The organism is Mesorhizobium sp. M0615, from assembly GCF_040320805.1.
GTDB lineage: Bacteria > Pseudomonadota > Alphaproteobacteria > Rhizobiales > Rhizobiaceae > Mesorhizobium.
Window position 1 is genome coordinate 1 of record NZ_JAMYQI010000015.1, and the last position, 54,993, is coordinate 54,993.

Below are 54,993 nucleotides of genomic sequence, written 5' to 3' on the forward strand. Positions count from 1 at the left end.
GCTTGGCGCTGCGGCGGACGCATAGGGGGAGAGAAGTGTCACCTATGTATCCGGTTCAAAGTGTTACCCATCTATCGGCTGGACACCGGCAGGCGGGGCGGCGCGACGCCAAGTGGCCCTCGCGCCTCGGCACATTCACGCCAACGGCCACTGTCGCGCCGCCAAGTCTGGCCCAACGCAAGTGGATTGGTCTGATCGGTCCGCACCCTTATTGTGCGCCGCAATGAACGCCGCGCCCTTACGCCTTTCTCTCGCTGGCATGATCGCCATGGCCGTCGCCATGGGCATTGGCCGTTTCGTCTACACGCCGATCCTGCCCGGAATGATGGAAGAACTGCATCTGTCGCCGGCCGATGCCGGCTGGATCGCGTCGGCCAACTACCTCGGCTACCTCGTCGGCGCGCTTGCGGCGGCCGGCGGCTGGGCGCATGGGCGCGAGCGGCTGCTGATGTTTGGCGGCCTTGCCGCCAGTGCTGCGCTCGCCGCCCTGATGGGACTGACCGAAACGATGACGGCCTTCATCCTCATCCGCTTCCTTGCCGGTCTCGCCAGCGCCTTCGTCATGGTGTTCATGGCCTCGATCGTCTTCGGTCACCTGGCAGCCGCCAACAGAAGCGACCTGCAGGCGCTGCATTTCGGCGGCGTCGGCCTCGGCATCGCGGCATCCTCAGCGCTGATGGCGGTTCTGGTCACCGAACATGCCGGCTGGGCTTCGGGCTGGCTGTGGTCGGCAGCGATTTCCGCCGGCGGCCTTGCGATGGTCGCCTTGCTCGCCGGCAGCACCGCACCTGGCCGCGGCGTGGCCGACCGCGAACCGGCACTGCCGAGGGACCGGTCGTTGGCAAAAGTCATCGTTGCCTACGGCCTGTTCGGCTTCGGCTATGTGGTGACGGCGACCTTCCTGGTCGCCATCGTGCGCCAGGGCGGCGGCGGCCGCGTCTTCGAGGCAAGCGTCTGGATGGTCACCGGCCTTGCCGGCTTTCCCTCGGTCTGGCTGTGGCAGAAGGTAGCGGCACGGATCGGGCTTTATACCGCCTATGCCGTGGGCTGCCTGGTCGAGGTGGTCGGCGTCACCGCCAGCGTCGCCATCGGCGGCACCGCCGGGCCGCTGCTGGCGGGCGTCCTGCTCGGCGGCACCTTCATCGCCATCACCGCGCTCGGCCTGCAGACGGCAAGGCAGCTCGTGCCGGAGGCGCCGCGCCGGATTTTTGCGCTGATGACCGCTTCCTTCGGCATCGGCCAGATCGTCGGCCCGATCGTCGCCGGACTGCTGGCGCAAGCCTCGGGCAACTTCTTCCTGGCCTCGATCGTCGCTGCTGGCGTATTGCTGGTATCTGCTGGGATCACCTGGTCGGCCGCGCCAAAATCGCCATGATTGTGGTCTTGCTCGATGCCGGGCATCGGGTACGGGCATTTGCTTTCCACCTAATGTGTGACTTTATGCCCGCTGAACCCCGCTGATTTGCGCACCGACCGAGGATTTCACCACAGTGTTCGTATCCTTCTTCCCGCAGCCGAAGCTGTTTTTCACCTCGGCCGCCGTCTGGAGCCTTTTGCTCATCATAATTTGGTTTTTCGGCGGCCAAGAGCTGGGTACCCTGATTGGGCTTGCTCCGGTGGCAGCCGACACGCCCGTTGGCGTTGAAGTCTTTTGGTCTGACCCGTTCGTCTGGTTCTACCTATACTACGGCACGGGCGTAGCGCTTTTCGCTGGCTTTTGGAGGTGGTATTCACCCCATCCTTGGCAGAACTGGTCGATCCTTGGGTCCGCGCTCATTCTCTTCGTGATCTATTTCCAGGTTCAAGTGGATGTAGCCTTTAACGCTTGGTACGGACCGTTCTACGATCTCATACAGCGGGCGCTCGGCAAGGCGTATTCGACAACGCCGTGGGATTTCTACAGCCAACTGCTGACCATCTCCTGGGTCGCTGGATTGGCCGTTGCCGTGGGTGTCCTTAACCTATTTTTTGTGAGCCATTGGATCTTCCGCTGGCGCACGGCGATGAATGAATACTACATGTTCTATTGGGACAGGCTTCGCACTATCGAAGGAGCGTCGCAGCGTGTCCAGGACGACACCATGCGCTTTTCCACGACGATGGAAGCACTCGGTGTGAATTTGGTCCGCTCGGTAATGACGCTGATCGCATTCTTGCCCGTTCTCCTCGTTCTGTCGAAAAATGTAACTGAATTGCCAATCGTCGGAGAGGTCCCTTACTCCCTAGTGGTGGTAGCGATTGTTTGGTCGATTTTTGGGACTACTTTCTTGGCGCTCGTCGGCATCAAGTTGCCAGGCCTCGAATTCCGTAACCAGCGCGTCGAGGCTGCCTATCGAAAAGAACTTGTTTATGGTGAAGATGATCCGAATCGTGCTCGGCCGCCCACTGTCGCCGAACTATTTAACAACGTGCGGCGAAATTACTTTAGGCTTTACTTCCACTACATGTATTTCAATGTGGCTCGCATATTCTATCTTCAGATAGATAATATATTCCCTTATATAGTATTGGTCCCAACGATGGTGGCCGCCAAAATCAGTTTGGGTCTATTGAACCGAATTCTCGATGCCTTCGGGCAAGTGCGCTCCTCGTTCCAATATCTCGTCAATGCGTGGACAACGATTGTCGAGCTTCTGTCCATTTACAAGCGCCTGCGTGCCTTCGAGGCAATTATCCACGGCGAGCCGCTTCCCGATATCGATCGTCGTTTCCTCGCGCGCCAGGCAAAGGAACCCGACCCGGCTTGATCCTATCTGCATAGACGGTTGGCGGCTCAGCCGCCCACCGCCGCCTGCCTCTCGCTACCACGTTGCCGCTGCACATAATCGCGAAAACTGATGCACTCGACATCTGATTTGACGCAGTTTTCGCCGGCAAAGCGCTCCAGCGCGTCCCAGTAGGCGCCGTTGTTCATCGGCGTGAAGTGGAAGCTGAGCACCAGCGGGATGCGCTTGCCCTGATATTGCCTGTCGAAGGCGGCGCGGAAGGCCTGGTAGGTCCGATCGCTGAACTCGGCTGCCTGGCTCGGCCGCTCGAAGCCGCCGGAATGCCTGACATAGAGATTGTAGTCCATGGCGATCACCAGCCTACCATCAGGGCCTTCCGGGATCTGCGGCAGCGAAAAGCGGGTCAAGCCGCCGCCGGTCGGCGGCTCGACCGGGCCTTTCGAAACGCCGCTGGCATCATAGTGGTAGCCGGCTTCAGGCAGGGCCTCATAGAGCCCTTTGCTGGTCGAGAGGTACGGCGCGCGAAAGCCGACAACGGCATGGGCAATATCGCGCCATCCCTTGGGCTCGGGTTCAATACCGTTGATCGCATAGGCGTTTTCCAGAATGCGCTCGAACGAGGCGAATTCCTTCAGCCAGTCGGCCTTGCTCCAGTCCTTGCCGTCGAAATGGCCGCAGCCATGGCTGGCGATGTCGTGGCCTTCCGAAGCGGCGAGCCCGATCTGATCGAGCCGATCGGCGACGTCCTGCTTCGAAGCGGCAAAGCCGATGTTGGATTTGCCCGCGGACTTGGCCGGAGCTGTGTAGTCGGCCCGCGTCTGCGGCGACAGCAGGAAGACGCAGGACAAAAAGTAGGTGAAATGCGCGCCGGTGCGCTTGGCCAGCGCCCGGCTGCGCTGCCATTGCGAGATCTCCCGGGCGCTATCGAACGAGATGATGACGATCTGCTTCGGCTTTGCCGGGGCAGGCGGCGCCGGCGGGTCGGCGAAAGCCGCACCAGCCATGGCAAGCACGGCTGAGGAAAACGCAACAACGCGGGACAAACGTGGCATCGGCAATCTGGGCTTGATCTGGAGGCAGTCCAAGCCGGCTATCGGCAAAATGTGGCGTGGGTGCGATCAACGTCGGCAGCTATGCGCCCGGCGATTAGCCGATTTTCCTGCCGAGCCCCTTCCATGCCCGCGAAATTTCGCTAAAACGCGGGCTCAAGAAGCGCCCCTGTTAGGGCAGCAATGGTTTTGATTGATGTCCGACGACAGTTTTATCCGCGAAGTCAACGACGAGATCCGTCGCGAGCAGGCGCAGGCGCTATGGGACCGCTTTGGTCCGGCGATCCTTGGCCTCGCCATCCTGGTGGTGCTTGGCACCGCCGCCTTCGTCGGCTACCGCTATTGGGACGAGACCCGCGCCAACCGCTCCGGCGATGCCTTCTCGCAGGCGCTGAAGCTTGCCAATGACGGCAAGAGCGACGAGGCGCTGACCGCCCTCGAACAGCTGGATAAGGATGGCTACGGCGCCTATCCGCTGCTCGCCCGCATGCGCGCGGCAACCGTCAAGGCCGACAAGGGCGACTTTGCCGCCGCCGTCGCCGATTTCGATGGCGTCGCCGCCGACAACGCCATTCCCCAGGGCATTCGCGACATGGCGCGCCTGCGGGCCGCCCTGCTGCTCGTCGATCACGGCTCCTTCGCCGACGTCTCCAGCCGCGTCGAGGCGCTGACCGCCGACAACAACACGCTGCGCCACACAGCGCGCGAAGCGCTCGGCCTTGCCGCCTGGAAGGAAGGCAAGACCCAGGATGCGCTGAAACTGTTCGACCAGATCGCCGCCGATGACGGCGCCCCGCGCAACGCGCGCCAGCGGGCGACGCTGATGTCGGAATTGATCCGCGGCTCGGGCGCGTCATGATACGCATCGCCCAAAGCCTGCCCTCGGGCCTGACCCAAGGGCGCGCTGCGGTTTGGGCGATGATATGGATAGCCGGATGAGCTTCAAAGTCGCCATTATCGGCCGGCCCAATGTCGGCAAATCGACGCTTTTCAACCGATTGGTGGGACGGAAGCTGGCGCTTGTCGACGACACGCCGGGCGTCACCCGCGACCGTCGCGTCCACGCGGCCAAACTCTACGATCTGCATTTCGATGTCATCGACACCGCCGGTTTCGAAGACGCCGCCGCCTCGACGCTGCCCGGCCGCATGCGCGCGCAGACCGAGATCGCGATCCGCGAAGCCGACCTGATCTTCTTCACCATCGACGCCAAGTCCGGGCTTTTGCCCGACGACCGCACCTTTGCCGAGATCGTGCGCAAGTCCGGCAAGCCGGTCGTGCTGGTCGCCAACAAGGCCGAGGCCAAGGGCGCCCAGGGCGGCATGCTGGAAGCCTGGGAACTGGGCTTGGGCGAGCCGATCCCGGTCTCGGCCGAGCACGGCCAGGGCATGCCCGATCTGCGCGACGCGGTGATCGAGGCGCTGGGCAAAGACCGCGCCTTCGGCGAGGAAGAAGACGAGGCCGAGGACGTCGCCGCCAGCGAGGTGCTGATCGGCGAGGACATCACCGATCCCGACGCCGAACCCGCCTATGACGACACCAAGCCGATGCGCATCGCCGTCGTCGGCCGGCCCAATGCCGGCAAGTCGACGCTGATCAACGCGTTGATCGGCGAGGAGCGGCTGCTGACCGGCCCGGAAGCCGGCATCACCCGCGATTCCATCTCCGTCGACTGGGACTGGCATGGCCGCCGGCTAAAACTGTTCGACACTGCCGGCATGCGCCGCAAGGCCAGGATCCACGAGAAGCTGGAAGTGATGTCGGTGCAGGACGGCTTGCGCGCCATCCGCTTTGCCGAGATCGTCATCATCGTGCTCGACGCCACCATCCCTTTCGAGAAGCAGGATTTGCAGATCGCCGACCTGATCATCCGGGAGGGCAGGGCGCCGGTCATCGCCTTCAACAAATGGGACCTGATCGACAATCCGCAGGAACTGCTGGCCGAGTTGCGCGAAAAGACCACACGGCTTTTGCCGCAGGTGCGCGGCATCCAGGCGGTGACCGTTTCGGCCGAGACCGGGCGCGGCCTCGACAAGCTGATGGATGCCGTCATCAAGACGCACAAGGTGTGGAACAGCCGCGTTTCCACCGGCAAGCTCAACCGCTGGCTGGAAAGCATTCTGGCGCATCACCCGCCGCCCGCTGTCGCCGGCCGCCGGCTCAAGGTCAAATATGTCACCCAGGCCAAGACCCGGCCGCCGGGTTTCGTCGTCCAGTGCTCGCGGCCCGACGCGATGCCGCAATCCTATGTCCGCTACCTCTCCAACAGCCTGCGCGAAGCCTTCGACATGCCCGGCGTGCCGATCAGGATAGCGCTGCGGACTTCGGACAACCCGTTCGCGGGGAGAGCGAACAAGCGCAAGTGAGCGGTGACGGTTGCGAAATTCTCCGCAAGATTGGCGGGGCAGCACCCCCCTCTGCCCTGCCGGGCATACCCCTCAAGGGGGGAGATCAGCAGCCGCTGCGGCCGTTCTCACCTTGCAAGATCAAAAATTGGCGAAAGCGTTGATGACAGCAATCTCCCCCCTTGAGGGCCCTTGAGGGGGAGATGTCCGGCAGGACAGAGGGGGGTGTGACGGAACGCGACACCGGGTGATCACCGCGTCTAAGCGACCTCTCTCAACCGCTCGTCCTGCGGCAGCGCCGCCACCGCCGCCTGCCACAAAATATCCGCCAGCCGCGTCGCCACCGGGTCCAGTTCGGCGTCTTTCTGGTGCATCACCAGCGCCATGGTTGGCAGCGCGGGTAAGCCCAACGTTTGCGGTGCCATCGTCCTGACATTGGCCGGCAGGCCGATATCCGTGCGGATGGTCAGGCCGAGGCCGGCGGCGACCGCCGCCCAGATGCCGCCAAGGCTGGGGCTGGAGAAGGCCATCCGCCATGGCAGGCCGGCGCGGTCGAGCGTTTCCGTCGTCACTGTGCGCAGCAGGCATGGCGCTTCCAGCGCCACCAGCGGCAGTGCCTCGCCCTCGCGTAGCCTGGTCTCGATCAGCTTTGCCGGCCCGATCCAGCGCAATTGCGCGTCGCCGACATGCCGGCTGTAAGGCAGCGCCTGGCCGCTGTCCCAGGCCAGCGCAATGTCGAGATTGCCTGATGTGATCCGCTCGGCGAGTTCATAGCTGCGCCCGATCCGCGCCTCGATCTTGACCTTGGGGTGCGCGCGGGCGAAGCGTCCGAGCACCTCCGGCAGCACCGCCTCGCCGAAATCCTCCTGCAGGCCGAGCCTGACCCAGCCTTCCAGTTCCACGTCGTGGATGGCCGAGGCCGCTTCGTCGTTCAACTCGAGCAGCCGCCTGGCATAGCCGAGCATGGTTTCGCCGGCTTCGGTCAACGCCAGTCCGCGGCCCGACTTGCGGAAGATCGGCGTCGCCGCCTGGTCCTCCAACTTCTTCAGTTGCGCGCTCACCGCCGAGGTCGAGCGTCCAAGCCGGTCGGCGGCCTTGGCGAAGCTGCCGAGTTCCATGCCGGTGACGAAGCTTCGGAGGACATCGAGGTCGAAGGTTACGCGGCGCATCACAACGATCCTGTTTTTCGGGAACAATTGTCAAAAACTTCCCGATATTCGGGATGAGGTTATGGCGGTAAAGACGAGGCGTCAAGGTCCCGAAAGGGCATCAACAGGAGTCCCGCCATGTCGATTGCCGACGCAAATTGTGAGCCAGGCCGGGTTGGCCGAGCCGCCGCCGTCACGTCGAAGGCTGAACGATTTCGCGCCAATCATCGCTGGAAGGTGCTTGGCATCGGCGTTGCCGCCAATGCCAGTTTCTCCGCCACCTTCGCCGGCATACCGGCGGCGGCGGTGTTTCTGCGGTCGGGCTATCACTTGAGCAATGGCAATCTCGGCCTGGTCCTCGGTCTTCTCGGACTGGGCGTTGCCTTGAGCGAACTGCCCTGGGGTCTGCTCACCGACCGCTGGGGCGATCGCGGCGTGCTATTGACCGGCCTTGGTGCGACCGCGGCGTGGCTCGCCCTGATGGCGTTGTTCATCGTGCCCTCAGTGACCTATGTGCCTGGCGTCGCAATGCTGGCCGCATGCCTTCTGGTCACCGGCCTGCTCGGCGGCAGCGTCAACGGTTCCAGCGGCCGCGCCATCATGGCCTGGTTCCACGAAGGCGAACGTGGCTTTGCCATGAGCATCAGGCAGACCGCGGTGCCGCTCGGCGGCGGGCTCGGCGCGCTGGTCCTGCCGTCGCTGGCATCGGTGCACGGTTTCGCGGCGGTCTTCGGGCTGCTGGCCGCCATGAACGCCGTCTCTGCGCTGTTTGCCTGGCGATGGCTGCACCAGCCGCCGGAACTGGACAATACCGGCAGCATGGCCATGGCAAAGTCGGGCGGTCCGGCGCCGCTGCGCAACGTCGAGGTCTGGCGCATCGCCACCGCCATCGGCCTGCTCTGCTTTCCGCAAGTGGCGGTGCTCACCTTCGCCTCCGTCTTCCTGCACGATTTCGCCGGCATGGCCACGCTCACGATCAGCGCCAGCCTTGCCGCAGTGCAGACCGGCGCGATGGTGATGCGCGTCTGGAGCGGCCGCTACACCGACCGCAACGGCAACCGCCGCTGGTTCCTGCGCCTCTGCAGCATGACGAGCGCGCTTGGCTTCGCGGCCGTCGGCCTGCTGGTCCTGGCGGCAGGAGCCACGCCAGACGCCCATGCCGCGTTGATCCCGGCGATCGACGTGCTGCTGGTCGTTGCCGGCATTTCGGTCTCCGCCTGGCATGGCGTCGCCTACACCGAACTCGCCACGCTTGCCGGCGCCAGCCGCGCCGGAACCGCGCTCGGTCTTGCCAACAGCTTCGTCTTCATCGCCTTCTTCATGGTGCCGACCGCCATTCCGGCTTTGCTGCTCATCTGGTCGTGGCCTGGCGTCTGGCTGGTGGGCGCGCTCTGCGCCATGATTGCATGGCCAATTTTCCTGCGGCCGAACTGACGGGTTGGCCGGCCTGCAAGCGGCGTCCCATTTCGGGCCGCTTCGGAAAAACACGATCAACCGCGTTAACCCCGCATCAAGGTTAATGCTTCACTTTGGCTCTCCAGTGGCTCAGTGGCGTTTCTGGAGAGTTCCCCGTGCATCGACGTGTCCTGAAGCGGCTGGCCGCCGCCGCCGGTGAGAAAAAACGTTCCTTCGTATCGCCATTGGTCATCGGGCTCGGCATCTGGATCGGCTTTCCAACTGTCGTCGCCTACCAGGACATGGGCAGCTTGATTTCCGGCCTCGAAGCCTCGGGCACCCGCTGGAACTCTTATGTCGAGCGCTCCGTCGCCGGCTCGGTTCATGCCGCCGAAATGCCTTTCATCGATTCCGTCACCACCGGTTCGCTCTCGGGTTCGGGCGTGCGCCTGCCCGGCGTCGGCAAGGTCTCGTTTCGCGGCAAGGGCAATGTCGCCGGCATCACGCCCGACGAGGACCGCATCATGCGCGCCGACAAGAAGGGCCGCATCATCCAGGTCTCGCCGGTGGCGCCGCCGAAGAACTTCAATGCCGGCTCGATCTTTCAGCGCACGTCCTCGCTGCTGCGGCCGAGTATGGACAGCGGCCTGAAGCTCGCCTTCGCCAAGCCCGGCATCAAGGGCAAGGAAATCCAGATCGCCCAGGCCTTCCACACCAACGTGGACAAGAAGCCCGATCCCGGCGTGCCGGCCATGCTTGCCGCGTTGGTCAACAATGACAGACCGGACGTGCTGGCCACCGCCTATGCCCAGGCCGAACCCGATTACGCCAAGGCCTCACCCTTCGAAGCGCTGCTGCAGGACGAGGAGCCGAGCAGCGGGCGCTTCATTCCGCCGATGGCCAAGGGTGACCACTCGTGGATCCAGAACCCGCTGCCGGCCAGCGTCTTCTCCACGAAGGAGCAGGCCTGCCTCGCCAACGGCATCTATTTCGAGGCGCGCGGCGAATCCGTGCGCGGCCAGGCCGCCGTCGCGCAGGTCATTCTCAACCGCGTCCGCAATCCGGCCTATCCGAACTCGATTTGCGGCGTCGTCTACCAGAACGACAACTGGCTGAACCGCTGCCAGTTCTCCTTCGCCTGCGACGGCCGCAAGAAGCGCATCGAGAGCCCCGCCCATTACAAGACCGCGCAGGACGTCGCGATGGCGGTCACCGCCGGCAAGATATTCATTCCCGAAGTCGGCTCATCGACCCACTACTACGCCAACTACGTCCATCCGGGCTGGGCGCGCACGATGCAGAAGATGACCAAGATCGGCCTGCATATCTTCTACCGCACCTATGGCGGCGGCTGGAGCTGAGCCCTTCGGCTTGCCTGTCGCAAACGAACCGCAAAGGCCCTGGAAGCCGAAATCGGACAACGGTCGCCGGACGGATTCGGGGCATGTGCCGACCCGATAGTGCCGGGCACGATGTCGCACCTCGCCAAGTGATTGATTCCAATAGAAAAAATACATGGCTTTGAAGTCCCGCCCGTGGCTTGACGGGCGCAAAGCCTCTAACTATGTTGCCGGCGACTTTAGAAGCGGACGGACGGTGACGGTCTGACCGGGCAGGGGGGTTACGATGGCCGACAAGAACGGGCCAGACGGAACCGGAGAAACCGGCCGCGGCAGCAAGCACGAGGCCGACATCCGCGACGAAGATCTCGAACGCCGCCGGCGTGAGCTTGGAGCATCGCTTGCGACAAGACGGCCGGATCAGCTCGAGGGGAATGACGGCGCGAAGGCGACGGCCGGATATGGCCAGGCGCTCAAGCTGTCCAGCGAGTTCATCGCCGGGATAGTGGTGGGTGTGGGCCTTGGCTGGTTTCTGGATCGCGTGGCGGGAACCTCGCCATGGGGTCTGGTCGTCGGCTTGTTGCTGGGCTTTGGCGCCGGCGTGCTCAATGTCCTGCGTTCGTCAGGTGTTGTGGCGGAATTCGGAAAAAGCGAGAAGTCGCACGATCCGAAAGAATGAAATGGCGCGCCGCCAATGGCGCACAAGGACACTTAAGGCCGCTCGCGGTTTTGACGGGGATGTAAATGGCTGCTGACAAGGTCGATCCGATCCACCAGTTCCATATCGTCAAGCTGATTCCGATCAATATCGGCGGCTATGACCTGTCCTTCACCAATTCGGCTCTGTTCATGGTCGCGACCGTGCTCGTCGCATCGGCGTTTCTGTACCTCTCGACCTCCAGCCGCAGCCTTGTTCCCGGGCGCCTGCAGTCGGTTTCGGAAATGGGCTATGAGTTCGTCTCCAACATGCTGCGCGACGCCGCCGGAACGCAGGGCATGAAGTTCTTCCCCTTCGTGTTCTCGCTGTTCATGTTCGTGCTGGTCGCCAACCTGCTTGGCCTTTTCCCTTACTTCTTCACCGTCACCAGCCACATCATCGTCACCTTCGGCCTCGCAGCCCTGGTGATCGGAACCGTCGTTGTCTACGGCTTCACGAAGCACGGTCTGGGCTTCCTCAAGCTCTTCGTGCCGCACGGCGTTCCGGTGTTCCTGTTACCGCTGGTGGTGCTGATCGAGGTGATCTCCTTCGTGTCGCGCCCGGTCAGCCTCTCGGTTCGTCTGTTCGCCAACATGCTGGCCGGCCACATCACCCTGAAGGTGTTTTCGGGCTTCGTCGTCAGCCTGAGCGCGCTCGGCGCCGTCGGCGTTGCCGGTTCGGTGTTGCCGCTGGCCATGGCAGTCGCGCTGACCGCGCTGGAATTGCTGGTCGCTTTCCTGCAGGCCTACGTCTTTGCGGTGCTGACCTGCATGTATCTGAACGACGCCCTGCATCCCGGGCACTGACCTTAGAATTTCCGGCATCTTTCGCCGGATGGAATTGCAACGGAATTACAGATCCAAAGGAGTTTAAAATGGACGCAGAAGCAGCAAAGTACATCGGCGCCGGTATCGCTTGCCTGGGCATGGGCGGCGCGGGCATTGGCCTCGGCAACATCTTCGGCAGCTACCTGGCGGGCGCCCTGCGCAATCCGTCGGCCGCCGATGGCCAGTTCGGCCGCCTGATTTTCGGCTTCGCCGTGACCGAAGCTCTGGGCATTTTCTCGCTTCTCATCGCGCTTCTCGCGCTGTTCGGCTGAGCCCCTGTTCGGCCAATTATCGGTCGGACGAGCATTGGGAAGAATTGGCTGGCCGCATTCCTGCGGCCATGCCTGATATCAGGGGATAGTCCATGTTCGTGACATCTGCGTTTGCGCAAGAGTCCGCACCCGCCGCTGAAGGCGCCCATACCGGTACGGAAGGCGGCACGCATTCCGGCGCCGGCGTGCCTGCCGAGGCGCACGGCACGTTCCCGCCATTCGATCCGGCGACGTTTCCGTCCCAGCTTCTGTGGCTGGCGATCACGTTCGGGCTGTTCTATCTGTTCCTGAAGAAGGTGGTGATGCCGCGCCTTGGCGGCATCATCGACGTCCGCAGCGATCGCATCACGCAGGACCTCGACCAGGCCGCCAGGCTGAAGGGCGAGGCCGACGCCGCCGTTGCCGCTTACGAGCAGGAACTTGCGGAAGCCAAGGCCAAGGCCAACGCGATAGGCCAGCAGGCCAACGACGCTGCCAAGGCTGAAGCCGAGGCTGCCCGCAAGAAGGTCGAGGCCGCCCTCGACAAGAAGCTCGGCGAGGCCGAGGCCAGCATTGCTTCCATCAAGGCCAACGCCATGAAGGAAGTCGGCACGATTGCCGAGGACACCGCTTCAGCCATCGTCGATGCGCTTGTCGGCGGCAAGACGAGCAAGGCTGAGATCTCGGCTGCGGTCAAATCCGTGGCCCGGTGAGGAGCACATCATGGACGCCACATCTCTCGCAACGCTTTGGGCAACAGTTGCCCTCGTCATTTTCCTCGGCGTTGCCGTTTACATCAAGGTGCCAGGCCTGATCGCCAAGTCGCTCGACGCCCGTGCGACCAAGATCAGCGACGAGCTTGCGGAAGCCCGCCGGCTGCGCGAAGAGGCCCAGCAACTGCTCGGCCAATACCAGAAGAAGCGCAAGGAAGCCGAGCAGGAGGCCGCAGCCATCGTCGCTGCCGCCAAGCGCGAGGCCGACATGCTTGCCGCCGAGGCGCACAAGAAGACCGAAGACTATGTCACCCGTCGCACTGCGCTTGCCGAGCAGAAGATCGGCCAGGCAGAGCGCGAAGCCGTCGCCGAAGTGCGCGCCAGCGCCGTCGACATCGCCGTCGAGGCGGCCCGCACGCTGCTCGCCGGCAAGATCGACGCCAAGGCCGGCGCGGATCTTTTCAAGTCCGCGCTGCAGGACGTGAAGGCCAGGCTGAACTGAGCGGGGATAACTCGCTGACATCAAGCCGCCCGGGCAACCTGGCGGCTTTTTTGTTGAGCGGCGACGGAGATTGGCGAAGGCGGTGGTGCGCCTGATCTCCCCCCTCGAGGGGGAGATGTCGCCAAAGGCGACAGAGGGGGTCCGTTCGACCGGGCGCGACGCATTCTGCTGCGAAGAAGGGCTAGCGCTCCACGCGCGCGACCCCCTCTGGCCTGCCGGCCATCTCCCCCTCAAGGGGGGAGATTAGCTGTCCAACCCGACAAACCCTTCTTCTTCCACCACCTCAACCCCACCCAGCCTGAACGGCGCGAATGACGCCCGGTGCAGCCTTGCCACCGGACCATGCGCTTCGATCGCGGTGCGGTGCCGCACGGTGGCGTAGCCCATATGGACTTCGAACCCGTAGCGTTCGTGGTGGCTGCCGCAGCCGCACATCATGCGGTCGCGCATCACCTTGGCGACGATCGAGGCGGCGGCGATCGATTGCGAGCGCTGGTCGCCCTTGATCAGCGCGCGGCCTTCGCAGAGGAGGCCCGGCGGCACATCGCGGCCATCGGCCAGCGCCAGCTTCGCCTGGATCGGCAGGCCGGCAAGGGCGCGGCGCATGGCTTCCAGGCTGGCCTTGAGGATATTGCTGCCGTCAATGCCTTCGGCGCTGACCGAGGCCATCGACACGCCGAGCGCTGACCCCAGGATTTTCAGGAACAGCGCCTCGCGCTGCAAATGGTTGAGCCGTTTGGAATCGTCTAGCCCGTCGGGAATGTTGGCGGGATCGAGGATCACCGCCGCCGCCACCACCGGCCCGGCCAGCGGACCGCGGCCGGCCTCGTCCATGCCTGCCACCGGCCACAGGCCTTCAGCCATCGCCTTCGTCTCGAAGGAGAAGTCTGGCTTTTCGACGATTTCGAAAAGAAGCGGAGAATCGGAACGCGCGCGAGCCATGTTGCGGCGAGGTTCGCATCGGCTCCGATTCTCCGCAAGTCCCTCCAGGGTCGAGTGGGGCAAGACCGGGAGGGCACCGTCTGCAGGCCGGGGGACAGGCCGGACGGGATTCTTGGGTCGCCTGCCAACCACGAGGGCAGGGCAGGCGCTACTCTCAGAGCAGCATCAGCTGCTCGGTCGCCTTGGCGGCGGCGACAAACTGGTCGGTTCGGAGCGTGCGCCGCTCGGCGTTGAGGCCGAGCCGCTTGGCCGTGATCTCGAAGCGCCGGCCGATCTGCCAGGCATAGGGGCCGGCGCCTTTCATCCGCTTGCCCCATTCCGAATCATAGTCCTTGCCGTCGCGCATCGAACGGATCAGCGACATCACGTGCCGGTAGCGGTCGGGATAGTGGCGCAGCAGCCAGTCCTTGAAGATCGGCGCCACCTCGAGCGGCAGGCGCAGGATGACATAGCCGGCCTCGCGGGCGCCTGCGGCGCGTGCCGAATCGAGGATACGCTCCATCTCCTGGTCGGTCAGGCCGGGAATGATCGGCGCCACCATGACAGAGGCCGGGATGCCGGCATCGGAAAGCTGCCGGATTGCCTCAAGCCGCTTGGTCGGCGTCGACGCGCGTGGCTCCATGGTGCGCGCCAGCATGCGGTCCATCGTCGTCACCGACAACGCCACCTTGGCCAAGCCCCGTTCGGCCATGCGCGACAATATGTCGATGTCGCGCGTCACCAGATGGGATTTGGTGACGATGCCGACCGGATGGCCGCGCGCCTCCAGCACTTCGAGGATCTCGCGCATGATCCGGTATTGTTTCTCGATCGGCTGGTAGGGATCGGTGTTGGTGCCGATGGCGATGGTGCGCGGCTGATAGCCATCCTTCGACAGTTCCTTGTCGAGCAGCCGCGCCGCATCCGGCTTGGCAAACAGCTTCGCTTCGAAATCCAGCCCAGGCGACAGGCCCATGAAGGAATGCGTCGGCCGGGCGAAACAATAGACGCAGCCATGCTCGCAGCCGCGATAGGGGTTGATCGAGCGGTCGAAGGAAATGTCGGGCGATTCGTTGCGGGTGATGATGGTGCGCGGCTTCTCGACCTGCACTTCGGTCTTGAACGGCGGCAATTCCTCCAGCGAATTCCAGCCGTCGTCGAACACATGCCGGCTGACCGGCTCGAACCGGCCGGACGGGTTGATGCCAGCGGAACGGCCGCGGTTGCGATCCGGACGGACGCGCATGCCGCTCTGTTCGATCATCGCATTGGCCATCTCGGCTCGCCCTGCTCCGAAAGCAGCAATGTCCGCACGCACGATATGTTCCATTTTGGCCCTTTCCCAAGGACTGTCGGCTGGCTGTCGAATCGCTCTGTTCATGAAAATAATCCTATTTCGCTGATGAGAACAAAGCAAGAACTTTTTAGTTGGACCATGCAAAACTGGCGCTGCGCCGGGCTTTCCGCTATTCGGCTAAAAATGCTCAGCGTTCTCATCGAAACCCGGGATGACGAAGAAGGCCTTGCCCGCACGCTCGCCTCATTGATCGGCGGCGCGGTCGAGGGCGTGGTACGCGATGTCATCGTCTGCGACACCGGCTCGACCGACCAGACGCATCGGGTTGCCGATCATGCCGGCTGCCATTTCGTCGCCGGCGGCATCGGCGCGGGAATCAGGCAGGCGAAGGGTGACTGGCTGCTGTTTCTCGAGCCGGGCGCAAGGCTGGCCGACGGCTGGATCGACGACGTCGTCGCTCACACGGCGCGGCAAACCATGCCGGCGCGCTTTTCCCGTGCGCGCGGCAGCCGCACGCCGTTCCTGTCACGGGTGTTTTCGGGCAACCGGGCGCTGGCCGAAGGGCTGGTCATCAGCAAGCGCCAGGCCGCTGCCCTGTCGAAGAACGCGCACAGCGCCGAAGCCCTTGCGCGCGGTCTCGCCACCAGGCGGCTCGACGCCGAAATCTGGCTGGCGCCGAAGAAGTGATGTTTCTCCCTTCTCCCCGTTCCCAGGGAGAAGGGTGCCCGAAGGGCGGATGAGGGGCAGCGTCGGCGTCCCCCCGGAATTGACACTGTCCGCTGCGCCGTCCGGCTTTTTCGCCGCAAAAACCTATTGTGCATTGCACAAAAGCTGACGCGGGATTAGCATTCCGTTGATGCGGGATATCGGGTTTGGGTAGTGCCGGAGCGGTAAGCAAGCGCCGCGTCGTCGTTGCTGCCGTTCATATCTGAGGACCCCGATGAACCTTTCGTCCCCTGACAAATCCGGCGCCCCCAGTCTGGAGGCCATTGCCCGCAACGGCAGCCTGCTACGCCGCATCGCGGTGCGTATCCCGACCTATCTGTCCGACCTGCGCGAAAATCCCGCATGGCTGCCGATGTTCGTGCTTGCCCGCACCATGCCGGCGCGCAAACTGCACTGGCTTGGCGCCAAAGCCGCGCGCCCCGCGCAGAGTGCCGGAGCGACGATGTTCAGGGGCGTCGACCTCAAGTCGATCGTCGCGGCGCTGCGCGCCGATGGCCTGTTCTCCGGACTGGTCCTTCCGCAGGCAATCCACGAAGAGATCGCCAGCTTTGCTCAGAGCACGCCGTGCTTCGGCAATTTCGACCGCCGGCTCGAATTCATGCCCGGAGAACACGCAGAAGCCGAGAAGCGGTTCGGCCGCTCTTTGCTCAGCGGACACTATTTCGAGCGCATCCTCGGCTGCAAGGCGGCACTCGCCATCCAGAACGACCCGCTGCTGCTCGACATCGCCCAGCACTATCTGGGCGGGCAGGCAAAGCTGATCACCACGCGTGTCTGGTGGAGCTTTCCGACCGGCGAGGCTTCCGACGCCGACAAGAACCTTGCCTCGCTCGGCAAATATCATTTCGATCTCGACGACTGGCGGATGCTGAAATTCTTCTTCTATCTCAAGCCCTGCGATGCCGGCACCGGCCCGCATGTCTATGTCAAAGGCAGCCACAACAGGCGCAGCCTCAAGCACCAGTTGACGCTGCTGGTCGGCCATCCGGCGCAAGACGTGCTCAAGGTCTATGGCGACGACAGCCCGGTCACGCTGACCGGCGAGGCCGGCCTCGGCTTCGTCGAGGACCCGTTCGGCTTCCACATGGGCACCGTGCCGTCCACCACGCCACGGCTGATGATGGAGGTCGGCTTCGGCGTCTCGCCGCCCTCGCGCCGCCGCTTCCACGGCGAACCGGTCATCCGCTGAGGCCGGAGCGGATCTCGACCGGCATCCAGCGCGCTTGCCGCCGGGCAATGCGACCCTCTTTGTTCTCGGCATCATAGTCCATCGGGACCGGCTCGCGGTTGAACCGCGGCCGGTCATCCAGCGCATTGACGATGACGATCGCTCTCGGTTCGCCGTCGGTGGTCACAGCAGCGACATAGACGCCGCAGTCCCGGCAGATGAGATAATCGGCGGTGCGCAATCCGAACCGGTATCGGTGCAGCCGGGCCTCGTCCTCGACCGCGACGATCAATCGCCCCCGCGGATCGGCGGCGGCGCGTGAGCCATGCCGGACGCAGAAGGCGCATTGGCAGGCGCGGATCTCCATCTCGGACGGCTCGATTCCGGTTTCGAATGTCAGGTGGATGTTGCCGCAATGGCAGCCGCCGCGATACGCAGTCATGGCATCTTTCCGCCTCAAGGACCTAGTGGCAGATTACCCGCCTGGCGGCCTTCAGGAAATGATCCTTTCGCAGGCGCAGCCGCCATTCTGCCTGACAAGGCAGCACTTGGCCGGCACTTTGCCTTGGTTTACGAGGCGGCCTTGCCGCGCCGCAAATGCTCGTCCAGGCGCGGCATGATCTCGACGAAGTTGCAGGGCATGTGGCGGTAGTCGAGCTGCGGTTTCAGGATGCCGTCCCAGGCGTCCTTGCAGGCGCCGGGCGAGCCCGGCAGCACGAAGACGAAGGTGGCGTTGACGACGCCGCCCGTCGCCCGGCTCTGCACTGTCGAGGTGCCGATCTTGTCGTAGGAAATGCGGTGGAACACTTCGGAAAAGCCATCCATGCGCTTCTCGAAGATCGGCTCCAGCGCCTCCGGCGTCACGTCGCGGCCGGTAAAACCGGTGCCGCCGGTGGTGATGACGACATCGATGTCCTTGTCGCGCGACCAGCCCAGCACTTTGTCGCGGATTTTCTCCCGGTCGTCAGTGACGATGTCGCGCGCGGCCAGGACATGGCCGGCCTCGACGATGCGATCGGCCAGCGTCCGCCCTGATTTGTCGTCGGCAAGGCTGCGCGTATCGGACACCGTCAGCACCGCGATGCGCACCGGGATGAACGGGCGGCTCTCGTCAATTTTGGCCATCGGCCCCCTCCGAAGCGATGCTTCGTGTCGCGGCGACAAACCACTCCGGTTCGCGGCTGCGAATCTCGGCGGCGGCGCGCTTGGCGACATTGCCGGTCTCGAACAGCCCGAAGCATGTGGCGCCGGAGCCCGACATGCGCGAAAATCCCGATCCGGCCCGGTTCAGCAGGGAAACCGCTCGGCCGATGGGCGGCTGGATCGCCTGCGCCGCCGATTCGAGATCGTTGCGGGTGATCTCCAGCCAGTTGCGGACGCTGTGGAAGTCAAATGCACGCGGCAGCGGCGGCAATCCCTCATTGTCGCGTTTCTCAAGTGCGTTGAACACATCAGGCGTCGAGACGGCGACGCCGGGATTGACCAGCACCAAAGCGAGCGCCGGAAAATCCGGCACCAGCGACAGCTCGTCGCCGACGCCACGCGCAACCAGCGGTTTTGCCGCAAGACACATCGGCACGTCGGCGCCGAGCGTGAGACCGATCCGGCTCAGTTCGGCCTCGCCGATGTCGAGCCCCCAGGTCCGCACAAGACCCTGCAATACCGCCGCCGCGTCGCTCGAGCCGCCGCCGACGCCCGAGGCGACCGGCAGGTTCTTTTCCAGCCGGATGGCAACCGGCGGCGTGCTCTGCTGGCCGGCCTGCCTGCGCAGCGCCTCGCGCGCCTTCACCACCAGATTGCTGTCGTCGATCGGCACGGAAGTCGCGTAACGGCCCGATACGGAGAACCGGTCGGCGTCGGCAGGCTCGATCTCGACCCTGTCGCCGAAGCGGGTGAAAACGACCAGGCTCTCGAGCAGATGATACCCGTCGGCGCGCCTGCCGGTGACGTGCAGCGCCAGATTTATCTTGGCGGGCGCAAGCCACGTCCGGGCTGCGGCATCCAAACTGTCGGCTGCTGACGGGATGATGCTCAGTCCTTGGCCAGGCGGTATTCGCCGGTCTTGGGATCCTGGACCAGCGTGCCGTTGGTGCCGTTGGCTGCCTGCTTTTCGGTGCGCCGCACCTTGGCGGTCACACGTTCGGCCTCGCGGACGAAGGTGCGGTAGCCGAAATAAGCGGCGGCGCCGACAACTGCGAAGAAAATGATCTGTGGCATTTCAAAGCTCCTCCCTCGCAAGGCGGCAAGGCAGACTGTCAAGCGCTTATGCTAGACGCTTTCCCCGCTTTTTCAAAGCCCGAAGCGCGCCCACAATGCGCGCTCTTCCGCCGCATCGATCACGCCGCTTGCGGCGGCGGCGGCAATATCGGGCGCTGAAAAGTTCGAGCCGAACAGGCCGATGCGGCCAAACAGGCCACGCGGCGCGGTGACCAGCCTGAGCTGGGTTTTCGCACCGAAGCGGGTTTTCAATACCGTGCGCATGTCGCTCAACGCGTCGACGAGGCCAAGCTCCAGCCCTTTCTTGCCAGTCCAGAACAGGCCGGTGAACAGGTCCGGATCGTCCTTCAGCTTGGTGCCACGGCGTTCCCTGACCAGGTCGATGAAGGTCTCGTGCACTTCCAGCTGCAGCGCCTTCAGGCGCTCGACGTCTTCCCTCTTCTCCGGCTTGAACGGGTCGAGCACCGCCTTGTTCTGGCCGGCGGTGTGGACACGGCGCTCGACACCGATCTTCTTCATCAGTTCGGGAAAGCCGAACGAGGCCGAGACGACGCCGATCGAACCGACGATGGAGGACGGATCGGCAAAGATCTCGTCACCGGCGGCCGCGATCATGTAGCCGCCCGAGGCCGCCACATCCTCGACGAAGACCAGCACCTTCTTGTTCTTCTCGACCGCGAGATCACGGATGCGCTTGAAGATCAGCCGCGACTGCACCGGCGAGCCGCCAGGCGAATTGATCGAAATGGCGACGGCGGGCGCATCGAACAGGAACGCCTTTTCGATGAGGGCGGCGGTGGACGCCAAGGACAGGCTCGGCCGGAACGGGCCGCCGCCGGCCATGATGGTGCCATGCAGCCTGATGACGGGAATGGTGACGACGCTGGATCGCCAGGATTTCGGCAGCAGGCGGTTGAAAAGGCGTTTCACGAGGTGGCTGTCTCCAAATGGCTTCAACGCATGTAGGGATTTGCCGGTCAACGGCAATGCTGCAATCCATCTCAGCCAACTGTGTGCCGGTTTTGCGGCAACGACACTGACGGGCCCAAATCAATCGCCAAACAGCGACGCCAGTCCGTTGTTGATCATCTCGGTTCGTTCCGACGGGCCGTCGCCCGTTTGCCCATGCAGCATCAAAGGCGGGCGGATCGACAGCTTGCCGCGCGCGCCGAGCGCTGCCCTGACGACAATGCGGATTGCGGCTGCTTCCGGGCGCGGATGCACGGCCAGCATCTCGGCGTCGCCGAAGCGGCCCGACAGCGCATAGAGGAGGTCGCCAAGCTGTTCCGGCCGCGCAATGACGGCCAGGCCCCCGCGCGGCTTGGCGACGGCAGCCGCACTCCGGATCCAGCTTTCGAACAGCCCGTCGTCCATGACATGCGCCTGCCGCCGCAGCGGATCGGGCGTGGCGCGGTCTTGCGCCGCGTTGAAGGGCGGGTTCATGATGACGAAATCGAAGGAATTGTCGGCAAGGCCGGCTTGCGTCCGCGCCCGGCCCGACAGCGTGACGTCGGCGGTCAGCACCGAGGCGCGATTGCCGAGATGCGCATTGCCGGGATGGGCGAGCGTGGTTGTGGCGAAGCCTGCCATCTCGGTCGACCGTTCGACGAGCACGACCTGCGCCTCTGGGCAGCGCGACAGCACGGCGAGACCCGCCGCACCGGCGCCGGCGCCGAAATCGGCGAGGCGTCCAGAAAAGCCGGATGAAACTGCTGCCGCCAGCATCATGGCATCCATCCCGGCGCGATGCCCTGTCCTGGGCTGGACCAGCCAGAAGCGGCCGCGATGGAAGGCATCCACCGTGTGGGCCGGCGTATCGCTGGTAAGCCCGCTCGCTTCAGCCATTATGTCTGGCGGATTTCGTTCTCGATGCCGGCGTCTTTCAAGATGCGCCGCGCCTGATCGGCCTGGTCGGCATCGACCATCACGCGCTTCTGCAAAAGACCGATCGACCCTTCGAGAATGCTCATGTTCTGGTCGGCGACGAAGCAGGCAATCCCGGCATCGCGCATCAGCGATTCGACAAAGGAGATGATCACGGCATCGTTGGTGCGCACGAGTTCTATCATCGGACGAAGTTCGCAGGTTGCAGCGTTGATGTAAACGCTGGAGCATGGCGCCGAAAAGTGTGGAGCGGTTTTCGGGCAACGGCATGCGGTCGCTAAGGTTGACACGCCGTCACCGCAGCCGCGCCAATTCGCCTCTTGCCGTGCCCGTATGTGCCGCCCTAGAGTCCCAGGCGGGACCAGGGGTGCCGTCGCACGCGTGATCAAAGACGGGAGTGTTTGTTGGTGGGTGTCGTTCTCAACATCGAAAACGGGAAGCGGGAACCCGCCTCCATCAAGGATCTCATCGACCTGACAGCAGCCGATATGGGGCGCGTCAACAAACTGATCCTGTCCAAGGCCGGCTCCGACGTCGAGATGATCCCGGAGGTCGCCAATCATCTGATCTCGTCGGGCGGCAAAAGGCTGCGTCCCATGCTGACGCTCGCGGCGGCCCAGATGTTCGGCTATTCCGGCGAGGGCCACGTCAAGCTCGCCACCGCGGTCGAGTTCATGCACACCGCCACGCTGCTCCATGACGACGTCGTCGACGAGAGCGGCATGCGGCGCGGCAAAAAGACTGCCCGCATGATCTGGGGCAACCAGGCGAGCGTGCTGGTCGGCGATTTCCTGCTCGGCCAGGCTTTTCGCATGATGGTCGATGTCGGTTCGCTGGAAGCGCTCGACATCCTGTCCAGCGCCGCCTCGATCATCGCCGAGGGCGAGGTGATGCAACTTGCCGCAGCCAAGAACCTCGATACCACCGAGGACGAGCATTTCGCCGTCATCAAGGCCAAGACCGCGGCGCTGTTTTCGGCTGCCGCCGAGGTCGGTCCGGTCATCGCATCGGCGACGCGCAACGATCGCGCCGCATTGCGCTCCTACGGCATGAATCTCGGCCTTGCCTTCCAGCTCATCGACGATGCGCTGGATTATGGCGGCTCCAGCCAGGAGCTGGGCAAGAATGTCGGTGACGATTTCCGCGAGGGCAAGGTGACGCTGCCGGTTATCCTCGCCTACCGGCGCGGCACCAAGGCCGAGCGCACCTTCTGGAAGCGCGCCATCGAGGACAATGTCACCGACGATGCCGGCCTGGAAAAGGCGATCGGCCTGATGACCCGCCATGGCGCCATTGCCGACACCATCGGCCGCGCCCGCCATTTCGGCGAGATCGCCCGCGACGCGCTGGCGCCGCTGGAGGCGACGCCGCAGAAATCGGCGCTGATCGACGTCATCGACTTCTGCATCAGCCGGGTGAACTGACCCGCGCTTGGCGCCAAAAGTTTGCATGCAATATCGGGCAATCACCGCTCGACAATCGGTTGCGGCGCAAATTATCTATAAAACATGGCAAAGACCGCAGACGACACCATCGCCGTGCGCATCAGCAAGGTGCTGGCGGATCGCATCATATCGGGCGCGATCGAGCCGGGAGCCCGGTTGCGGCAGGATCACATCGCCGAGGAATTCCAGACCAGCCATGTCCCGGTGCGCGAAGCCTTCCGGCGCCTGGAGGCGCAAGGGCTGGCGGTCAGTGAGCCCAGGCGGGGCGTGCGCGTCGCCGCTTTCGATCTCGGCGAGGTAAGGGAAGTCGCCGAAATGCGGGCAGCCCTCGAAGTGCTGGCGCTGCGCCATGCCGCGCCGCATCTGACAGCTTCCATTCTCAATCTTGCCGAAGAAGCCACAAAGGCCGGCGACAAATCCCGCGATGTCCGCTCTTGGGAGGAGGCCAACCGCACCTTCCACCGGCTGATCCTGGCGCCCTGCGGCATGCCGCGGCTCATCGCCACCATCGACGATTTGCACGCCGCAAGCGCCCGCTTCCTGTTCGCCGCCTGGCGCTCGGAATGGGAAATCCGCACCGACCAGGATCATCGCGCGATCCTCAGCGCGCTGCGGCAGGGCAATACCGAATCGGCCGCCGCCACGCTTGGCCGGCACGTGCAGTGGATCGGCCAGAAACCAGTCAAGACCGCGTCGGGCAAGATGCGCGAAGCGTTTGCCATCGTCGGGTAGGGCTCGGCGGAGCTAGCGGCTGCGGACAAATCGTCAGCCTCTTTGACAAGCGCGAGCGTCGCGATCCTTCACACCCCCCTCTGTCCTGCCGGACATCTCCCCCGCAAGGGGGGAGATCAGATGTCGCGAATGCTTTCGCCAATCGCAAACGTTGCAGGAAAAGCGCCGTCGAACGAACTGCCGATCTCCCTCCTTGCGGGGGAGATGGCCGGCAGGCCAGAGGGGGGTGCTGTCCCGCCGACCTTCTGATTTCGTTCATCTCTGCACTCAACCCCCGCCTGTTTCAGAGCGAGGGGGTTGCCATCCGCGCGTAAATCTGGATTCGATAATAGATCGAACTTAAAAATTATCTATAATTCAACCAGCCAGGGAAGCAGCCATGACCGACATCGCCTTTTCGCCGTCCAAGCCGTCCTTCAGCCCGTTGCGCCTGCAAACCCGCTCGCATAGCTGGCAGGCCGCGGCCGTCGTCCTCGGTACGCTGTTTCTGGCGCTGTCGTCCCAGATCGAGGTGCCGATGGTGCCGGTGCCGGTCACCATGCAGACCTTCGCCGTGACGCTGGTCGGCGCACTTTATGGCTGGCGGCTTGGCGCCATGACCATCATCGCCTGGCTCGCCGAGGGCGCCATGGGCTTTCCTGTCCTGTCCGGAGGGGCAGCGGGCGCGTCGTATTTCGTCGGGGCAACGGGCGGTTATCTCTTCGCCTTCCCGCTCGTCGGCGCGCTTGTCGGCTGGCTGGCCGAACGCGGCTGGAACGGCAACCGCGTGCTGCTCGCCTTCGCCGGCATGGTCCTCGGCAACCTCACCTGCCTGGTTCTCGGAACGGCCTGGCTCGCCGTCATGATCGGCCTCGAACAGGCCATCGCCTTCGGTTTCCTGCCGTTCCTCGTCGGCGGCCTGTTGAAATCGGCGCTCGGCGCCGCGACGCTCAAGCTGTTTTCCGGCAAGGCGGACCCGGCAGGAGCATGATCCCGAAAAATGAGTCCGGTTTTCGGAAGAGATCATGCTCAAACAAAAAGATGGAGCCCCATCCCGATACCATCGGGATGGAACAGGCTCCGCCATCGCGTCCTGACCGATGACCGTCAGGTTGCGCTCCCACCATCTGCTTTGCCTGCTGACCTATGTCGGCAAAGGCTACAGCGGAGCCTTCGTCGCCAATTTTGACGTGATCGCGAAACGTCTGGGCCGGGGCGAGGATATTCTGATCGTCTCCGGCCCCGACGACATCTGTCGGCCGCTGCTCGGCGAGGCCGAGCCCCACTGCTTGCGCGAAAGCGCCGCAGGCCGGGACGAGCTGGCAGCACGCGATGTCGGCAAGCTGCTGGCCCGGCCCATCGAGGCGGGCGTCCGTCTCAGCCTCGACGCGGCAACGCTTGCCGCCTTGCGCGCGGCCTTTTCAGCCGGCGTGACGCGTGAGGCCTGCCAGGGTTGCGAGTGGGCCGGCCTGTGCAGCACGATAGCGGCAGGCGGATATCGCGATGTCAGGCTGTAGCTCCCAACCCCGATCTGCTATTGTCGGAACCGACAGTGTCTGCGTCGCCATGGTTTGTTAATCGGGTGACCCGATTGTGAATTCGGCCCGGATTGAAGCCTGACCCCAAAAAGGCCATGCTTTGTCAGGAAACATCGAGTCTATGGCTTCTCCGCGCCGACGCGGGATGGCGCTTGGCTGAAAGGGATACGATGCGGCAAGGACGTGCGCGCTGGCTCGCAGGGCTGGCAATTGTGGCAGGGATGGCGATTTCTCCGCTGCCTGCCTACGCGAAGGAATCGACCGACCCGGTCAAGATCACCTCCTTCTCGGGCGCCTATCTCGCCGCCCGCATCGCCGAAGGCGACAACGACCTCGACAATGCCATCGCTTATTACAAGCAGGCGCTCGCCTTCAATCCCGGCGACACCTCGCTGCAGCAAAGCCTGATGCTGTCGCTGATCGCGCAAGGCCGCTTCGAGGAATCGCTCGTCTATGCCGACAAGCTCAAGGCAGTTCCCGACGTCGAGCGCTTCTCGCGTCTGGCTCTGGCGGTCGATTCCTTCCACAAGAAGGATTTCACCAAGGCGCAGTACTGGCTCAAGCTGTCGCTCGAATCCGATCTCGACCGGCTGATTTCCGGCGTCATGTCCGGCTGGGCACAAGAGGGCGCCGGCGACCCCACCGGGGCGATGGTCTCGATCGACAAACTGCAGGGGCCGGACTGGTTCGGCCTGTTCAAGTCCTTCCACCGCGCGCTGATCGCCGATGCCGCAGGCCTGTCGGACAAGGCCGACGCGCTTTATGACGCGACCCTGACCGACGTCACGGCCGGCGGTGCCGCGCCCGAGACATGGATGCGCAACGCCCAGGCCTACGCGTCTTTTCTGGCGCGCAAGGGCAACAGGAACAAGGCGCTCTACGTGCTCGACAAGGCCGAGGCGTTCGCGCCCGGCAAGCTGGACATCCAGGCGCTTCGCGACAGGATCAGCAAGGGCGACAAGATCGAGCCCTTCGTCGCCAATCCCTCCGACGGCGCCGCTGAAATCCTGCTCGACCTCGCCATCGCGCTCAATCGCGGCGGCGGCGAGCCGTTCGTGCGCCTCTATCTGCAATATGCGCTCGCGCTCAAGCCCGACAGCGACGCCGCTTTGGTGCAGCTTGCCGCCGTCGCGGAGCAGTTGAAGGACGGTGAAGGCGCCATTGCTCTCTATAGCCGCATTCCAGCCTCTTCGCCGCTGAAGGAGCTTTCCGACCTGCAGCTCGGCCTCAACCTTGCCGATCTCAACCGTCACGACGAGGCGATCGCCCATCTGAAGGCATTCGTCGAAGCTCACCCCGATGACATGCGCGCCTATCTGGCGCTGGGCGGGGTCTATGCCTCGAAGGAGGATTTCCGCTCCGCCGCCACTCTCTACGACAAGGCGGTCGCGGTGCTGAAGACGCCGACCAATGCCAACTGGAACATCTACTATCAGCGCGGCATCGCCTATGAGCGGCTGAAGGAATGGCCCAAGGCCGAACCGAACTTCCTCAAGGCGCTGGAACTGTTCCCCGACCAGCCGCAGGTGCTGAACTATCTCGGCTATTCCTGGGTCGACATGAACATGAACCTCAAGGAAGGCCTGGCGATGATCCAAAAGGCCGTCGACCTCAGGCCGAGCGACGGCTACATCGTCGATTCGCTGGGCTGGGCCTATTTCCGCATGGGCCGGTTCGACGACGCCGTGCGCGAAATGGAGCGCGCCGTGTCGCTCAAGCCGGAAGATCCGGTGCTCAACGACCATCTCGGCGATGCCTATTGGCGCGTCGGCCGCAAGCTCGAAGCCACATTCCAGTGGAACCAGGCGCGCGACCTGAAGCCGGATCCCGATGTGCTTGCCATTTTGCAGCAGAAGCTGATGAAGGGCCTGCCGCCGATCGAATCCAACACGGCGCAGGAAACCCCGAAGGTCAAGCCGGCCACCCCGCCAGCGCCGAAAGGGTGATCGGGCCATACTTCTGATGAAACGGGGCTCTCGCTGAGCCCCGTTTTTTCGGTTTGGCGTCTTAGAGCAATTCCAGGAAAGTGTGCGCGGTTTTCCGTTCGGAATTGCGACAGAAACAACGAGATAGAGACGCCCTATCGCGATCGTCATTCTATGGCGGAGCAAGGAGCGAAGCGACGCGGCGCAGACCCAGCGTTGGCGCTCATTCTAGAACAGCTTTCGGTAGACGACGAACCCCGAGAGATCGCCGATCTTGTCGTAGAGCTTCATCGCCGTGTGGTTGGTTTCGTGTGTCAGCCAGTAGACGCGGCTGGAGCCTGCGGTTTGCGCCCTGGTATAGACGTCTTCGATCAGTGCCCGGCCGACGCCCTTGCCGCGCGACGCCTCATTGGTGAAGAGATCCTGCAGATAGCAGTTCGGCGAAATCGCCGTCGTGGTGCGGTGGTAGAGATAGTGGACAAGGCCGAGAAGCTTGCCTTCGCTCTCGGCGACCAGCGCATGCATAGGCTCATAGGCATCGAAGAAGCGCGACCATGTCATTGCAGTGATGTCACCGGGCAGGGCGGTCTCGCCCGAGCGGCCGTAAAACGCATTGTAGCCGTCCCACAGCGGCAGCCATTGCTCGTAATCCTCTCGGGTGACGGGGCGTACGGTGAACTGGCCTTGCATGGCTGAACCTTTGTCGTTGAAGCTGGGCGAGCAAACGGCCACCGGCACCGTCCGGCAATGGGCCAGTCCGAAGCAAAGCGTTCAACCTCTCATCAAGGCGGCGATAGGCGCTGCCTTGACGCCTACCGGCCCGGCAACTAGGGAATGGCATCATTTCAGCGCTTTCCGAGGCCGCCGTGACGTCAGACAGTCCAGCCCATATGCATCCCAGCCGCTCGTTCCAGGGGCTGATCCTGACCCTGCACAATTACTGGGCCGCCTATGGCTGCGTCATCCTGCAGCCTTACGACATGGAAGTCGGCGCCGGCACCTTCCATCCGGCCACCACGCTGCGCGCGCTCGGGCCCAAGGGCTGGAACGCCGCCTACGTCCAGCCCTCGCGCCGGCCGAAAGACGGCCGCTATGGCGAAAACCCCAACCGGCTGCAGCATTATTACCAATACCAGGTGATCCTGAAGCCCAATCCGCCGAACCTGCAGGAGCTTTATCTCGGCTCGCTCAAGGCGATCGGCGTCGATCCGCTGCTGCACGACATCCGCTTCGTCGAGGACGACTGGGCAAGTCCGACGCTGGGCGCCTGGGGGCTCGGCTGGGAGTGCTGGTGCGACGGCATGGAAGTGTCGCAGTTCACCTATTTCCAGCAGGTCTGCGGCATCGAATGCGCGCCGGTGGCGGGAGAACTGACCTACGGCCTGGAGCGGCTGGCCATGTATGTGCAGGGCGTCGACAATGTCTACGACCTCAACTTCAATGGCCGAGAAGGCGCCGAAAAAGTCACCTATGGCGATGTCTTCCTGCAGGCCGAGCAGGAATATTCCAGGCACAATTTCGAATATGCCAACACCGCCATGCTGCTCAGGCATTTCGAGGACGCCGAAGCCGAATGCAAGGCGCTGCTCGCGGCCGGCGCCCCGGCTTCGAACGACGATCTGCCGATGCACCGCATGGTCTTCCCGGCCTATGACCAGTGCATCAAGGCCAGCCACATCTTCAACCTGCTCGACGCGCGCGGCGTGATTTCGGTGACCGAGCGGCAGAGCTACATCCTGCGGGTGCGCAATCTGGCGAAAGCCTGCGGCGAGGCATTTTTGCAGACCCAGGCCGGCGGGCTCGCCGCCTGAGGCTCACTTCATCATTTCGAGAGAAATGTTGATTGGGGCCAATATCGGGCCAGTCGACCCCGCCATGGTCCGCATAGCCTGCCGTACGCCCGGCATCGAGAAGGCGCCATGCACCTGCGCGGCGAAACAGGCGCTGAGCGCGATGATCTGGAGAAGTCTCGATGCCGTTTTCATGGTCGTTCAGCCAATAGGTCCCTGCCTGAGCGTTGGTCGCTTCAGCGCTGCGTTTGGTTCATGGAAATCTTTGATCCAAGGACGGGCGGGCTGGTTGCGGCCCGACAGCGCCTTGAAAATTTTAGAAAATCGGCCCGGGCCGACGATCGGCAAGCGCAAAGGGTGACAGCGGCCAGCCGAGTTGCTATGCCCCGCCGACCATTGTCGCGCGAGCCTAACCATGCCTGATCTTTTGCTAGAACTTCGCTCCGAGGAAATCCCCGCCCGCATGCAGCGCAAGGCGGCGGGCGATCTCAGGAAGATGCTGACCGACGGTCTGGTCGAGGCGGGTCTGACCTATGACGCCGCGCGCGAATACTGGACGCCGCGGCGCCTGGCGCTCGATGTGAGGGGCCTGACCGCGCGCTCGAAGGACATCCACGAGGAGATCAAGGGGCCGTCGACGACGGCGCCGGAACAGGCGGTGCAGGGTTTTCTGCGCAAGGCAGGCCTTGCCTCGGTTGCCGAGGCGCATGTTCATTCCGATCCGAAGAAGGGCGATTTCTACGTCGCCCATATTTCGAAGCCGGGCAGGGCGGCGGAAGAAATCATCGCCGAACTGGTGCCGGCCATCATTCGCGGCTTCCCCTGGCCGACATCGATGCGCTGGGGGCCGGCTTCGGCCAAGCCCGGTTCGCTGCGCTGGGTGCGGCCGCTGCAGACGATTCTGTGCACCTTCGGCCCGGAGACCGAGGAGCCGGTGGTGGTCGATTTCGAGATCGATGGCATCCGCTCGGGCAATATCACCTATGGCCATCGTTTCATGGCGCCGGGTGAAATCACCGTGCGCCGCTTCGACGATTACGTGACCAAGCTGGAAGCGGCCAAGGTCGTGCTCGACGGCGACCGGCGCAAGGAGATCATCCTTGCCGACGCCCGCAACCTCGCCTTCGCCAACGGGCTCGATCTGGTCGAGGACGAAGGGCTGCTGGAAGAAGTGTCGGGCCTGGTCGAATGGCCGGTGGTGCTGATGGGCGAATTCGAACAGGCCTTTCTTGCCATTCCGCCCGAGGTGGTCCGGCTGACCATCCGCGCCAACCAGAAATGCTTTGTGACATCGCGCCCAATCTCCCCCCTAGAGGGGGAGATGTCGGCGAAGCCGACAGAGGGGGGCGCTGTCCCGCCGACCTCTCCGCGCGAAGCCCCCCCCTCTGCCCTGCCGGGCATCTCCCCCTCAAGGGGGGAGATTGGCCAATCGCCTCTCTCCAACCGCTTCATCCTCACCGCCAACATCGAGGCCAAGGACGGCGGCAAGGAGATCGCGCACGGCAACGGCAAGGTGGTGCGTGCCCGCCTGTCGGACGCGCTGTATTTCTGGAAGACCGACCAGGGCGATCTGCCGGATCTGGAGCAGCTCGAGGCGTCGGCGAAGAAATTCGGGCTCGATCTGAAAAAGCCGCTCGACCAACGCATGGCCCGCCTCGACCATCTCGGGGTGACTTTCCACGCCAAGCTCGGCACGCAAGGCGAGCGGGTGGAGCGGATCAAGCGGCTGGCGGAAGAGCTGGCGCCAACAGTGGCGCAGTCGATCTCCCCCCTTGAGGGGGAGATGGCCGGCAGGCCAGAGGGGGTCGCTTCGGCTGCCGCGACGCCGTCCGGTCTCTCGAAGAAAGAGGGAGTTGGCGCTCCACGCGAGACGACCCCCTCCGTCGCCTTCGGCGACATCTCCCTCTCAAGGGGGGAGATTACCGCGCTCGCCGCTCGCGCCGCTGTGCTGGCCAAGGCCGATCTCACGACAGAAGCAGTGGGCGAGTTTCCGGAACTGCAAGGCGCCATGGGCCGCAAATACGCGCTGCTGCAAGGCGAGCATCCGTCCGTGGCCGCGGCGATCGAGGAGCACTACAAGCCGCAAGGTCCGTCCGACCGCGTGCCGACCGATCCGGTGTCGATTGCCGTCGCGCTGGCCGACAAGCTCGACACGCTGGTCGGCTTCTGGGCCATCGACGAAAAGCCAACAGGGTCTAAGGACCCTTACGCGCTGAGAAGGGCCGCACTGGGCGTGGTGAGGATCCTGATCGAGAATGGGATCTCACTGCCGCTGACATCGCTCTTCGATAGTGCCTATCAAACGGCGAGTTATCTCGCGTCTAAGGCTGGACGGGCCTTTGGCCCCGACCTCCTCGCCTTCTTCCACGACCGCCTGAAAGTCTATCTCCGCGACCAGGGTGCTCGGCATGATCTCATTGACGCCGTGCTGGCAGGTGGTGGAAGCGCGCCAATCTCCCCCCTTGTGCTGGCGGCGAAGCCGACAAAGGGGGGCGCTGTCCCGCCGACCTCTCATTCTGGCGCGCTCCCCTCTGCCCTGCCGGGCATCTCCCCGACAAGAGGGGAGATCGGACAATCGCAGTCGGACGACCTCCTGCAGATCGTGCGTCGCGTCGAAGCTCTGGGGTCCTTCCTCGACACCGAGGACGGCAAGAACCTGCTCGCGGGCGCCAAGCGAGCGGCCAACATTCTGGCCGCCGAGGAGAAGAAGAAAACGCGCGTCGCCGAGACTGTTGAGCCGGCGCTGTTTCGCGAGGAGGCCGAGAAATCGCTGTTTGCGGCGGTGAATCAGGCGGAGAGAGAAGCCGGCGAAGCGATTCAAAACGAAGACTTTTCCGCCGCCATGCTGGCGCTTAGCGTGCTGCGCGAACCGGTTGATTCATTCTTTGAACGTGTTCTCGTGAATGATGAGGACCAGGCCGTGCGCGCCAACCGCCTGGCATTGCTCGCCCGCATCCGCACGGCCACCGACCAGGTGGCTGATTTCTCCAGAATAGCTGGCTAAGCGACGGACAAGCCCGAAGACGGGCGGCGTTCATACGCCGCCCGTCTTGTTTTCAGTCCTCCCGAGGCTGACTCCGTCAGTCCTCCAAAATGCTGACATGCACGCTGTCTGAATAGACGTCGACCTGGATCAGCGGCTCGCCATTGACGATGGCGTTCCGTGTCGAGGAGCTCATCGCGCCACCGCGCTTCAGCATGCGTTCCAGATACGCGCGATCATCGTTGCTGCGGAACCAGTCATCGCCCTGGTCGTCGGCATCGCGCCGGTGGAACTTGTGCCAGTTGGCACGGTCCTGCCGCACCATCTGTGCTGCGCTGCTCAGCTCATAGCCGTCGCTGGCATGGTGGTCGCGATCGGAAATGCGCGCGACGTAGGACCCTAGCTCGTCACCGGCCTGCGCGCCGCCGACAGCTATAGGTGACGCCAGCAACAGGCCGGCAACAGTCAAAGATTTCGTCATGTTCATGATAACCCCTCGCTCTCCTAGAACCCGGCGCGCTCATGCCAAACCCGATTGGCGAAATTGGGGCCGCCGCCGCCAAGCCGATCGTGCGCCGGGGCGTCGATCGGCGTCAAGCGGCATGGATCGGCCGACTGTCTTGGCTGAATGGCCTACTCGGCTTTGCCGACGCCCTCGATCGGCTGCTGCGGTGTTGCTGCCGGCTGCGGCGCTGCCGGTTGCGACTCGGGCTTGCCGTTCGATGCCGTTGCAGTTCCGGCTGGTGCGGTCTCTGCCGTCGGCTCAGTTGCCGGCGCCGCGGCGCTCGCCCTGGCCGGAGCCGGCGCGGCGAAGGCGCCGCCGACGATGCCGCCGCGAATGATCATCGGGTCCTGCCTAGGCTTTTCGGGGATCGCCGCGACCTTTTCATAAGTCACATCGGGCTGGGCATCGCCGAGCGCGACGATCGATGGCGACGAGGCGATCCTGACCGGTTCGGATCCGCCAACCTTGATGACCGATGGCGTCGAGGTCGAGACGCCGAGAAAGACGATCGACGAGGCGTGCGCCCCACCGGTCATCGCCGCCAGGGTGAAACCAAGCGCTCCAAGCACACGCATCGACATCGAAACCGTCCCCTTGCCCAACAAGCTGCCAGCCCTAACCCAAGTAGCCTAACCCCAGTGGATTGATGCCGGCTTGCAGGGAAACATAGCATTTTAGGCATTGATAATTCGCCAACGCCGGCTTGCCCGAAAACCACTGCCGTATTAGAGCAATTCCAGGAAAAGTGAGTAGCGGTTTTCCGTCCTGAATTGCGCAAAAACAAATACTTAGAGCGTTTAAGCGAACAGCTGAACCGCTCTAATGCATGTCGCTCAAAAGTGGCCCCGGTTTTGAGAGAACGACATGCATCAAAACAAAGACCTAAAGCGCGTCGCATGAATCCGGTTCAGCGCGACGCGCTTTAGGTCCGGCGCTGTGAGGTGAAGCGAGTGGCTGAGATACTATCCGTCGGCGAAGCGATGGAGCAGGCGTTGGCGCTGCTCGAGGGCGGCGACGTCGTCGGTATCCCGACGGAGACCGTCTATGGACTGGCCAGCGACGCGACCAATGGCGTCGGCGTCGCCCGCATCTTCGAAGCCAAGGGCCGGCCGCGCTTCAACCCGCTGATCGCCCATGTCGCCGATCTCGCGATGGCCGAGCGCATTGCGATCTTCGACCCGCTGTCGAAGCGGCTGGCCGAGGCGTTCTGGCCGGGGCCGCTGACGCTGGTGCTGCCGCTCCGACCCGGCAACGGCATCCATCCGCTGGTCACCGCCGGGCTCGATACGATCGCGCTGCGCATGCCGAGGGGCTTCGGCGGCGAGCTGATCGCCAGGCTCGGCCGGCCGCTGGCCGCGCCCAGCGCGAACTCTTCGGGCAAGATAAGCGCCACGACGGCGCAAGCCGTGGCGGCCGATCTCGGCGCCAAAATCCGGCTGGTGGTCGATGGCGGCGCCACCCCGGTCGGGCTGGAATCGACCATCGTCAAGGTCGAAGGCAACAGCGTGCGGCTGCTGAGGCCAGGCGGCATCGCTGCCGCCGATATCGAGGCCGTCACCGGCATCAAGCTGCAGCGCGGCGCGACAGCCGGCATCGAGGCGCCCGGCATGCTGGCGTCGCATTATGCGCCGAGCGCATCGGTGCGGCTCGATGCACAGAGTGTGGCTGAAGGCGAGGCCTTGCTGGCCTTTGGTGGCGACCGCGCCGAAGGCTGGCAAGCGGCGGCCGCCTTGCGCAACCTGTCCGCGTCAGGCGATTTGCGCGAAGCCGCAAGCAATCTGTTCGCGTATCTGCAGGAACTCGACCGCAGCGGTGCGGCCACGATCGCCGTCGAGCCGATCCCGGTCGAAGGGCTCGGCGAGGCGATCAACGACCGGCTGTTTCGTGCCGCTGCCCCCCGTGACAAGCTCGATTGAGCGCCATAGTTTGCGCCGATGAACGACTCCCCCTTCGACCTCGATCCCGCTCTCATCGACCGCTTCACTGCCATTGTCGGCGAAAAATATGCACTGCGCGACCAAGCCGATATTGCGCCGTATCTTACCGAGCGGCGCGGGCTGTGGCACGGTAGGACGGCCTTGGTGCTGCGTCCCGGCAGCGTCGACGAGGTGAGCCGGATCATGCGGCTGGCGAGCGAGACGGGAACGCCGGTCGTGCCGCAAAGCGGCAACACCGGGCTGGTCGGCGCCCAGGTGCCGGATGCCTCCGGCCGCGAGATCGTGCTTTCTTTGTCGCGGCTGAACCGCATTCGCGAGATCGACGTCTTCTCGAACACGGTGACCGTCGAAGCCGGCGTCATCCTGCAGACGCTGCAGGAAGCCGCCGACGCCGCCGACCGGCTGTTTCCGTTGTCGCTTGCCGCGCAAGGGTCCTGCCAGATCGGCGGCAATCTCTCGTCCAATGCCGGCGGCACCGGCGTGCTTGCCTATGGCAATGCGCGCGAACTCTGCCTTGGTGTCGAAGTCGTGCTGCCGACCGGCGAGGTGTTCGACGATCTGCGCAAACTGAAGAAGGACAACACCGGCTACGATCTGAAGAACCTGTTCGTCGGCGCCGAAGGCACGCTCGGCATCATCACCGCCGCGGTGCTGAAACTGTTTCCCAAGCCCAAGGGGCGCGAAGTCGCCTTTGCCGGCCTGTCGTCGCCGGAAGCAGCGCTTTCGCTGTTCAGCCTGGCGATGGACCGGGCCGGGGCGGCACTCACCGCCTTCGAGCTGATCGGCCAGCGTCCTTATGATTTCACGCTGCGCCACGCGCAGGGCGTCATCCGGCCGCTCGCCGAGGACTGGCCCTGGTATGTGCTGATGCAGATATCATCCGGCCGTTCGGCCGAGGACGCCAGGGGGCTGATCGAGGAGGTGCTGTCGGAAGGCCTCCAGCAAGGCATCGTCGGCGACGCGGTGATCGCGGCAAGCCTGGCGCAGGGCGACGCCTTCTGGAATTTCCGCGAGGTGCTGCCGGATTCGCAAAAGCCCGAAGGCGCGTCGATCAAGCATGATATTTCGGTGCCGGTGGCATCCATCCCGGCGTTTATCGAAAAGGCGGCCGGTGCAGTGGCTTCGGTCAGTGCTGGTGCGCGCGTGGTCTGCTTCGGCCATATGGGCGACGGCAATCTCCACTACAACATCTCCCGGCCGGAGGGCGGTGACGATGAAGCGTTTCTCGGCCTCTACCACGCCATGAACCATGCCGTGCACGATGTTGTGCGCTCCTTCCAGGGTTCGATCTCGGCCGAGCATGGCATCGGCCAGTTGAAGCGCGACGAGCTGATCGCCACCGCGCCGCCCATGGCGATCGAGCTGATGCGCCGAGTGAAGGCGGCCTTCGACCCGGCCGGCATCATGAATCCCGGTAAGGTTATCTGATCCTTTCAACATTTTGTGGCTGGTCTCATTCCGATAACCATCGCCTGAGATCAGCAAAATTTAACTGACTTTCTTAAGCCGGGCGGCAGAAGCTCGCGCTAATGTTTCACACAACGAGGCCGGGAAAACTGGCCCGGTGGGATCCGTGAAAGCGGCTCTCAGGAGAAACACAGGAAGGCAGCAGATGAACAGTGTATTGAAGCCCGTCTGGGCCGGGCGCAACATGCGCCTCGACCCATTCCGCCTGCCGCAAGTGGTGAGCTATGCCACGCGCGACGACTATGGCGACGTTACCTTCACCATCGACCAGCGCGGCGCCGTCATCCGCCGCACGCTCGAGATGAGCGGCGTGCCGGCGATCATCGCGCTGCCCGCCAACGCGTTTCGCGGCGTCGCCGCCCGCGCGATGGAGGATGCGCAAGGCAATGTCACGGTAACCCTCGAACTCCTGCACAACGACCCGATGCTGTCGGTGCCGCTGCTGGTGGCCGACGATCTCGACGACGTCGCCGCCGACTGGCGCGCCTGGGCCGATGCTTACCGGCTGCAGATGCTGCTGATCGAATCCGACGGCATTGCCCGCACGCTGGAGGAATCGCTCGGCGCCGCCATCAAGGCGCTGCCGGCCAAGGATCGCCGCAAGGGCCGGGTCTCGACCACGCGCCGCCCGCGCTTCCTCGCCCGCCGCAGGGCCGGCAATCTCGGGCTGAGGCTGGTGATCGATGGCCAGGAGATTATTTCGCGGGAGTAGCTTGGCCGGCGATTGGCGAAACCGCCGATGACAGCCTTCTTCTCCCCGGCACTATACGGGGGTTGAGGAGCGGTCCGCGTAGCGGACGAAAAGCCAATTGCTTGGCTTTTCGAGTGACGAACGCCCGGCAGGGCGATGAGGGGCGGCGCTGACCGAGGCATTTCTCGCAATATCGCCGCTGTGCATTTCATCTCCAAGATTGGCGCTGCCCCTCATCCGGCTGCCGCCACCTTCTCCCCGTATAGTGACGGGAGAAGGGAGACTACACCAGCGGCTTCAGCGCCACCCACAGCGCACCGCCGATCAGGCCGATGAAGATCAGCCAGCCGACCTGGTTGTTCGATTTGAACAGCCGCAGGCATTGATCGGGATCGTCGATATCCAGAACCGCTATCTGCCGCGCCATATGGGCGCCGGCGGCGATCAGCCCGGCCAGCGCCACCACCGGCACCTGCGCCGAGGCGAAGGCGATGGCGAAGCAGACCAGCGTGCCGCCATAAAGCCCGACCAGCCAGGTCTTGGTGTTGTCGCCGAACAGCCGCGCCGTCGAGCGCACGCCGACGATTGCGTCGTCTTCCTTGTCCTGATGTGCATAGATGGTGTCGTAGCCGATCACCCACAGGATCGAGCCGATATAGAGCATGATGCCCGGGCCATCGAGATCGCCGAACTCGACCGCCCAGCCCATCAGTGCACCCCAGGAGAAGGCGAGCCCGAGCACCAATTGCGGCCAGTTGGTGAAGCGCTTCATGAAGGGATAGACGGCAACGATGACCAGCGAGACGATGCCGAGCGGAATGGCGAAGTCGTTGAACTGCAACAGCACGACCAGCCCCAGCAGCGCCTGGATGACCAGGAATATCCAGGCCTGGCGGCGCGTCACCTTGCCGGCCGGCAATGGCCGTGAGCGCGTGCGCTCGACCTTGTTGTCGATGTCCTGGTCGACAATGTCGTTATAGGTGCAGCCGGCGCCACGCATGGCGACGGCGCCGACAAAGAACAGGAACAGGAACCACGGCGACGGCAGCAATGTGAGCAACGGGTCTGCCGGGCGGGGATAGGCGCTGGCCGCAAGCGCTGCCGACCACCAGCAGGGCCACAGCAGCAATTGCCAGCCGATCGGCCGGTCCCAGCGCGCAAGCTGCGCGTAAGGCCACAGCGAGCGCGGCAATATCTTGTAGACCCAATGGCCGCTCGGCGCGTCGGCGACGCGGCCCTGTGCGGCTTTCGACTGGATGGTTTCCATCGTGCTGGAGTGGCAGCAGCGGCGTGCGCCGTCAAGCGGCCGCATTGTCGCTCAGGCGGTGAAAATATCGTGGCTGGCAAACCATTCCTTCGCCACCTCCGTGAAGGCCAGCGCCGCCTTCGACAGCCTTTGCCTTGTGTCATGGGTGAGGATGATGCGCTGCATCGGCAGCGGATCGGACAGCGGCTTGCAGACCAGCGGCAGCCCGTCATAACTCCTGTCGCCATAAGGCCTAGTGTAGCTCACTGCGACGCCGAAGCCGTTGGCGACCATGCTGCGCTGCAGTTCGAACGAACTCGCCGTCGATTGCGAGACCGGCGACAGGCCGCGGCTGAGGAACAGGTCCAGCCATATGCTGCCAGTTATGCGGCTGGTCGGTGGTGATCAAGGCATGGGTCGCCAGCTCCGCCAGGCTGACGCTGGCCTGGCTGGCCAGCGCGTGGCCTTGCGGCAGAAGCGCGTGTGGCCGCAGCTCATGCAGCAGGGTGCGGGCGAAGTGCGAGGGCAGGCCGAGATCGTAGGTCAGGCCGAGATCGATTGCCGCATCGCCGAGCCGCCGGCCGAGCGTCTCGAAGGTCTCGTCGCGGACCACCACGGTGACCGCCGGGCAGCGTTGCGAAAAAGCGCGGATCAGCGCCGGCGCGAAATAAGGCGCCAGATCCTCGAAACAGCCGAGCACAAGTTCGCCGCCGACATCGGCGTCGCGCGTCCCGAGCCCAACCAGTTCGTCCGCTTCGGCCAGCACCTGCTTTGCCTTCGCCACCGCGCTGCGGCCGAACGAGGTCAGCGCGATGCCGCTGCCGCGCTGGCGCACGAACAGTTTCTGGCCGAGCGTCGCTTCGACATTGTCGATCGCCACCGAGATCGAGGGCTGCGAGACGTTCAGCATCCGGGCGGCCACCGTGACGCTGCCGTGACGGGCAACAGTGACGAGGTAGCGCAACTGGGTGAGGGTCAGGTTCATAGTAAAGCTATAAGGGAGATGAGAAGTTATTATTTTACGCGATGTGCGGCGGCTGCGATAGTCGGTCATCGAAACAGGGAAGACATGAGATGGCCGCCAGACATATTGATGCCGCAGCGACTGCCGACTACCAGCGCGACGGCGCGGTCTGCATACGCGGCGCCTTCAAGGACTGGGTCGGCACCATCGCCGCCGGCATCGAGCGCAACATGCAAAACCGCAGCGCCATGGCTTCGGACATCGCCAACGGCAAGGGCAGCTTCTTCGACGATTACTGCAATTGGGAGCGCATTCCCGAATTCGTCGACGTGGTGCGCAATTCCCCGGCCGCGGAACTCGCGGCAGCGGCGATGCAGTCGCGCAGCGCCCAGTTCTTCCACGACCATGTGCTGGTCAAGGAACCGGGCACGCAAAAGCCGACGCCTTGGCACCAGGACATCCCGTATTACTTCGTCGATGGCACCCAGACCGTCAGCTTCTGGATTCCGATCGATCCGGTCAAGGAAGCGACGCTGCGGCTGATCGCCGGCTCGCACAGATGGGACAAGATGATCCTGCCGGTGCGCTGGCTAGATGACAGCAATTTCTATGCCGGCGAGGGCGACTACCTCCCCGTGCCGGATCCAGACAAGGACCCGTCGCTGAAGGTGCTCGAATGGGAGATGGAACCGGGGGACGCCATCCTGTTCGACTTCCGCACCGCGCATGGTGCGCGCGGCAATCCGACCGCGGCGCGGCGCCGGGCGCTGTCGCTGCGCTGGGTCGGCGACGATGCGCGCTATGTCGAGCGCCCCGGCCGTACCTCGCCGCCCTATGCCGGCCATGACATGAAGCCCGGCCAGAAACTGCGCGAGGACTGGTTTCCAGTGGTCTTCCAGAGCTGAGCCGCGAGAGCCGCGCTTCTGCTTCGGCTTGCCGATGCGTGCGACGTTGCCGTGCGCAACCGGCAAGCAGCGGACCAAAAGTCTTGACCCGCGCTGCGCAGCGCAATAGCGCAGTCCCTGTCGTGAAATGACAAGGGACATCGGCATGCGCGTTTTGTTGATCGGCTCCGGCGGCCGCGAACATGCCTTGGCCTGGAAGATCGCGGCCTCGCCGCTTTTGACCAAGCTCTATGCCGCGCCCGGCAATCCGGGCGTCGCCCGCGAGGCCGAACTGGTCAAGCTCAACATTAGCGACCATGCCGCTGTCGCAACCTTCTGCAAGGACAATGCGATCGACCTCGTCGTCGTCGGGCCGGAAGGGCCGCTGGTCGCCGGCATTGCCGACGATCTGCGCGGCGAGGGCATCCGCGTCTTCGGCCCGTCGAAGCGGGCAGCGCGGCTCGAAGGCTCGAAAGGTTTTACCAAGGACCTTTGCGCCAAATACGGCATCCCGACCGCCGCCTATGGCCGCTTCACCGAACTGGCTGCGGCCAAGGCTTACGTCGAAAAGGTGGGAGCGCCGATCGTCATCAAGGCCGACGGGCTCGCTGCCGGCAAGGGCGTCACCATCGCCATGACGCTGGACGAGGCGCGCGCCGCCCTCGATGCTTGTTTCGACGGCGCATTCGGTGACGCCGGCGCTGAGGTCGTGGTCGAGGAATTCATGACCGGCGAGGAGGCGAGTTTCTTCTGCCTGTGCGACGGCACGACCGCACTTCCCTTCGGCACCGCGCAGGACCACAAGCGCGTCGGCGATGGCGATACCGGCCCCAACACCGGCGGCATGGGCGCCTATTCGCCGGCGCCGGTGATGAGCCCCGAAATGGTAGAGCGCACCATGCGCGAGATCGTCGAGCCGACCATGCGCGGCATGGCCGAGCTTGGCGCGCCGTTCGCCGGTATTCTGTTTGCCGGGCTGATGATCACCGACAAGGGGCCGAAGCTGATCGAATACAACACCCGCTTCGGCGATCCCGAGTGTCAGGTGCTGATGATGCGGCTGAAGGACGATCTGCTGGTGCTGCTCAACGCCGCCGTCGACGGCCAGTTGGCGCACAGTTCGATCCGCTGGCGCGACGATGCCGCGCTGACCGTGGTGATGGCGGCACAGGGCTATCCCGGGACGCCGGAAAAAGGCTCGGTCATTCGGGGTCTCGACGAAGCCGCCGGCGAAGGCGTTGAGATTTTCCATGCCGGCACTGCCATCAATGGCGGCGCGCTGGTCGCCAATGGCGGCCGCGTGCTCAACGTCACGGCATCAGGCAAGACGGTGGGCGAAGCGCAAAGCCGCGCTTACGCCGCGCTCGACCGTATCGACTGGCCGCAAGGCTTCTTCCGCCGCGACATAGGCTGGCAGGCGGTGGCGCGGGAAAAGGCCAGCGCCGCCACATAAGCCTCAGCGCTCGCGAACCAGTTCCGTCGAAGCGGTGCTGACCGGGTCGGCGGCCTGCGAGAAGGCGGCCTCGAGCAGAGCCTCCGAACGATACGTGGTCCGCTTCCAGGCGACATACTCGGCAATGCCGAAGCGCGCGCGGCGCGGCACCGTCTTGACCACCGGCATGCGGAAGGCGGCGCGGAATGTCTGCCAGCGCGCGCCGAGCACCGCCACCATTTCCTCGACCGTCGGTGGCGTCGCCACATCGGCGTATGTGATGGTGACTTTGCCGGCGAGCCCGGCCGCGCGCGACACCGGCACCGGTATCGAGGCGAGGTAGTCGGGCGGCACGTCGATCAGGCCGCCGAAGGGCCATTGCTGGCGCAGTGCCGCCGCGTCCATCGGCGCGACGTTGACGTCGATGTCGTTGGGCGTGCCGGCGACGCGGTAGGGGCAGCGCAGGCGCCCGCAATTGGCCTGCGCCGAGAACTGCCACAGCGCATAGCCCTGCCAGTTGCCCATCGGAAAATGCACGTCGATGTCGGGCTTGTAGCGCGCATACCAGAGCGGCAGCCGCGACAGCAGACGGTATTGGTAGCGGTTGTTGGCGATGTACTGGGCGGTCTTGCCGTTGGTGTAGAGGATCGGGAAACGGCCGAGCCGCCGGTGCACCTGGCGCACGAATTCCTCGGCATCCTCGAGCGACATCCATTGCGAGGGGTCGTTGCCTTCGAGATCGAGGGCGAGCAGATCGTCAGGGGCTGGCTCGGCGAAATCGATGAAACTGTTGGCCTGCTCGAGCGGATTGCCGGGGCGGGCAAGATGATACGCGCCCCATTTCAGGCCGAGCGCCTTGGCCACCACCTTGCGCGTCTGAAACAGCTCGCGCGTCACCGCAAAGCGTTTCCACAATGTCTTGCAGAGTTTGACCGTAGGCTCGTCGCCGTAGCAGAAATAGGGCGGCGGCAGCCCGTCGGAGGCCTTGTTGATGAAGCCGACAATGCGCTTGTCGGTGGCAAGCTGCGCCCAGTCGATGGAATTGTATTCATAGGCGTCGACCACCCGCGCGCGGTCGCCATCCCGCCAAGGCTCGGAAAAGTCCGAGGCTGTAGCCGCTGACGTCAGCGCCATCATCGCCGCGAGAGCGATCGCTGAGCGGCGAAGAAGATGCGCCGGCGTTTTCAAACAGGGGATCCCCGCTGACCAAACACCGATGGTGGACCGGTATGGTTAAGGAAGTGCTTTCGGGCAGGAGTCCTGTCGCTCTCGCGATTTCGTCATTCTATGGCGAAGCAAGGAGCGAAGCGACGCGGCGCGGACCATAGTATGCATTCCGCGACTTCGAAGCGTTGCCACGGCGCGGAATTCTGCACCGTTGCGCCCCTAGCGCGAGGTCGCGACATGGTACTCGGCGTCCGCTACGCTCCCGCTCCACCTGTGGACGACGAAGTTCGATGAAAATCCGCGTGACAAAGTTTGACGTTTACGTAAAAAGAAGGTCGGAGGCCGCCCAGAGGCGGATGGTTTTGCATCGGCCCGGGTCCTAGGATCGAGCGGTCGGAGCAGCGGAGGAGAAAGCGGCATGTACAAGGCCCCGGTCGACGACATTTCGTTCACGCTCAAGCATGTCGCCGGGCTCAAGCCGGCGCTCGACCGCGGCGCGTTCGGGGACCTCGGCGAAGACCTTGTCGACGCCATCCTGTCCGAGGCCGGCCGCTTCGCCAGCGAGGAAGTGGCGCCGCTCTACAAGATCGGCGACGAGCATGGCGCGGTGCTGAAGGATGCGACCGTGACCACGCCGCCCGGCTGGAAGGCGCTTTACCGCAGCTGGATCGACGGCGGCTGGAACGCGCTGTCGGGACCGGAAGAATTCGGTGGCCAGGGCCTGCCGACCATGCTCGGCGTTGCCGCGCTCGAAATGTGGAACTCTGCCGCCACGGCCTTCGGCATCGGCCCGACGCTGACCATGGGCGCCGTCGAGGCGCTGGACAAGCATGCCTCCGAAGCGCTGAAGGCAAAGTATCTGGCAAAGCTCGTCTCCGGCGAGTGGATGGGGACGATGAACCTGACCGAGCCGCAGGCCGGTTCCGATCTCGCCGCCTTGCGCAGTCGCGCCGAGCCTGCCGGCGACGGCACCTACCGCATCTTCGGCCAGAAGATCTTCATCACCTATGGCGAGCATGATTTCACCGACAACATCATCCATCTGGTGCTGGCGCGGCTGCCCGACGCACCGGCCGGCACGCGCGGCATCTCGCTGTTTTTGGTGCCGAAATTCCTGGTCAATGATGACGGCTCGCTCGGTGCCCGCAACGACGTCTTCTGTTCCGGCCTCGAGCACAAGCTCGGCATCCATGCCTCGCCGACTTGCACCATGATCTATGGCGACGGGTTCCAGGGTGCTGCGCCCGGCGCCGTCGGTTGGCTGATCGGCGAGGAGAACAAGGGGCTCGCCTGCATGTTCACCATGATGAACAACGCGAGGCTTTGCGTCGGCATGCAGGGCGTGGCAGTGGCCGAAGCCGCGACGCAGAAGGCGATCGCCTATGCCAATGAGCGCCGCCAGGGCAAGGCATCGGACTTTTCAGGCGCCGGGATGGCGCCGATCGTCCATCACCCCGACGTGCAGCGCAATCTCTTGACCATGAAGGCTTTGACCCAGATCGCCCGCGCCATCTCGTATTCCTGCGCCTATGCCATCGACTTTGCGCGTGTGTCGACAGGCGAGGAGGCCGCGCATTGGCGCGATCGCGCCAATCTGCTGACGCCGCTGGCCAAGGCCTTTTCCACCGATATCGGCGTCGATGTCGCATCGCTCGGCGTCCAGGTCCACGGCGGTATGGGCTTCATCGAGGAGACGGGCGCGGCCGCGCTCTATCGCGACTCCCGCATTGCGCCGATCTATGAAGGCACCAACGGCATCCAGGCGATCGACCTTGTAGCCCGCAAATTGCCGCTTGGCGGCGGCGAGCATGTGCATGGCTATATCGCCGAACTGAAGGCCATCGCCGACGAGGTGCGGACCTCGAACCTGCAGGGCTTCGGCCGCACCGCCGAAGCGCTTGACCAGGCGTTCGACGATCTCACCGAGGCGACGCGCTTCCTGCAGAAGCTGCTGGCCGACGGCCGTCTGGACGAAGCGCAAGCCGGTGCGACCCCCTATCTCAGGCTGATCTCGCTTGCTGCCGGCGGCGCTTATCTGGCGCGTGGCGGACTTGCCCAGCAGAGCCGCATCGCCCTTTGCCGCTTTTTCGCCGAAAACCTGCTCGGCGAAGTCAGCGCCTTGAAGGAACGCGTCATCGATGGCGCCGAGAGCCTCGCTACCGCCGGCAAGGCGCTGATAACGGCCTGAATACCAGAGCGCTCACCAGGGAAGAATGACCGTGACAGACCATATTCTCGTCGAGCGCCAGGGCGCCATCCAGATCATCCGCATGAACCGTCCCGACAAGAAGAACGCACTGACGCGCGCCATGTACGCGACAATGTCCAAGGCGCTGGCCGATGGCGATGCCGACCCGGCGGTTCGCGTCCATGTCTTCCTCGGTGTGCCTGGCGCCTTCTCTTCCGGCAACGATCTCGCCGATTTCCTGGTCATCGCCACCGGCGGTGAGGGCGGCAACGAGGTCTGGGACTTCCTGATGGCGCTGGCCAAAACGGAGAAGCCGATGGTCTCCGGCGTCGACGGCATTGCGGTCGGCATCGGCACCACGCTCAATTTGCATTGCGACCTGACTTTCGCCACGCCGCGCACGGTGTTCCGCACACCCTTCGTCGACCTCGGCCTGGTGCCGGAGGCGGGCTCCAGCCTGCTGGCGCCGCTCATCCTCGGCAGGCAGGGCGCCTTTGCGCTGCTTGGACTCGGCGAAGGTTTTTCCGCCGAACGCGCCAAGGCCGCCGGCCTGATCTATGAGGTGGTCGAGGAGGACGGGCTAGAAGCCGCGGCACTCGCCGCGGCCGGCGCGATCGCCGCCAAGCCGCCGCAGGCGCTGAAGATCGCTCGTGACCTGATGCGCGCCCCGCGCGACGAGCTTGTCGCCCGCATCAAGGTGGAGAGCGAGCGTTTCTCCGAGCGGCTGAAGTCCGACGAAGCGCGCGCCGCGTTGACGGCCTTCATGACGCGCAAGAAGGCCTGAACTTATCCTCAGGGATAAAGCCGTGTCTTGTCCCAGCCGCCTTCGGCGTTGCGCGAAAAGACCAGCCGATCGTGCAGCCGGAATGGCCGGTCGTGCCAGAACTCGATCGCCTGCGGCACGATGCGGAAGCCCGACCAGTGCTTTGGCCGCGGGATTTCGCCGATAGGGTAGCGCGCCGTGTATTCGGCCACCGCCTTCTCCAGGGCAAAGCGGCTTTCCAGCGGCCGCGACTGTTTCGAAGCCCATGCGCCGATCCGGCTGCCGCGCGGCCGCGTCGCGTAATAGGCGTCGGCTTCAGCGTCGCTGACGATCTCCACCGGACCGCGTATGCGCACCTGGCGGCGCAGCGATTTCCAGTGGAAGCACATCGCCGCCTTCATGCTGCCAAGAATCTCGCGGCCCTTGGCGCTCTCGAAATTCGTGTAGAAGACAAAGCCGCTTTCATCGAACCCCTTGAGCAGCACCATACGCACATCCGGCATGCCATCGGCATCCACGGTTGCAAGTGCTACGCCGTTGGCATCGTTGATTTCGCTTTTCTTGGCGTCCTCCAGCCACTCGGCAAAGAGCCGGAACGGCTCGGCGGCTTCGGTAAAGTCACTACTTGTTAACTCAGTGTCACTCATAGTTTTTCTCAAAATGTCTCGAGCTTCAGGAGGTTGCCGATTGTCGCGTATCGCGCAAGCTTTTGACAGCGGGCAATGGAGCGTTATCGCTTCGGCCAGTTCGAAAGCCGTGATCGTGATTATCGCCCTGCCGCTTGCCGCCTGCGGCGCCGGCGGCTTCAGCCTGGAAAAGGCCGAGGTCGACCGTTCCATCGTCACCTCGAGCGCGCCGGCGAGGGTGACGTCGACGGACGCCGACAGCGCTTCCGACCAGACCACGATCGGCAATGCGGTGTCTTCGGCCGACATCGAGGAGCTTCGCGGCCAGGCCGTGCCGTGGGCGAATGCCGACACCGGCTCGCGCGGCTCCATCACCGAACTCGCCGAAGTGCAGGACAACGGCCAGGACTGCCGCAGCTTTACCGCCTCGCGCGAAAGCTTCGACGGCGTCGCTTTGTTCAAGGGGCAATTGTGCATCGTCGCGGCCGGCGGCTGGCACATGCAGGACTTCAAACCGCTCTGAGTTTTCGAGGTTTGCGGGCGCTGCAATTTCAACCCTCGATAAGCCTGTGCGCCACTGGAATTTCTTCCTATGGGAGCGCATATAAGGGCCAACGTGGATTTAACTCATTTTCCAGGGCAGGACGCATGCGCGACCCCTATGAGGTGCTGGGCGTTGCCAAGAACGCATCGGCCAAGGACATAAAATCGGCCTACCGCAAGCTCGCCAAGAAGTATCATCCGGACCAGAATCCGAATGATCCCAAGGCCAAGGACCGTTTTGCCGCCGCCAATCAGGCCTATGAGGTCGTCGGCGACGAGAAGAACCGTGCGGCCTTCGACCGCGGCGAGATCGACGCCGACGGCAAGCCGAAATTCCAGGGCTTCGAGGGTGCAGCCGGCGGCGGCGATCCGTTCGGTGGCTTCCGCCGCCAGCAGGGCGCCGGCGGCTCGCGCTTCGAATTCCGATCGGGGCGTCCGGGCGGCGATCCGTTCGACGGCAACAGCGACATTTTCAGCCAGATCTTCGGCGACGCCTTTTCCGGCGCGCGCGGCGCCGGAACAGGCGACCGCCGCCAGCAGGCGACCGCCGCCGATCTGAACGTCACGCTCGACGTCACCATCGAGGAGATAGCGACCGCCGAAAAGGTGACGGCGATGTTTCCCGACGGCCGCAAGATCGCGGTCAAGCTGCCGGTCTATGTCGAGGACGGACAGACCATCCGGCTGAAGGGCCAGGGCGAGCAGGGGCCGGGACAGCCGGGCGATGCACTGGTCAAGATCCGTATCCGCAGGCACCCGCGCTACCGCATCGAGGGCCGTGACCTGCATGCCGATCTGGAGGTAGCGTTGGCCGACGCGGTGCTGGGCGCCAAGGTACCGGTCGACACGCCGACCGGCAGGCTGGCGGTCAACATTCCGGCCTGGTCGAGCTCCGATAAGGTGCTGCGCCTGAAGGGCAGGGGCTTGCCGGAAAAGGCCGGCGGCCATGGCGATCTCTACGCCCATGTCCGCATCATGCTGCCGGAAGGCGGCGACAGCGAACTCGAAGCGCTGATGCGCAGCCGCAAGGGCTGATGCGGCCCGACTTGGCTGGCTAGCTGCCGGGCGCTGCTTCCTCCATCCGCCGGATGGTTTCGCCGAAGCGGCGCAACGCCTGCCGCACCGGGACATGCGGGCTCTCGATCTCAAGCAGGATCATCGTCTCGCTGCCGAGGAATGCGGCGCTGACCAGGCTGGTTACTTCGGCGGCGGAGAATGGCCCGAGGCCGCCGAACCGCCGCTCCGCCTCTTGCGCCAGTCCGTCCAGCAGTTCGAACCAGCCGCGCAGGTCGCGGCGCACCGCCTTGGCGATCTCGGGGCTCGACAGGCTTGCCGCGATCATCTCGTGCAGGATCCGGACATAGCCGGACGCCAGATCATCGTCGAGGAAATCGCAAGCGCGCTCCCAGCGTTGCCACAGCGGCATAGGTGCCGCAAAAGTCTCCGCCTGGCGCTTCAGCAGGCCCTCGTTCAGATGGTCGAGCAGGGCCAGGAACAGCCGTTCCTTGGAGCCGAAATGGTAATGGATCTGGCTGAGCGGAACGCCGGCGATCTCGGCAACGCGGCGCGTCGACAGATCGGCATAACCGCCTCGATGGAGGCATAACTCGGCGGCCGAAATCAGTTCGGCGCGCGTGTCGCGCTTTTGCTTGTTCTGCGGCGGGGTAACGGCTTCGGCAGCGTCCGTCATGCGGCGTGGCTGCCGCTGTTAGCGGTGCAATCTGGGCGGATCATAGCTTCTCCTGTCCGGGGCTGGACGTCCCTCCACTCTATCTCGGTCGAGCGACCGATCAAGTTGACTCGCTAGAAAATTTATGGTTTTTGACGCTGAATTCGGTCGACCGACCGAATCCTGATGCTTGCATGGAGGGCACTCATGGCGGGCGTAATCACCCTTATCTACGGCGTTGCCGCATACCTGATTTTTCTCGGTTCGTTTCTCTATGCGGTCGGTTTCGTCGGCAACATGGTTGTGCCGAAATCGATCGATTCCGGAGTCGCTGGAAGTCCGGTCGAAGCCGTCATCGGCAATGCACTGCTGCTCGGCCTTTTCGCCGCCCAGCACAGCATCATGGCGCGGCCGGTTTTCAAGCGCTGGTGGACACGGATTGTCCCGCACGCGGCCGAACGCAGCACCTATGTGCTTTTGGCCAGCCTCATCCTGCTGCTGCTCTACTGGCAATGGCGGCCGATTCCCGGTCTCGTCTGGACGGTCGAGAACCCGGTCTGGGTCGCCGTCATCCATGGCGTGTTCTGGCTCGGCTGGGCGGTATTGTTGACCAGCACCTTTCTGATCAACCATTTCGAACTGTTCGGCCTGCGCCAGGTTCTCGCCGCTTTGCGCAAGAGCGAACCGGCGCCGCCCGTGTTCAGGACGCCGCTGTTCTACAAATGGGTCCGGCACCCGCTCTATGTCGGCTTTCTCCTGGCCTTCTGGGCGACGCCGTCGATGACATGGGGCCATCTTCTGTTCGCGGCGGGCAGCACCGGCTACATCCTGCTCGGCATCTTCCTCGAGGAACGCGATCTCGTCGCGATGTTTGGCGATCAGTACCGCCTCTACCGCAAGCAGGTGGGAATGCTCATTCCCTGGCGCAAAATGGCTGGATAGGGCCGATGCGTTGCCGACCAGCCGATTCGGCTGGTCGGCCGGGCCTGGGCCATCAAGGCGCGCTGGCCGCAGTGAGGCGTTCAAATCTCACAACAACGTTATTATCCCCCATTCGTTGTCACGCCGAGTGTCTGAATTGAACGCGCGCCCCGTCTGCGCTTGATGCGCCTTTCTGCCTGTGCGATAGGCACTCCAAAGCAGAAAATCTTTCGGAGAGCGCTGACATGGCGGGTGGACAGGGCCTTATGGCCGGCAAGCGCGGCCTTATACTGGGCGTCGCCAACAACAGATCGATTGCCTACGGCATCGCCAAGGCCTGCGTCGACCATGGCGCCGAGATCGCGCTGACCTATCAGGGGGAGGCGTTCAAGAAGCGCGTCGAGCCGCTGGCTGCGGAATTGGGCGCCTTTGTCGCCGGTCATTGCGATGTCACTGATCCGGCGAGCCTCGACGAGGTGTTTGCCAATGTCGCCAAGCATTGGGGCGGCAAGCTCGACTTCCTCGTCCATGCCATCGCCTTTTCCGACAAGGACGAGCTGACCGGACGCTATGTCGAGACGACGCGCGACAATTTCCTGCGCACCATGGACATTTCGGTCTATTCCTTCACCACCATCGCCAAGCGCGCCGAAGCGCTGATGACCGACGGCGGCTCGCTGCTGACGCTGACATATTACGGCGCCGAAAAGGTCATGCCGCATTACAACGTCATGGGTGTCGCCAAGGCCGCGCTCGAAGCCAGCGTGCGCTATCTCGCCGTCGACCTCGGCGGCAAGAAGATCCGCGTCAACGCCATCTCGGCCGGGCCGATCAAGACCTTGGCTGCTTCGGGCATCGGCGACTTCCGCTACATCCTCAAGTGGAACGAATACAATTCGCCGCTGAAGCAGACCGTCACCCAGGAAGAAGTCGGCGATTCCGCCGTCTATTTCCTGTCGGACCTGTCGCGTGGCGTCACCGGCGAGGTGCACCATGTCGATTCCGGCTATCACGTCGTCGGCATGAAGGCGGTCGACGCGCCGGATATTTCGACCGTCAAGGAATAGTTCTGCCGCGGTTTCCGCCCGCCTGTCCTGATTTCCGGAAGACCTGATGGTTCCGCTCGTCTACATCGTGCGCCATGGCCAGACGCAGTGGAATGCCGAGTCGCGGCTGCAGGGCCAGGCCGACACCGATCTCAACGCGCTCGGCCGCGAGCAGGCGACCCGCAATGGACGGCGGCTGGCCGAACTGATCCAGAACCCTGAGGATTTCGACTTTGTCGCCAGCCCGATGAAGCGGACGCGCGAGACGGTGCAGCGGCTGCGCTTGGCGATGCAGCTCGATCCCGATGGCTACCGCACCGACCCGCGTCTGGTCGAGGTGCACTTTGGCGACTGGCAGGGCTTTACCTATGCCGAACTCGATGCGCGGATGCCGGGCTCGGCGAAGGCGCGACGACGCAACAAATGGAATTTCCAGCCGCCGGGCGAGGGCGCCGAAAGCTACCAGATGCTGCTCGAACGGGTGAAGCCGTGGTTCGACGCGCTCGACCACCAGACGGTCTGCGTCACGCATGGTGGCGTCGTGCGGACCCTGTTTCGGATGGTCAAGGGTGTTTCCGAACACGAAGCGGCAAACCTGGAAGTGCGGCAGGACCGGGTGCTCAGGCTGCAGGACGGGCGTCTGGATTGGCTTTAGGTTCGAGCAGATAAACAGGACGACTGTCCTGTTTATCCGTGCAGGGCTCCGCCGAGCGGCAAGACCCTGTTCGGCGTCGGTCTTATTCGGTGTCGGGCAGTTCCATGTCGGTGACGACGTTCTCGCCATTCGTCACGTCATAGGCAATCACGACATCCATGCCCGGCTTCAGCGAATCGAGATCGGTCTCGGCGTTGAGCTTGAAGGACTTGCCGTCCTCCAGCGTCAGCGTCAGTGCGTCCTTGTCGACCTTCTTGATCAGGCCTTCGGTCTGGCCGGCATAGGCGGCGGTGGAAATCAGCAACATGGCGGCAGCAGCGCCAATCAGGGTACGCATCGTCGTCCTCTTTGTCATTGCGCTTGCACGGATGGCGGCGAGCTTTCAACGGGCGGATGGAAGAGAGCAGAAACCAACCGAATGTGTCAAAACTAAAACCGCCGGATCACAGTTTGACCGCTGTGGAAAACGCCAATAGAACGCACCTTTGATCCGGTCCGCTGCCGGGCAGGGCTAAAATTCATGTCTCACAACACGTTCGGCCATCTCTTCCGCGTCACCACCTGGGGCGAAAGCCATGGCCCGTCGCTCGGCTGTGTCGTCGACGGCTGCCCGCCCGGCATCCGCTTCACACGGGCCGAAATTCAGGCCGAACTCGACAAGCGCCGCCCCGGCCAGTCACGTTTTGTGACGCAGCGCCGCGAACCGGACGAGGTGAAGGTGCTGTCCGGCTTCATCCTCGACGAGGACGGCGAGTCGATGATCACCACCGGCACGCCCGTCTCGATGCTGATCGAGAATGTCGACCAGCGCTCCAAGGACTATGGCGAGATCGCCCGCCAGTACCGTCCCGGCCACGCCGACTACACCTATGACGTCAAATACGGCCTGCGCGACCATCGCGGCGGCGGCCGTTCTTCGGCCCGCGAGACCGCCGCTCGCGTGGCGGCCGGCGCCTTGGCGCGCAAGGTGGTGCCCGGCATGGTGGTGCGCGGCGCGCTGGTCTCGATGGGCGAGAAATCCATCGACCGCGCCAACTGGAACTGGAATTTCATCGGTGACGCCGAAAACCCGTTCTTCACCCCCGATCCGGCGTCCGTTCCCGTCTTCACGCAATACCTCGACGGCATCCGCAAATCCGGCTCCTCGGTCGGCGCGGTTATCGAGATCGTCGCCGACGGCGTGCCAGCCGGCCTTGGCGCGCCGATATACGCCAAGCTCGACCAGGACATCGCGTCCGGCCTGATGTCGATCAACGCCGTCAAGGGCGTCGAGATCGGCAACGGCTTCGAGGCCGCCCGCATCACCGGCGAACAGAATGCCGACGAGATGCGCATCGGCAATGACGGCAAGCCGGTCTTCCTGTCCAACAATGCCGGCGGCATTCTGGGCGGCATCTCGACCGGCCAGGCGATCGTCGCCCGCTTCGCCGTCAAGCCGACCTCGTCGATCCTGACGCCGCGCAAATCCATCGACAAGGACGGCAACGACGTCGACGTCATGACCAAGGGCCGCCACGATCCCTGCGTCGGCATCCGTGCCGTGCCGATCGGCGAAGCCATGGTTGCCTGCGCCATCGCGGACCATTATCTGCGGCACCGGGGACAGACAGGCCAGGGATTAGGCAGTAGGGATTAGGCAATAGGCCAGCCCGTCCTTCCTTCCCTAACTCCTACTGCCCAACCCTATTCCCTGCGAGCGAAGCGAGCCAATGCCATACGATCAGAAGAAAATCGTCGAAGCCATCCGCGCCTTCGAACGCGGCGAGATCGTCGTCGTCATGGACGATGACGGGCGTGAGAACGAGGGCGACCTGATCGTTGCCGCCGTGCATTGCAGCCCGGAGAAAATGGCCTTCATCATCCGTCACACCTCCGGCATCGTCTGCACGCCGATGCCGCGCGAGGAGGCCAAGCGGCTCAATCTGCAGCCGATGGTCGCCGACAATGATTCCGCCCACACCACGGCCTTTACCGTCAGCGTCGATTTCAAGCATGGCACCACCACCGGCATTTCGGCCGAGGACCGCACGCTGACCGTGCGCAACCTGGCCAACGGCAATGTCGGCGGTTCGGATTTCGTCCGGCCCGGCCACATCTTCCCGCTGATCGCTAGGGAAGGCGGCGTGCTGATGCGCTCGGGCCATACCGAAGCCGCGGTTGACTTGTGCAAACTTGCCGGCCTGCCGCCGGTTGGCGTGATCTCGGAGTTGGTCAATGACGACGGCACCGTCAAGCGCGGCCCGCAGGTGGCGAGCTTTGCCGAGGAACACGGCCTCAAGCAGGTCTCGGTCGCCGACCTCATCGCCTACCGGCAGCGCAAGGAAACGCTGGTCGAACGCGTCGCCTGCTCCGAAATCGACACACTCGGCGGCAAGGCACAGGTCTTCACCTACACGCTGCCCTGGGACTCCATGCACCATGTCGCGGTCGTTTTCGGCGACATCCGTGACGGCGAGGACGTGCCGGTGCGGCTGCATTCGGAGGATGTGGTGACCGACGTGTTCGGCACCAGCCACCGGCTCGACGCCATTATGAAGGCGATGGGCGAACGCAAGCGCGGCGTCATCGTCTATCTCCGGGAGGGTTCGGTCGGCGTCGCCCATCAGGAGCGCAACCGGCCGATGAGTGCCGACCGTGAGGACCACGAAGAGGCCCGCCGCCGTGAGAACGAGTGGCGAGAAATCGGCCTCGGCGCCCAGATCCTGAAGGATCTCGGCATTTCCTCGATCAACCTGATCGCCTCGCGCGAGCGCCACTATGTCGGGCTTGAAGGCTTTGGGATTCACATCGCGAAAACTGAGATTATCTAGTTCGTCGCGCAAGAGCGACGCTGCCGAAAAAATTGCGCGGGCAGGTCGCCTGCTTCTGCGATTTGCTGAAGCCTCCACGCGTTCGTCATCCTATGGCGAAGCAAGGAGCGAAGCGACGCGGCGCAGACCATAGGATCCATGCCGCGACTTCGACGCGTTGCAACGGTGCAGAAGTCTGCTCCGCTGCACCCTTCGGTCAAGGTAACGGAATGGGTCCTCGGGTCTGCGCGGCCGCTTCGCTCCCGCTCGCGCGTGGATGACGACACCAGAGGCCTCACCTAATTCCGAACGTTTGCGATCGTCTCCAAAGCCAACGTCAGGCCATATCCTCACTCCGCGGGAACGGCGGCCGCGTCGCATCCGTCCAGCTCGCATGTGTGGGTGGCCAGGCTGCGCTGGCCCAGCAACACCGTCACCAATGCGATGACGCCGGCCGCCACCGAGACCCAGAACCCGTTGCGGGCGCCGAATTCATCCACCACCGCACCGGCGGCAAACGAACCGAGCGCCATGCCGATGCCGATGCCTGTCATCACCCAGGTGATGCCTTCGGTCAGCATCGCTTCCGGCACGTGGCGTTCGATCAGGCCGAAGGCGGTGATGAAGGTTGGCGAGATCGCCACGCCGCTGATGAAAACGGTCAGCGCCAGCAGCGGCACCGTGTCGGCGGTGAGCGGCAGCAGCGTGCCGAGCGCAACGAGGGCGACCGCGAGGGCCAACTGGCGCTGCAGCGGCGCTTTCAGGTTGAGCGCGCCGACGATAAGGCCGAGCACGAACGATCCCAGCGCATAGACGCCGATGACGAGGCTGGCGGCGCCCGGCTGGCCGAGTTCCTTGGTGATCGCCACCGTGCTCACTTCCGTCGTCGCGAAGGTGGCGCCGACGAAGATCAGGGCGAAGGTGATGATCTGCACCGGCCTGAGCCGGATTGCCGAGCCGCTCGAGACATGATTCACCGGCCGCACTTGTGGTTCGGTCGAACGCTGCAGGATGAAGGCTGCCGAGCCAAGGGCGAGGAATAGCGTGCTGACCAGGACACCGGCTTCCGGGAACAGAGCGGCACTCAAGCCCACCGACAGCGATGCGCCTGCAATGTAGACGAGTTCGTCCGCCGCCGATTCGAAGGCGAATGCGGTGTTCATCTGCGGCCGGCCGCGAAAAATCTCGGTCCAGCGCGCGCGCACCATCGCCGGCATGCTGGGCATGGCGGCGGCCGCCAGTGCCGACACAAACAGCGTCCACACCGGCCAGTCCTGATTGGCTGCGGCAATCAGCACCGCGAAGGCGAGCACGGTGAGGATGGTGGTCGGAATCACGATCCGCGTCTGGCCGAGGCGATCGACCAGCCGTGATATATGCGGCGCCACGAAAGCGTTGCTCAGCGCGAACGTCGCCGAGACAGCTCCCGCCAGCCAGTATTCGCCACGCGTCTGCGAGAGCATGGCCACGATGCCGATCGGCGCCATGGCGATCGGCAGCCGCGCGAGGAAGCCCGCGGCGGCAAACCCCTTGGCTCCAGGGGCACGAAAGATTTCCGAGTATGGGTTTTGCATGGCTGGTTCCTCGACAAAGGCCAATTCGACAATTACATACGATGCGTATGAATATAGGTAGTCGATACGCCGCGTATGTCAATTGGCATACGAAGCGTATGTGAATAAGGCCAGAACCATGCACAGACCCCGCAAGGAGATGATTGCCGAAACGCGCGCCAAGCTGATCACGGCGGCCCGCCACGCTTTCGGCACGATCGGCTATGCCGACGCGTCGATGGACGACTTCACCGCCTCGGCCGGGCTGACGCGCGGCGCGCTCTATCATCATTTCGGCGACAAGAAGGGCCTGCTGCAGGCCGTCATCGCCGAAATCGATGGCGAGATG

Annotated in this window: 56 protein-coding genes and 1 pseudogene (1 of these 57 only partly in view); 36 read left to right on the forward strand and 21 right to left on the reverse strand. The window is 64.0% G+C overall.

Annotated features, from left to right (window positions below; all coding sequences use genetic code 11):
- Positions 1 to 259 precede the first annotated feature (259 nt).
- Both NKI46_RS24485 and sbmA read left to right on the forward strand, forming a co-directional pair.
- Positions 260 to 1,375, forward strand: coding sequence for a YbfB/YjiJ family MFS transporter (locus tag NKI46_RS24485; RefSeq protein WP_352748346.1), 1,116 nt, complete (start codon positions 260 to 262; stop codon positions 1,373 to 1,375).
- A 115-nt stretch (positions 1,376 to 1,490) separates the two neighbouring features.
- Entirely contained in the window at positions 1,491 to 2,747 is a 1,257-nt protein-coding gene (gene sbmA, locus NKI46_RS24490) for a peptide antibiotic transporter SbmA (protein WP_023668493.1), read from the forward strand.
- A 26-nt stretch (positions 2,748 to 2,773) separates the two neighbouring features.
- Here the strand turns inward: sbmA and NKI46_RS24495 are convergent, their stop codons facing one another.
- Positions 2,774 to 3,778 (reverse strand): polysaccharide deacetylase family protein, encoded by a 1,005-nt coding sequence (locus NKI46_RS24495; protein WP_352748246.1) that lies wholly within the window; start codon positions 3,776 to 3,778, stop codon positions 2,774 to 2,776.
- Between the two features lie 193 nt (positions 3,779 to 3,971).
- On the opposite strand from NKI46_RS24495, the gene NKI46_RS24500 reads away from it, so the two are divergent.
- Both NKI46_RS24500 and der read left to right on the forward strand, forming a co-directional pair.
- On the forward strand, positions 3,972 to 4,634 hold the full coding sequence (locus NKI46_RS24500) for a tetratricopeptide repeat protein (RefSeq protein WP_352748249.1): 663 nt from the start codon (positions 3,972 to 3,974) through the stop codon (positions 4,632 to 4,634).
- Between the two features lie 76 nt (positions 4,635 to 4,710).
- Positions 4,711 to 6,141: a ribosome biogenesis GTPase Der gene (gene der / locus NKI46_RS24505; RefSeq protein ID WP_023729305.1), complete on the forward strand. Its 1,431-nt coding sequence runs from the start codon at positions 4,711 to 4,713 to the stop codon at positions 6,139 to 6,141.
- Positions 6,142 to 6,380: 239 nt separating this feature from the next.
- On the opposite strand, the gene NKI46_RS24510 is transcribed toward der, so the two are convergent.
- Positions 6,381 to 7,289: a LysR substrate-binding domain-containing protein gene (locus NKI46_RS24510; RefSeq protein WP_023738457.1), complete on the reverse strand. Its 909-nt coding sequence runs from the start codon at positions 7,287 to 7,289 to the stop codon at positions 6,381 to 6,383.
- Between the two features lie 117 nt (positions 7,290 to 7,406).
- On the opposite strand from NKI46_RS24510, the gene NKI46_RS24515 reads away from it, so the two are divergent.
- The 7 genes from NKI46_RS24515 (at position 7,407) to NKI46_RS24545 (ending at position 12,993) form a co-directional block, all read left to right on the forward strand.
- Positions 7,407 to 8,702: an MFS transporter gene (locus NKI46_RS24515; protein WP_352748252.1), complete on the forward strand. Its 1,296-nt coding sequence runs from the start codon at positions 7,407 to 7,409 to the stop codon at positions 8,700 to 8,702.
- A 137-nt stretch (positions 8,703 to 8,839) separates the two neighbouring features.
- Entirely contained in the window at positions 8,840 to 10,024 is a 1,185-nt protein-coding gene (locus NKI46_RS24520) for a cell wall hydrolase (RefSeq protein ID WP_023668487.1), read from the forward strand.
- A gap of 265 nt (positions 10,025 to 10,289) precedes the next feature.
- Entirely contained in the window at positions 10,290 to 10,682 is a 393-nt protein-coding gene (locus NKI46_RS24525; RefSeq protein WP_023668486.1) for an AtpZ/AtpI family protein, read from the forward strand.
- Positions 10,683 to 10,747: 65 nt separating this feature from the next.
- Positions 10,748 to 11,506, forward strand: a complete 759-nt coding sequence (locus NKI46_RS24530) for a F0F1 ATP synthase subunit A (protein ID WP_023745505.1) — start codon at positions 10,748 to 10,750, stop codon at positions 11,504 to 11,506.
- A gap of 68 nt (positions 11,507 to 11,574) precedes the next feature.
- Entirely contained in the window at positions 11,575 to 11,799 is a 225-nt protein-coding gene (locus NKI46_RS24535) for a F0F1 ATP synthase subunit C (protein ID WP_006206606.1), read from the forward strand.
- 92 nt (positions 11,800 to 11,891) lie between these two features.
- Complete coding sequence (locus NKI46_RS24540) at positions 11,892 to 12,491, forward strand: F0F1 ATP synthase subunit B (RefSeq protein ID WP_023668484.1); 600 nt, start codon at positions 11,892 to 11,894, stop codon at positions 12,489 to 12,491.
- 10 nt (positions 12,492 to 12,501) lie between these two features.
- Entirely contained in the window at positions 12,502 to 12,993 is a 492-nt protein-coding gene (locus tag NKI46_RS24545; RefSeq protein WP_023668483.1) for a F0F1 ATP synthase subunit B, read from the forward strand.
- A gap of 243 nt (positions 12,994 to 13,236) precedes the next feature.
- On the opposite strand, the gene rnhB is transcribed toward NKI46_RS24545, so the two are convergent.
- Both rnhB and NKI46_RS24555 read right to left on the reverse strand, forming a co-directional pair.
- Entirely contained in the window at positions 13,237 to 13,935 is a 699-nt protein-coding gene (rnhB, locus tag NKI46_RS24550) for a ribonuclease HII (RefSeq protein WP_023726390.1), read from the reverse strand.
- 154 nt (positions 13,936 to 14,089) lie between these two features.
- Positions 14,090 to 15,244, reverse strand: a complete 1,155-nt coding sequence (locus NKI46_RS24555; protein ID WP_023684378.1) for a PA0069 family radical SAM protein — start codon at positions 15,242 to 15,244, stop codon at positions 14,090 to 14,092.
- Positions 15,245 to 15,394: 150 nt separating this feature from the next.
- Here NKI46_RS24555 and NKI46_RS24560 point away from each other — a divergent pair, with 150 nt between their 5' ends.
- Positions 15,395 to 15,898 carry a glycosyltransferase gene (locus NKI46_RS24560; protein WP_023830306.1) on the forward strand — a complete coding sequence of 168 codons (504 nt, stop codon included), beginning with the start codon at positions 15,395 to 15,397 and terminating at the stop codon, positions 15,896 to 15,898.
- A gap of 253 nt (positions 15,899 to 16,151) precedes the next feature.
- Positions 16,152 to 17,126 carry a hypothetical protein gene (locus tag NKI46_RS24565; protein ID WP_023726392.1) on the forward strand — a complete coding sequence of 325 codons (975 nt, stop codon included), beginning with the start codon at positions 16,152 to 16,154 and terminating at the stop codon, positions 17,124 to 17,126.
- Here the strand turns inward: NKI46_RS24565 and NKI46_RS24570 are convergent.
- The 7 genes from NKI46_RS24570 to NKI46_RS24600 all read right to left on the reverse strand — a co-directional run bounded on the left by NKI46_RS24570 (position 17,116) and on the right by NKI46_RS24600 (position 21,391).
- Positions 17,116 to 17,547: a GFA family protein gene (locus NKI46_RS24570; protein WP_023738463.1), complete on the reverse strand. Its 432-nt coding sequence runs from the start codon at positions 17,545 to 17,547 to the stop codon at positions 17,116 to 17,118. The two genes, NKI46_RS24565 and NKI46_RS24570, sit on opposite strands and share 11 nt — an antisense overlap.
- A gap of 128 nt (positions 17,548 to 17,675) precedes the next feature.
- The gene (gene moaB / locus NKI46_RS24575; RefSeq protein WP_023738464.1) at positions 17,676 to 18,230 is read right to left on the reverse strand and encodes a molybdenum cofactor biosynthesis protein B; all 555 of its coding nucleotides are present in this window, start codon (positions 18,228 to 18,230) and stop codon (positions 17,676 to 17,678) included.
- Positions 18,217 to 19,110 carry a 4-(cytidine 5'-diphospho)-2-C-methyl-D-erythritol kinase gene (locus NKI46_RS24580; protein WP_023738465.1) on the reverse strand — a complete coding sequence of 298 codons (894 nt, stop codon included), beginning with the start codon at positions 19,108 to 19,110 and terminating at the stop codon, positions 18,217 to 18,219. The genes moaB and NKI46_RS24580 overlap by 14 nt, the downstream gene beginning before the upstream one ends.
- A 26-nt stretch (positions 19,111 to 19,136) precedes the next feature.
- Positions 19,137 to 19,322 (reverse strand): membrane protein, encoded by a 186-nt coding sequence (locus NKI46_RS24585; RefSeq protein WP_023668475.1) that lies wholly within the window; start codon positions 19,320 to 19,322, stop codon positions 19,137 to 19,139.
- Between the two features lie 72 nt (positions 19,323 to 19,394).
- The gene (locus NKI46_RS24590) at positions 19,395 to 20,252 is read right to left on the reverse strand and encodes a S49 family peptidase (RefSeq protein ID WP_023738466.1); all 858 of its coding nucleotides are present in this window, start codon (positions 20,250 to 20,252) and stop codon (positions 19,395 to 19,397) included.
- Between the two features lie 120 nt (positions 20,253 to 20,372).
- Positions 20,373 to 21,167 carry a tRNA1(Val) (adenine(37)-N6)-methyltransferase gene (locus tag NKI46_RS24595; RefSeq protein ID WP_023745501.1) on the reverse strand — a complete coding sequence of 265 codons (795 nt, stop codon included), beginning with the start codon at positions 21,165 to 21,167 and terminating at the stop codon, positions 20,373 to 20,375.
- Complete coding sequence (locus NKI46_RS24600; RefSeq protein ID WP_023692106.1) at positions 21,167 to 21,391, reverse strand: putative signal transducing protein; 225 nt, start codon at positions 21,389 to 21,391, stop codon at positions 21,167 to 21,169. The genes NKI46_RS24595 and NKI46_RS24600 overlap by 1 nt, the downstream gene beginning before the upstream one ends.
- Positions 21,392 to 21,613: 222 nt before the next feature.
- On the opposite strand from NKI46_RS24600, the gene NKI46_RS24605 reads away from it, so the two are divergent.
- From NKI46_RS24605 to NKI46_RS24625, 5 genes are all read left to right on the forward strand, one after another.
- Entirely contained in the window at positions 21,614 to 22,630 is a 1,017-nt protein-coding gene (locus NKI46_RS24605; RefSeq protein ID WP_023668471.1) for a polyprenyl synthetase family protein, read from the forward strand.
- 84 nt (positions 22,631 to 22,714) lie between these two features.
- On the forward strand, positions 22,715 to 23,383 hold the full coding sequence (locus NKI46_RS24610) for a GntR family transcriptional regulator (RefSeq protein ID WP_023687112.1): 669 nt from the start codon (positions 22,715 to 22,717) through the stop codon (positions 23,381 to 23,383).
- 379 nt (positions 23,384 to 23,762) lie between these two features.
- On the forward strand, positions 23,763 to 24,353 hold the full coding sequence (locus NKI46_RS24615) for a biotin transporter BioY (RefSeq protein ID WP_023738467.1): 591 nt from the start codon (positions 23,763 to 23,765) through the stop codon (positions 24,351 to 24,353).
- A 109-nt stretch (positions 24,354 to 24,462) separates the two neighbouring features.
- Positions 24,463 to 24,879, forward strand: a complete 417-nt coding sequence (locus tag NKI46_RS24620) for a DUF1284 domain-containing protein (RefSeq protein ID WP_023738468.1) — start codon at positions 24,463 to 24,465, stop codon at positions 24,877 to 24,879.
- Positions 24,880 to 25,070: 191 nt separating this feature from the next.
- On the forward strand, positions 25,071 to 26,846 hold the full coding sequence (locus NKI46_RS24625; RefSeq protein WP_352748349.1) for a tetratricopeptide repeat protein: 1,776 nt from the start codon (positions 25,071 to 25,073) through the stop codon (positions 26,844 to 26,846).
- Between the two features lie 207 nt (positions 26,847 to 27,053).
- On the opposite strand, the gene NKI46_RS24630 is transcribed toward NKI46_RS24625, so the two are convergent.
- A complete protein-coding gene (locus NKI46_RS24630; protein ID WP_023687114.1) occupies positions 27,054 to 27,515 on the reverse strand; it encodes a GNAT family N-acetyltransferase in 462 nt (153 codons plus the stop codon).
- Between the two features lie 176 nt (positions 27,516 to 27,691).
- Here NKI46_RS24630 and NKI46_RS24635 point away from each other — a divergent pair, with 176 nt between their 5' ends.
- The 3 genes from NKI46_RS24635 to NKI46_RS24645 all read left to right on the forward strand — a co-directional run bounded on the left by NKI46_RS24635 (position 27,692) and on the right by NKI46_RS24645 (position 31,619).
- Positions 27,692 to 28,636, forward strand: a complete 945-nt coding sequence (locus NKI46_RS24635; protein ID WP_023738470.1) for a glycine--tRNA ligase subunit alpha — start codon at positions 27,692 to 27,694, stop codon at positions 28,634 to 28,636.
- 64 nt (positions 28,637 to 28,700) lie between these two features.
- A complete protein-coding gene (locus NKI46_RS24640) occupies positions 28,701 to 28,976 on the forward strand; it encodes a hypothetical protein (RefSeq protein ID WP_156929806.1) in 276 nt (91 codons plus the stop codon).
- A 54-nt stretch (positions 28,977 to 29,030) separates the two neighbouring features.
- The gene (locus NKI46_RS24645; RefSeq protein WP_023738471.1) at positions 29,031 to 31,619 is read left to right on the forward strand and encodes a glycine--tRNA ligase subunit beta; all 2,589 of its coding nucleotides are present in this window, start codon (positions 29,031 to 29,033) and stop codon (positions 31,617 to 31,619) included.
- Between the two features lie 76 nt (positions 31,620 to 31,695).
- On the opposite strand, the gene NKI46_RS24650 is transcribed toward NKI46_RS24645, so the two are convergent.
- Together NKI46_RS24650 and NKI46_RS24655 are read right to left on the reverse strand one after the other, a co-directional pair.
- Positions 31,696 to 32,079 (reverse strand): hypothetical protein, encoded by a 384-nt coding sequence (locus tag NKI46_RS24650; RefSeq protein WP_245259948.1) that lies wholly within the window; start codon positions 32,077 to 32,079, stop codon positions 31,696 to 31,698.
- A gap of 152 nt (positions 32,080 to 32,231) precedes the next feature.
- A complete protein-coding gene (locus tag NKI46_RS24655) occupies positions 32,232 to 32,684 on the reverse strand; it encodes a hypothetical protein (protein WP_023668460.1) in 453 nt (150 codons plus the stop codon).
- 369 nt (positions 32,685 to 33,053) lie between these two features.
- Between NKI46_RS24655 and NKI46_RS24660 the strand changes: the two genes are divergently transcribed.
- The 3 genes from NKI46_RS24660 to NKI46_RS24670 all read left to right on the forward strand — a co-directional run bounded on the left by NKI46_RS24660 (position 33,054) and on the right by NKI46_RS24670 (position 36,219).
- Entirely contained in the window at positions 33,054 to 34,019 is a 966-nt protein-coding gene (locus tag NKI46_RS24660) for an L-threonylcarbamoyladenylate synthase (RefSeq protein ID WP_023738475.1), read from the forward strand.
- A gap of 18 nt (positions 34,020 to 34,037) precedes the next feature.
- The gene (locus tag NKI46_RS24665; RefSeq protein WP_023738476.1) at positions 34,038 to 35,468 is read left to right on the forward strand and encodes an FAD-binding oxidoreductase; all 1,431 of its coding nucleotides are present in this window, start codon (positions 34,038 to 34,040) and stop codon (positions 35,466 to 35,468) included.
- A 184-nt stretch (positions 35,469 to 35,652) separates the two neighbouring features.
- The gene (locus NKI46_RS24670) at positions 35,653 to 36,219 is read left to right on the forward strand and encodes a DUF6101 family protein (protein ID WP_023668457.1); all 567 of its coding nucleotides are present in this window, start codon (positions 35,653 to 35,655) and stop codon (positions 36,217 to 36,219) included.
- Positions 36,220 to 36,481: 262 nt separating this feature from the next.
- On the opposite strand, the gene ubiA is transcribed toward NKI46_RS24670, so the two are convergent.
- Positions 36,482 to 37,465, reverse strand: coding sequence for a 4-hydroxybenzoate octaprenyltransferase (gene ubiA / locus NKI46_RS24675; RefSeq protein ID WP_023738477.1), 984 nt, complete (start codon positions 37,463 to 37,465; stop codon positions 36,482 to 36,484).
- Between the two features lie 51 nt (positions 37,466 to 37,516).
- Positions 37,517 to 38,429: pseudogene (locus tag NKI46_RS24680) on the reverse strand (LysR family transcriptional regulator).
- 89 nt (positions 38,430 to 38,518) lie between these two features.
- Between NKI46_RS24680 and NKI46_RS24685 the strand changes: the two are divergent.
- Both NKI46_RS24685 and purD read left to right on the forward strand, forming a co-directional pair.
- Positions 38,519 to 39,313, forward strand: a complete 795-nt coding sequence (locus NKI46_RS24685) for a phytanoyl-CoA dioxygenase family protein (RefSeq protein WP_352748264.1) — start codon at positions 38,519 to 38,521, stop codon at positions 39,311 to 39,313.
- 145 nt (positions 39,314 to 39,458) lie between these two features.
- Entirely contained in the window at positions 39,459 to 40,745 is a 1,287-nt protein-coding gene (gene purD, locus NKI46_RS24690) for a phosphoribosylamine--glycine ligase (protein WP_023738478.1), read from the forward strand.
- Positions 40,746 to 40,748: 3 nt separating this feature from the next.
- On the opposite strand, the gene NKI46_RS24695 is transcribed toward purD, so the two are convergent.
- Positions 40,749 to 41,861, reverse strand: coding sequence for a glycoside hydrolase family 25 protein (locus NKI46_RS24695; protein ID WP_352748352.1), 1,113 nt, complete (start codon positions 41,859 to 41,861; stop codon positions 40,749 to 40,751).
- Between the two features lie 448 nt (positions 41,862 to 42,309).
- Here NKI46_RS24695 and NKI46_RS24700 point away from each other — a divergent pair, with 448 nt between their 5' ends.
- Together NKI46_RS24700 and NKI46_RS24705 are read left to right on the forward strand one after the other, a co-directional pair.
- Entirely contained in the window at positions 42,310 to 44,079 is a 1,770-nt protein-coding gene (locus tag NKI46_RS24700; RefSeq protein WP_352748268.1) for an acyl-CoA dehydrogenase family protein, read from the forward strand.
- Between the two features lie 31 nt (positions 44,080 to 44,110).
- Positions 44,111 to 44,863, forward strand: a complete 753-nt coding sequence (locus tag NKI46_RS24705; protein ID WP_023738480.1) for a crotonase/enoyl-CoA hydratase family protein — start codon at positions 44,111 to 44,113, stop codon at positions 44,861 to 44,863.
- Positions 44,864 to 44,871: 8 nt separating this feature from the next.
- Here the strand turns inward: NKI46_RS24705 and pdxH are convergent, their stop codons facing one another.
- Positions 44,872 to 45,489: a pyridoxamine 5'-phosphate oxidase gene (gene pdxH, locus NKI46_RS24710; protein ID WP_023668448.1), complete on the reverse strand. Its 618-nt coding sequence runs from the start codon at positions 45,487 to 45,489 to the stop codon at positions 44,872 to 44,874.
- A 40-nt stretch (positions 45,490 to 45,529) separates the two neighbouring features.
- Between pdxH and NKI46_RS24715 the strand changes: the two genes are divergently transcribed.
- Positions 45,530 to 45,991, forward strand: coding sequence for an RT0821/Lpp0805 family surface protein (locus NKI46_RS24715; RefSeq protein WP_023731327.1), 462 nt, complete (start codon positions 45,530 to 45,532; stop codon positions 45,989 to 45,991).
- Positions 45,992 to 46,116: 125 nt separating this feature from the next.
- Positions 46,117 to 47,046, forward strand: coding sequence for a DnaJ C-terminal domain-containing protein (locus NKI46_RS24720; protein ID WP_023692090.1), 930 nt, complete (start codon positions 46,117 to 46,119; stop codon positions 47,044 to 47,046).
- Between the two features lie 19 nt (positions 47,047 to 47,065).
- Here NKI46_RS24720 and NKI46_RS24725 read toward each other — a convergent pair whose 3' ends face one another.
- A complete protein-coding gene (locus tag NKI46_RS24725; protein WP_023692089.1) occupies positions 47,066 to 47,701 on the reverse strand; it encodes a TetR/AcrR family transcriptional regulator in 636 nt (211 codons plus the stop codon).
- Between the two features lie 186 nt (positions 47,702 to 47,887).
- Between NKI46_RS24725 and mddA the strand changes: the two genes are divergently transcribed.
- The 3 genes from mddA (at position 47,888) to NKI46_RS24740 (ending at position 50,302) form a co-directional block, all read left to right on the forward strand.
- The gene (mddA, locus tag NKI46_RS24730) at positions 47,888 to 48,622 is read left to right on the forward strand and encodes a methanethiol S-methyltransferase (RefSeq protein ID WP_023723279.1); all 735 of its coding nucleotides are present in this window, start codon (positions 47,888 to 47,890) and stop codon (positions 48,620 to 48,622) included.
- 224 nt (positions 48,623 to 48,846) lie between these two features.
- Complete coding sequence (fabI, locus tag NKI46_RS24735) at positions 48,847 to 49,668, forward strand: enoyl-ACP reductase FabI (RefSeq protein WP_023727494.1); 822 nt, start codon at positions 48,847 to 48,849, stop codon at positions 49,666 to 49,668.
- Positions 49,669 to 49,714: 46 nt separating this feature from the next.
- Positions 49,715 to 50,302, forward strand: coding sequence for a histidine phosphatase family protein (locus NKI46_RS24740; protein ID WP_352748273.1), 588 nt, complete (start codon positions 49,715 to 49,717; stop codon positions 50,300 to 50,302).
- Between the two features lie 82 nt (positions 50,303 to 50,384).
- Here the strand turns inward: NKI46_RS24740 and NKI46_RS24745 are convergent, their stop codons facing one another.
- Complete coding sequence (locus NKI46_RS24745) at positions 50,385 to 50,639, reverse strand: DUF1344 domain-containing protein (RefSeq protein WP_023687135.1); 255 nt, start codon at positions 50,637 to 50,639, stop codon at positions 50,385 to 50,387.
- Positions 50,640 to 50,822: 183 nt separating this feature from the next.
- Here NKI46_RS24745 and aroC point away from each other — a divergent pair, with 183 nt between their 5' ends.
- Together aroC and ribB are read left to right on the forward strand one after the other, a co-directional pair.
- Positions 50,823 to 51,938, forward strand: a complete 1,116-nt coding sequence (gene aroC, locus NKI46_RS24750; RefSeq protein ID WP_023687136.1) for a chorismate synthase — start codon at positions 50,823 to 50,825, stop codon at positions 51,936 to 51,938.
- A 73-nt stretch (positions 51,939 to 52,011) separates the two neighbouring features.
- On the forward strand, positions 52,012 to 53,112 hold the full coding sequence (gene ribB, locus NKI46_RS24755) for a 3,4-dihydroxy-2-butanone-4-phosphate synthase (RefSeq protein ID WP_023668438.1): 1,101 nt from the start codon (positions 52,012 to 52,014) through the stop codon (positions 53,110 to 53,112).
- A 329-nt stretch (positions 53,113 to 53,441) separates the two neighbouring features.
- Here the strand turns inward: ribB and NKI46_RS24760 are convergent, their stop codons facing one another.
- On the reverse strand, positions 53,442 to 54,665 hold the full coding sequence (locus NKI46_RS24760; RefSeq protein ID WP_023687137.1) for an MFS transporter: 1,224 nt from the start codon (positions 54,663 to 54,665) through the stop codon (positions 53,442 to 53,444).
- A 118-nt stretch (positions 54,666 to 54,783) separates the two neighbouring features.
- On the opposite strand from NKI46_RS24760, the gene NKI46_RS24765 reads away from it, so the two are divergent.
- Positions 54,784 to 54,993: the 5' portion of a TetR/AcrR family transcriptional regulator gene (locus tag NKI46_RS24765; RefSeq protein WP_023708733.1), read on the forward strand. 399 nt of this gene lie beyond the right edge of the window; the window shows 210 of its 609 coding nt (coding positions 1-210); its start codon is at positions 54,784 to 54,786; its stop codon lies beyond the right edge, outside the window.

Excerpts from the sequence above, each read along its gene's own strand:
- NKI46_RS24485 (WP_352748346.1), top strand. The coding sequence starts at position 260 with ATGATCGCCATGGCCGTCGCCATGGGCATTGGCCGTTTCGTCTACACG.
- NKI46_RS24495 (WP_352748246.1), bottom strand. The coding sequence starts at position 3,778 with ATGCCACGTTTGTCCCGCGTTGTTGCGTTTTCCTCAGCCGTGCTTGCC.
- NKI46_RS24500 (WP_352748249.1), top strand. The coding sequence starts at position 3,972 with ATGTCCGACGACAGTTTTATCCGCGAAGTCAACGACGAGATCCGTCGC.
- der (WP_023729305.1), top strand. The coding sequence starts at position 4,711 with ATGAGCTTCAAAGTCGCCATTATCGGCCGGCCCAATGTCGGCAAATCG.
- NKI46_RS24510 (WP_023738457.1), bottom strand. The coding sequence starts at position 7,289 with ATGCGCCGCGTAACCTTCGACCTCGATGTCCTCCGAAGCTTCGTCACC.
- NKI46_RS24515 (WP_352748252.1), top strand. The coding sequence starts at position 7,407 with ATGTCGATTGCCGACGCAAATTGTGAGCCAGGCCGGGTTGGCCGAGCC.
- NKI46_RS24525 (WP_023668486.1), top strand. The coding sequence starts at position 10,290 with ATGGCCGACAAGAACGGGCCAGACGGAACCGGAGAAACCGGCCGCGGC.
- NKI46_RS24530 (WP_023745505.1), top strand. The coding sequence starts at position 10,748 with ATGGCTGCTGACAAGGTCGATCCGATCCACCAGTTCCATATCGTCAAG.
- NKI46_RS24535 (WP_006206606.1), top strand. The coding sequence starts at position 11,575 with ATGGACGCAGAAGCAGCAAAGTACATCGGCGCCGGTATCGCTTGCCTG.
- NKI46_RS24540 (WP_023668484.1), top strand. The coding sequence starts at position 11,892 with ATGTTCGTGACATCTGCGTTTGCGCAAGAGTCCGCACCCGCCGCTGAA.
- NKI46_RS24545 (WP_023668483.1), top strand. The coding sequence starts at position 12,502 with ATGGACGCCACATCTCTCGCAACGCTTTGGGCAACAGTTGCCCTCGTC.
- rnhB (WP_023726390.1), bottom strand. The coding sequence starts at position 13,935 with ATGGCTCGCGCGCGTTCCGATTCTCCGCTTCTTTTCGAAATCGTCGAA.
- NKI46_RS24555 (WP_023684378.1), bottom strand. The coding sequence starts at position 15,244 with ATGGAACATATCGTGCGTGCGGACATTGCTGCTTTCGGAGCAGGGCGA.
- NKI46_RS24560 (WP_023830306.1), top strand. The coding sequence starts at position 15,395 with ATGCTCAGCGTTCTCATCGAAACCCGGGATGACGAAGAAGGCCTTGCC.
- NKI46_RS24565 (WP_023726392.1), top strand. The coding sequence starts at position 16,152 with ATGAACCTTTCGTCCCCTGACAAATCCGGCGCCCCCAGTCTGGAGGCC.
- NKI46_RS24570 (WP_023738463.1), bottom strand. The coding sequence starts at position 17,547 with ATGACTGCGTATCGCGGCGGCTGCCATTGCGGCAACATCCACCTGACA.
- moaB (WP_023738464.1), bottom strand. The coding sequence starts at position 18,230 with ATGGCCAAAATTGACGAGAGCCGCCCGTTCATCCCGGTGCGCATCGCG.
- NKI46_RS24585 (WP_023668475.1), bottom strand. The coding sequence starts at position 19,322 with ATGCCACAGATCATTTTCTTCGCAGTTGTCGGCGCCGCCGCTTATTTC.
- NKI46_RS24595 (WP_023745501.1), bottom strand. The coding sequence starts at position 21,167 with ATGGCTGAAGCGAGCGGGCTTACCAGCGATACGCCGGCCCACACGGTG.
- NKI46_RS24600 (WP_023692106.1), bottom strand. The coding sequence starts at position 21,391 with ATGATAGAACTCGTGCGCACCAACGATGCCGTGATCATCTCCTTTGTC.
- NKI46_RS24610 (WP_023687112.1), top strand. The coding sequence starts at position 22,715 with ATGGCAAAGACCGCAGACGACACCATCGCCGTGCGCATCAGCAAGGTG.
- NKI46_RS24615 (WP_023738467.1), top strand. The coding sequence starts at position 23,763 with ATGACCGACATCGCCTTTTCGCCGTCCAAGCCGTCCTTCAGCCCGTTG.
- NKI46_RS24620 (WP_023738468.1), top strand. The coding sequence starts at position 24,463 with ATGACCGTCAGGTTGCGCTCCCACCATCTGCTTTGCCTGCTGACCTAT.
- NKI46_RS24625 (WP_352748349.1), top strand. The coding sequence starts at position 25,071 with ATGCGGCAAGGACGTGCGCGCTGGCTCGCAGGGCTGGCAATTGTGGCA.
- NKI46_RS24630 (WP_023687114.1), bottom strand. The coding sequence starts at position 27,515 with ATGCAAGGCCAGTTCACCGTACGCCCCGTCACCCGAGAGGATTACGAG.
- NKI46_RS24640 (WP_156929806.1), top strand. The coding sequence starts at position 28,701 with ATGGTCCGCATAGCCTGCCGTACGCCCGGCATCGAGAAGGCGCCATGC.
- NKI46_RS24645 (WP_023738471.1), top strand. The coding sequence starts at position 29,031 with ATGCCTGATCTTTTGCTAGAACTTCGCTCCGAGGAAATCCCCGCCCGC.
- NKI46_RS24650 (WP_245259948.1), bottom strand. The coding sequence starts at position 32,079 with ATGACGAAATCTTTGACTGTTGCCGGCCTGTTGCTGGCGTCACCTATA.
- NKI46_RS24655 (WP_023668460.1), bottom strand. The coding sequence starts at position 32,684 with ATGTCGATGCGTGTGCTTGGAGCGCTTGGTTTCACCCTGGCGGCGATG.
- NKI46_RS24665 (WP_023738476.1), top strand. The coding sequence starts at position 34,038 with ATGAACGACTCCCCCTTCGACCTCGATCCCGCTCTCATCGACCGCTTC.
- NKI46_RS24670 (WP_023668457.1), top strand. The coding sequence starts at position 35,653 with ATGAACAGTGTATTGAAGCCCGTCTGGGCCGGGCGCAACATGCGCCTC.
- ubiA (WP_023738477.1), bottom strand. The coding sequence starts at position 37,465 with ATGGAAACCATCCAGTCGAAAGCCGCACAGGGCCGCGTCGCCGACGCG.
- NKI46_RS24685 (WP_352748264.1), top strand. The coding sequence starts at position 38,519 with ATGGCCGCCAGACATATTGATGCCGCAGCGACTGCCGACTACCAGCGC.
- purD (WP_023738478.1), top strand. The coding sequence starts at position 39,459 with ATGCGCGTTTTGTTGATCGGCTCCGGCGGCCGCGAACATGCCTTGGCC.
- NKI46_RS24695 (WP_352748352.1), bottom strand. The coding sequence starts at position 41,861 with ATGATGGCGCTGACGTCAGCGGCTACAGCCTCGGACTTTTCCGAGCCT.
- NKI46_RS24700 (WP_352748268.1), top strand. The coding sequence starts at position 42,310 with ATGTACAAGGCCCCGGTCGACGACATTTCGTTCACGCTCAAGCATGTC.
- pdxH (WP_023668448.1), bottom strand. The coding sequence starts at position 45,489 with ATGAGTGACACTGAGTTAACAAGTAGTGACTTTACCGAAGCCGCCGAG.
- NKI46_RS24720 (WP_023692090.1), top strand. The coding sequence starts at position 46,117 with ATGCGCGACCCCTATGAGGTGCTGGGCGTTGCCAAGAACGCATCGGCC.
- NKI46_RS24725 (WP_023692089.1), bottom strand. The coding sequence starts at position 47,701 with ATGACGGACGCTGCCGAAGCCGTTACCCCGCCGCAGAACAAGCAAAAG.
- mddA (WP_023723279.1), top strand. The coding sequence starts at position 47,888 with ATGGCGGGCGTAATCACCCTTATCTACGGCGTTGCCGCATACCTGATT.
- fabI (WP_023727494.1), top strand. The coding sequence starts at position 48,847 with ATGGCGGGTGGACAGGGCCTTATGGCCGGCAAGCGCGGCCTTATACTG.
- NKI46_RS24740 (WP_352748273.1), top strand. The coding sequence starts at position 49,715 with ATGGTTCCGCTCGTCTACATCGTGCGCCATGGCCAGACGCAGTGGAAT.
- NKI46_RS24745 (WP_023687135.1), bottom strand. The coding sequence starts at position 50,639 with ATGCGTACCCTGATTGGCGCTGCTGCCGCCATGTTGCTGATTTCCACC.
- aroC (WP_023687136.1), top strand. The coding sequence starts at position 50,823 with ATGTCTCACAACACGTTCGGCCATCTCTTCCGCGTCACCACCTGGGGC.
- ribB (WP_023668438.1), top strand. The coding sequence starts at position 52,012 with ATGCCATACGATCAGAAGAAAATCGTCGAAGCCATCCGCGCCTTCGAA.
- NKI46_RS24760 (WP_023687137.1), bottom strand. The coding sequence starts at position 54,665 with ATGCAAAACCCATACTCGGAAATCTTTCGTGCCCCTGGAGCCAAGGGG.